Source organism: Sporosarcina sp. ZBG7A (genome assembly GCF_000813425.1).
Taxonomy (GTDB): Bacteria; Bacillota; Bacilli; order Bacillales_A; family Planococcaceae; genus Sporosarcina.
In genome coordinates this window covers 1-41849 of the sequence record NZ_JWIB01000043.1, presented here as the reverse complement: position 1 = coordinate 41849, position 41849 = coordinate 1, and the positions used below count along the sequence as shown (strand labels likewise).

Here is a 41849-nt window from a genome sequence, read left to right as displayed (position 1 = left end):
CCATCCGCTTTTTACTGTTCTATCCTTAAGCAGAGCACGAGCAACCTCCACCGGTACCACAACTGCCTCCGCATGATGATTCGGTTACAAACGTATTGTCACTTGGCAATTTTACGGATTCTGATACAGAATGTGCAATGGCTGCACTAATTTCATCCAACATATATTGGACGTCATTCTCCGCAAGTCGCAAAGCTGCAACTTTTTCATTCATATCTAATGCTCGTTTATCGAGTCGTATCGATTTCATAACTCTATTATAATCCGGATGGTATCTTCCGAAGCGCTGCACCTCTTCATAACGGTCTTTCATCTCAGAAAAATCACGGATTTGCTTGACTAAATCCGGATCACTGTAAACCGCTTGATGAGCGACGCGGTATTCGAAAAGTACGTCGGATGTCAAAATCATCTCGGCCAATTCGTCTGTCTGTTCGATGATGGCAAGCCATTCGTCGGTCATCATCATAAGTGAATTCCCTCCATTCCTCCCCATTATACCAAATAGAGGGAGCAAACGCATCACTTGTTCATTCCTGAAGTGTTTCCAACTGATGAAGGGCTGTCATCGCTTCTGCGAAATCAGACATCATAATTTCCTTACCAGCAATGTATTGCGAAGTTTCATGACCTTTTCCAGCAATAAGCACAATATCATTTGGCTCACTTGCAGCGATTGCTTGGTGAATTGCACGTTTTCTATCCATTACCACTTGGATTGCTGAAGGATTTTCTGTTCCTGCTAAAATATTTTGCACAATCTCCAATGGATGCTCACTACGAGGATTATCAGATGTGAGTACTATGGTGTCACAACAATTTTCAGCGATTTTACCCATGATAGGTCTCTTCTCTTTGTCTCGGTCTCCCCCACAACCGAATACACAAATGAGTTTTTTTGGTTCCAAACTTGCTACTGCTTGCAAGGCAGCAGATAGCGCATCCGGGGTATGTGCATAATCGATGAACACCCGCCTCCCTTCATGCTCCACAAGTTGCATACGACCTTCAGGTAATTTTAAGAGACGAAAAGATGAAAAAATCTCCCTCTCTGGAAACCCTAATAACTTCACAACAGATGCTGCTGCCATCGCATTTAACCGATTATGCTCTCCCGGGGGCAACGATCCGATTAACTCTTCTGAGGGCATATACCCCCCTGCGACATTTCTTCCAAACAAGTGTGTTGGTAACTCGACATCTCTAACAATTTCCATACACTCACTGTCTTCACAATTTACGACGAGTTGTTCAGACAACGAACACAGCTTTTTTTTCGCCGCGATATAATTCCCACGTCCCCCATGCTCATCAAAATGATCTGTTCCGATATTCAAAAAGACACCTATGGATACTCGACAATGAGCGAGCCTTTCCTTTTCTAATCCGAGGGAAGAAGCTTCTAGTGCAACATGAGTAACACCTCGATCTCTGCATTTCCTTAACAATGGATGTAAGTATTCTGCAGTAGGCGTTGTAAGAGGGGGGATCTCTTCATCCATCTTTTCCCCATCTATATAACAACCAGTTGTTCCAAGTACAGCCGTCTTAATACCAAATTGTGCGAGCAACTGGCCGATGAAATGGGTCACAGTAGTTTTTCCATTTGTACCTGTGACTGCAATTATCGTCAAATCATCTGCAGGAACTCCAGACAATTGTGCACTACTATAAGATAGGAATTGCTTACAGTCTGGTACTGTCACAACGGCTACGCCTCGCTGATTCCATTCGGAAAACTTACTTTCCAATACCGACCGGTCGATGACAATCGCTGCGACTCCTTTCTCAAGTGCTTCTTCAATCGACTCAATGCCATCATGTTTAGCTCCTTTTCTAGCGACGAACAAACAATTCTTCTTAATACGTTTCGGATGCTCTGTAACTGACTCAATTGTGACGTCCCTCCAGTTCCCACGGATCGTACACGGCCAATCTTTTAATAATTCGATCAGATGCAAATCAGCTTCTCCTTCCCGAACGTTTTTACTCTCAGGGAATATAGTAAGAGTGAACCTACCACAGAGTATGAAATGTTTCGGGTAAATGTCACGAAGAAAGTTGGGAGAAGAGATGATCATCCAAAAGTTTGGTGGCGCAGCGATGAAAGATCGTGCTATGCGCCGTTTATGTATTGATCGAATACAGGAAGGTCTAAATTTAAATGACAAGGTCATCGTTGTCGTGTCTGCGATTGGGCGACAAGAAAGCCCGTATTCAACAGACAGGCTCCTGAGCATTACACCGTCCTTAAAGTCCTCTACAGCTCCATGGGACCTAGCTGCAGCGTGCGGGGAGCTGCTAGCATCTGCTGTCTTAAGCGCAGAATTAGAGGAAGCAGGTACTCCTAACAGGATTATGCACAGTGTGAACTCAGGCATAAGAACCATTGGCTCCTTTGGTAACGCAACAATCGAGACAATCGAGACAAGCTATATCGAACAAACCTTTCAGGATCATAATTGTTTAATCATCCCTGGATTTCAAGGGATGAATGCAGCTGGAGATTATATGACATTAGGTCGAGGAGGCAGTGATTTGACTGCAATTGCTCTTGGTAGCAGTCTGGATGCCAGCCATGTCGAGTTTTTCAAGGATGTCCCAGGTGTCATGTCGGCAGACCCTCATATCTATCCAGATGCTAAAAAATTCGATTCGCTGACAATCGATGAATTCCTTCCCCTATTAGACTGCGCGAGACCGATTATTCAAAAACGAGCAGCACTTCATGCAAAAAAAACAGCAATCCCTCTCTGCGTAAGAGGAATCGCTGTGGCTGAAGAGGGTACTTGGATAGTTCCCCACTCATCTTAAAAACCCTATTCTTTAGTTGGTTTTTCAACTTCTTGTATTAAATTTTGCGTATAATAATTTCCATACACTCCAGTACCAATATGTGTAAAGTTTTTATCCAACAAGACTTCTTGGTGGGCAGGAGAATTCAACCAACCATGAACCGCTTCAATTGCATCCGTATAATTTAACGCAATATTTTCTCCTGCTTTTTTAACGTCTATCTCAGCAAGTTTCAGCCGATTGGCAAGTGTACCCGATGTCGGTGAATCTTGGGAAAAATAATTTTGTAATGCCATTTCTTTACTATGTTCGCGCGCAACCAGTTGAAGTTGGTAGTCACGCTTCAATTTGTCGACACCATGATTCTCCCGATAAATGTTAGTGATATCGAGAATTTGACGTTCAAGAGCCCTATCTACAGCCATCTGATCTTCAGACGAAGGCTTCTTCACTTCCATGAGCTCCCCTTTATAGAAAAGATCATAAGGTTGCTGCATGACAAGAGTCATCGGGTCAATGAACCGTACACCTTCCAGCTCTTCCCCTGTTTCATCTATATATAGTTGAGTGAAAAGACCTTCTGATTGAATGAGCATTTTGTTTTTAATGTCATCCCCATTTAGCACAAATGTGTACTGATTGTCCCCAACCACCACTTCCAGTTCTGACTCAATAATTGTGCTTCGATAGATATCTTGACTATTTTGTCCATTTACATAAGGATAGACATCTGCTTCTCGATCTGCACTATATATCTGATTCACTTTACCGTCTGCGACTCCTGCCATAATCATTGGATTTGCATTATAAATCCACCATTCAAATCCAAAAACAGAAAGATCCTTTCGATCTGGTTCTCCAAACAGTTTCGTCAATTCTTCTGAAGATTGCCCGACCACTGTCGAAATTCCTTTTTCGGGTCGTTTTGCATTACTATCGCCTTGCTGTTCGAAAGAGCTCTCGCCGCTAATAGCAGTTCCAGGCTGAACAGGTGACTCCAATGGCTCATTCTCCCTAATTCCATCATCCCAAAAGTAAAATACCAGAAGTGCAATCAGGAATAACACAAGCACTTTCCATAATCGTTTCAATTCCCCACCCCTTCTTACAGCTACCACACACATAACTCACTACCTTATTGTAATCAACATTAGATGAATAAGTCATCCATTTCTCACCTGTCTCCTAAAATACGCTTCAAGACACAATGTTGCCATTGCAACCAACTTCCTTTTGTTCTATGATTATAGACGAATAGCAATCGATTGACTGTTGCATAAGGAGGAAGCTAATCAATGGATTTTGTAAACACAGGTATTGAAGAGCTGGCTGTTAGCCTAATCGATCTTGAAGAAATTGCTAAAAGATATGACCTAGTTCTCGCTGGACAATGGGACTACGAACGTGTCACATTCGACAAAAAGTATACAGTGAGCGAAGGAGTATATTATTTACGTGTCTATGGACTCACTCCGAATGGTGACGTTGGCAAGAATGAGGCGGTTATTGAATTCATCACTCCTCAACTCGGTAAACACTATTATCCACATGGCGTTGAATACGGAGATGACGAGTTCTATCCATCATTCGTTGTAAATGATTGCAAAAAAACATTGGCAGGCATGGTTAAAGATTTGCAAGCATTTAACTTAAAAAAATGATTATCCACCGGAGAATAATTTGTTCTCCGGTTTTTCATATCCATTTTCATTTTTTTTGGCTATAATAGAAATAATACACGATTTGGAGGAATGCCGGGTGTCGAAACGGTTAACAAAACGAACTTTGCTTATTATAGTAACTGCAATTGTTGCAGCTGCTGCTCTTTTCTTTATACTCCCGGTTTCCATACCACTAATATTAGCCCTACTGACAGCGCTGATGATAGATCCGCTTGTCAAGTTAGTAGAGCGTAAATTCAAATGGAAACGAAAGTTATCGGTTATTTCCGTATTTATCTTTGTCGTTTTGCTTGTTGCGGTAGGGATCTATTATTCCGTAACATCGTTAATCGGTAGAATTATTCAATTCACAAAAGATGCACCGGATTATTTAAACTCGCTATCCGGAGTCTGGATTGATATGCAGGAGAAAGTATTTAGATATACTTCAGGAATGCCCTCAGACATCGTCAAAGCCACACAAGAACAATTGACAGCTGCGCTCACTTCCTTCAAAGATTCCCTTCTTGAACTGTTGAGCTATGAAAAGATCATTGCACTCGCTTCTGAAATCCCAAATTTCCTCGTGAGTTTCATCGTCTTCTTGATTGCCTTGTTCTTATTTATGCTAGAACTACCTCAACTAAAACAAAGCGCGTTTAACCTACTAACGGATCGTACGGCAGAAAAAGTACGGTATATGACTACTAAACTAAATGCAACAGTCATTGGATTTATGAAAGCACAATTGCTCGTCAGTTTCATTATTTTAGCTGTTGCATTCGTCGGATTGTTGTTGATCGTTCCGAAATATGCAGTCGTCATGGCGATCATCATCTGGATTATCGACGTCATCCCTATTTTAGGTTCCATTATCATTCTTGCGCCCTGGTCGCTTTATGAATTTGTAAGTGGAGACGTTGCGATGGGAACAAAACTCGCAATATTAGCTGCAGTACTACTAATCATACGCAGAACTGTGGAACCAAAAGTGATGGGTTCTCAAATCGGTTTATCCCCCCTTCCTACGTTGATCGGGATGTTCATCGGCTTGAAATTGTTTGGGGTACTCGGATTCTTTATCGGCCCGATGGTCGTAATTCTTTTTACTACTGCAATCGAAGCAGGAATTATTAAGCTGAATTTTAGAATATAGCTGAAATGCAAAACCACACAAAAACACGCATGTCCCAATTAAAGGGGCATGCGTGTTTTACGTTAAAATCCAAGAATGGCTTTAATCATTGAAGTCGTTTCTCCACCTTTGTAAAACACATAGAGGAGCAGATAGACAGCTACACCTGTAAGGGCTGCAAAAACCCACACAGTGCTTGTTACAGGGCCAAGACGACGATGCTTTGGTAAGTTGTTCTTAAATCCTGAGATGAGCGACAGGACGCCTAGAACAGCTCCAGTCGTAGCCAAACAAATATGGAATATTAAAAACACGGTGTAATAGATTTTAATGTTATCTGGGCCACCAAAAGACGTGTTCCCAATGATAATTGTACGGGATAAGTAAATCACTAAAAACAGAAGTGCTGAAATAGATGCTGCAATCATCACATTTTTGTGTGCTTGCTTCCGCTTCTTGCGGATCAGCATCCATCCGATCACCACTAAAACACCAGAAATTATAATGAGCAACGTGCTCAATGTCGGTAGAAAAGGCAAGTTCATAAGGTTTCTCCATTTCTATTCAGATCTAACAATCAGCCATGAACCGATAATTTCTTTCGGTTGATCAAATCTTGCCGTGTAATTTCATCAGCATTCTCTTGTTCATCACGATACCATGTAATAAAGATCTTTCCTATGATGAACACATACAATAATTCTTGAATAACCTTCATAATTATGCCGCCAAGTTGCTGATCATAAAGCGTAGGCATACTCGTAAATAACTCGGGACCTGAGATCGTCAAACCAGATAGCGTCCCAGCAGGTACACATAAAGCCATCGCTTTTAGCCACGCTTCTCCACTACTATACGTCTCGTACACGGGAACATCCGCAAAGATAATCAAAGAACAGGCCGGTGTTAACAGAATCGCACTCAATATGACATAACCTATCTTTTTCAAACCATGTAATTGAGGCTCGCCCGGTAAAGTATTGAATATCGGCCACCACAAGAACAAAGCAGATAAGAAAAGTGTCAATGTAAATGCAGTATGCAAGGGTAAGCTAAGTTTTATTGTATCTAAAACTAATGGGTAATGATTCAAAGAAAACATAATCGTAAAGGCAATCAAGCTAATAACTGGCTTTGTGAAGAAGCGGATTACGGCCGCAATTATCGGGTAACTAAAAACTTTTTTCCATAGGAAGTTCGGAATCCCGATGATAAATAACGGTGCAATGACCAGGAGTAACAATGCCATTTGTGCCATATGGACAGAAAACAATATATGTCCCATTAAATCCATTGGTGAACCTTTTACAATATACAACAGTACAATCGCAGATAAGAAAATTGTAATCTGCCTTTTCGTGACAGACTCATTTCGCTCGAATCGAGATCTCCACTTTTTTGTCAGCAAAAAGTACAAGACCGTCACAAGGACGAGAAATAAGAAAAAATACGGACTCCATAAAGCGCGGAAGCCAAAAATACTTAACGACAAGTGTCCCAGCTCCTTTTATAAGTTCTGTTCTCATTATAGGCTGTTCTTTTATGTAAAACAATGAACGTTCTTTGACATCCATAAAAACAAGAAAACCTCTGGCCTTGGCAATTGGCCAAAGACAGAGGTTTTATGAAGATTACCACCAAACAATCGTAACGAAAGTAAGTGGAATTAGGAAAGCAAACACTACTCCAGTGAACATGAACATTTGAGGAATTCCGTGTCCTTTGTCTTTCATGTGCATGAAATAGTAAAGCTGTAGTCCAACTTGAACCGCAGCAAAGAGGAAAAGCACTGGAATCACTAAATACTTCGTAAATCCTTCTACTCCTTGCTGATAAGCCACGACGAATGTAAACGAGACAAGTGTCATGAAGATCATGAGTGAGAACATCATAACTTGACCACGCATAGTTTCCTTTGAACGACGGACAAATAGATCCTGTTCAATAGGGGTTCTCTTGTACATTTCTACTTCTGCCATGTTATCCGATCACTCCCATCAAGTAAACTACCGTAAAGATGAATACCCATACGACGTCAATGAAGTGCCAGTAAAGTGAGAATGTGTAGTACTTAGATGCATTATACAGGTTCAATCCACGCTTTGCATTTCGGAAGAGCAAAAGTGTTATCCATACAAGTCCGACAGCAACGTGGAAACCGTGTGTTCCTACAAGTGTAAAGAACGATGAACTGAATGCACTGTTTCCAAACGTAAATCCTTCATGTACGTAGTGAGTGAACTCATATACTTCTAGTCCAAGGAAACAAAGTCCTAGGAGCGCAGTAATAGCTAACCAAAGCTGCATTTTCTTGAAGTTGTAGTTCTTCATATGGTGCATAGCATACACACTTGTAAGTGAAGAAGTTAGAAGCAACAAGGTCATGACAAACACTAATGGAAGCTGGTACAGCTCTTGTGTTGAAAACCCGAAACCGCTTGGTCCCTTGTTTTTTAACGCCATATAGGTAGCAAACAAAGTAGCGAATAGAATTGTTTCTCCACCAAGGAAAAGCCAGAATCCAACAAACTTATTTTTTCCTTCAAGCGTTGCACGCTCAGGGTGTTCCGGCCAAGTTTCCGGAGTGAATTTTTTATTCAAATCCATCAGTTTTGACCCCCTTTGCTAGCGTTGTTAATATCAGCCTGAATTTCTTCCTTCGTTACATGGTAGCCTAGATCATCTTTCAATGAACGCATTGCCATTGACACGAACGTCCAAGCAAGACCGAAGATGAGCAATGGAAGTCCCCAAGAAGTTTCTTGGTGATACATAGCACCAAATCCAGCGATGAACAAACCGACTGTCATGAAGAATGGAATGATTGAACCATGCGGCATGTGGATATCAGTTATTGGTTCAGCAAATGTTAGTCCAGTTGCGTTCCCTTCCTGCTTTTCAATCCAAACAGTATCAAGTCCACGTACGAGTGGAGTTTGAGTAAAGTTGTAGAACGGTGGTGGTGACGGAATTGCCCATTCAAGCGTACGTCCATCGCCCCATGGATCATTTCCAACACGCACGTTTTTAACAGTTGTCATGATGATATTGATCACCATTACAATTACACCGATTGCCATAAGAAGCGCACCAATCGAACTGATTAAGTTCGCTGTATTCCAGCCTTGTCCGTCCATATATGTCCAAACACGACGTGGCATTCCCCAGAATCCAAGCCAGTGCTGGATTAGGAATGTACAGTGGAACCCGACAAAGAAGAATACAAATGTGATTTTACCAAGTGTTTCACTGAGCATTGTTCCAAACATCTTAGGCCAGTAAAGGTGTACTCCAGCTAAGATCGCAAGTACAACTCCACCGACAATTACATAGTGGAAGTGAGCAACAATGAAGTAACTATCGTGTAACTGATAGTCAAGAGGTGCAGCACCTTGCATAACCCCTGTAACCCCACCCATTACGAACGATGGGATGAATCCAAGTGCATACAACATTGGAGTTGTCATGACAATGCTTCCGCCCCAAATTGTAAGCAACCAGTTAAAGATTTTAACACCAGTTGGTACAGCAATCGCCATCGTCGCAACTGCGAAGATTGCGTTTGCAGTTGGCCCAAGACCTACTGTAAACATATGGTGGGCCCAAACCATGAATCCTAAGAAACCAATCAATACTGTCGCAAATACCATCGCCGGATAGCCGAAGAGGCGCTTACGAGAGAAAATCGAAAAGATTTCAGAGAAAATACCGAATGCCGGCAAGATCAGGATATATACTTCAGGGTGACCGAAAATCCAGAAAATATGCTCCCAGATAATTGTGTTTCCACCCATCTGATGATCAAAGAAGTTCGCATCGAACATTCGATCGAATGTCAAGAAGAACAATCCGACAGTAAGTGGTGGGAATGCGAATAGGATCATTGCTGAAGCGACAAACGTCGTCCAAGTGAACAATGGCATCCTCATATACGTCATACCCGGTGCACGCATATTAATGATAGTAACAAGGAAGTTAATCCCGCCCATCAGCGTACCTCCACCAGCGATTTGAAGACCTATCGCATAAAAGTCAATGCCATGTCCTGGAGATGCAAGTGAAAGTGATGCATATGAAGTCCATCCAGCATCTGGAACCTGTCCAAAAAACCAAGAAACGTTTAAGAATACTCCTCCCAAGAAGAACATCCAGAATCCAAGTGAGTTAATGAACGGGAACGCAACGTCACGCGCTCCAATTTGAAGTGGCATTATATAGTTCATAAATCCAAATAGTATCGGCATGGCGGCTAGGAAAATCATCGTTGTACCATGCATTGTGATTAAATCATTAAAAAGACCTGCACTTACAAGGTCATTGTTCGGCTTTAACAGCTGGAGACGAATAATCATCGCTTCAATTCCACCAACGACGAAGAAGAAACCGCCGCCAATGAGGTAAAGAATTCCGATCTTCTTATGGTCGACAGTTGTCATCCAATCCCAAAGGGCTGCGCCGAATCCTCTTTTTTGAGCAACAGAACTCACGTTATTTTACCTCCTCTTCAATATCGTGTTACGTATTACTGCTCAACAGACAAGCCGAGCAAGTACTCAGCTAAGTCATCTAACTCTTGGTCAGAAAGCTGATTTTCAAAAGAAGGCATTGTGTTGCCCGGTTTAACTTTTTGTGGATTTTTAATCCATTCTTTCAAGTCTTTTTCATTATGTTCTAAGAAACCAGCTACGCGGTTACGGTCACCGAAAGACGCTAGGTTCGGACCAGGTGCTCCACCTTGGCCAGCACCAGAAACAGCGTGACAAGTAGCACAGCTAGCCTGGAATACTTTTTCGCCATCTGCATTCGCGTTTGCGACTGACTTAGCGTCTTCAGTTGCTTTCATATTTTTCGCCCATGCGTTGAACTCATCACGTGGTAAAGTTTTCACTTTGAAATCCATCAGTGAGTGAGACGGTCCGCATAGCTCAGCACATTTACCATAGAATACTCCATCTTTAAGACCTTCTGACTCTTTGTCAAATGTCAGATAGAATTTGTTCAAGTTTTCTACGTTCGTATCCATCTTCCCACCAATTGCAGGAATCCAGAAGGAGTGCTTCACGTCTGCCGCTTTTAAGTTAAAGTAGATTTTTTCCTTTGTTGGTACCACGAGCTCTTGAGCTGTCACAATACCAAGTTCAGGGTATTCGAATTCCCACCAGTAAAGCTTAGCGGTTACGTCTACTACAAGGTGTTTCGCTTTCCCATCATCGTTAACTTCTTCCATTGCCTTTACGTCCCCAAGTTTGTAAGTGTAATACACAGTAGGAACTGCAAGAATGATAATGAGGATAATTGGAATGATTGTCCAAACTAGCTCCAATTTATGACTACCTTCGACTTGTTCAGGTATGAAATCCTCACCTAGTTTCGAACGTCTAAAACGAATCAGTGCTACTACATAAATTGCGACTACAACAAGAATGACGAACAGCATGATCCCTGAAGAAAGCATCAGTAGTTTAAACTGATCTTTACCTACCTGACCAGCTGGTAGAAGCGTGGATAATTCCTCTTGGCCACATCCTGCTAAAAATACAGTCAGAACCGCTAACAAGGAAAAGAGACGCCATTTTTTGAGTCCTTTCATCATCGCTTCATAATCCCTCTCTTTCTAATAGTGTTTTCTTCCATCGAGGAGTGAAGACCTCTCTATAATGAATTCCTGTCAAAGAAAGAATTCCATACATTTAGATGAAAATCGAAAAGATAATCATCGAGACAAAAAGTATTGTCATATAATTCAGTGAGTAGATGAACATGGACATTGCCCACTTTAAATCATCTTTTACACGGAATCCTTTTAGTGCGAGTAATAACCAACCTACATTCAACAATGTAGCAAGAACTAAAAATGCAGTTCCTAGTTCACTTAACATGAATGGCAAAGGAAACAACAGCACAACCCATGCAAGCATTGATTTTTTTGTACGGGCAAACCCTTTTACGACAGGTAACATCGGAATTCCTGCTGCACCGTATTCATCTGTTTTCTTCATAGCAAGCGCGTAAAAATGAGGTGGTTGCCAGACAAACATAATTAGAAACAGTGCCCAAGCTCCAAGTCCAAGTGACGGTTCCACTGCTGCCCAACCAATTAGTGGCGGAATAGCACCAGACAAACTTCCGACAATCGTATTGGATACGTGACGGCGTTTTGACCACATAGAATAGAGAACGACGTAACTCAATACTCCAGCGAGTCCCAGTAGCCCTGTAGTAGCATTTGCAGAAAACAGCAATACTTCTCCTATAGCTATAAAGCCCAACGCCATAGCGAGCACTGCCGGGGCCTTAAATCGCCCAGTTACTGTGGGTCTAGTTCTTGTCCGCGTCATAATCGGATCGATATCACGATCAATCAAATTATTAAGCGCTGCTGAACCGGCTATGATCAGGGCAGTTCCGAATAGCGTAGCAATCATAAGATCCAGTCTATGTACAAAGCTGATGTTCGCAAACTGGAACGCCAAGAAGAGACCTGTAAATGCAGTAATCAGGTTAGAATTTACAATTCCAATTTTAATAAGTGCTAAAAAGTCCTTCATGAATGTTGGTGCAATTACAGTTTCCGGAACCCTCTCTGCAGCAGTCGTACGACTATTTGACATGTTACTCCCCCTTTCAAAGCCCATTAAAAATGACCGCTGTACTTAACTATATCGAAAATCCTTCACAATTTCTATACAAAATCGCAATTTGTATAGAATTGCACAATCTCTCGAGGAATTATACAGTGCACCTTCTATAGTAAATCATTCCATCTGCCCATTTGTGAAGTTATCAGGTCGTTTTTATGAACATTTTGTGAAAAAAGGAACCTAATTGCGTGTTCTTTGTTTCCGGCATTGTGTTTTATGGTCCGATTCTCTATCATTAAAAACTAGAGACCTTTTCAACGGTCGACATTTTATAAAAGAAGGTGTCTTTGTTTGAAACGATACAACTACTTAAAATGGTTTGCGGTAGCTGCGACTATCGGGATGCTACTCATCCTGCTCGGCGGTGCACTCGTTACGAAAACAGACAGCGGTATGGGCTGCGGAAGACATTGGCCAGGCTGTAATGGACAACTCATTCCGGACGAGATTACCGCAGAAGTACTGATTGAGTTTTCTCATCGCCTCGTTACAGGTGCTGTCGGAATTTTAATAGTGATTTTATCTGTATGGTCATGGAAAGCAATTGGACATGTTCGCGAAACTAAATTTCTTTCGGTTATGGCCTTATTTTTCCTCATTTTACAAGCACTCATTGGAGCAGCCCAGGTTAAATGGGGACAAGGGGATTTTATCCTCGCTCTACATTTCGGGATATCATTGATTTCTTTTGCGGCCGTTTTACTTTTGACACTCCTCATATTTGAAGTAGATAAAAAGTTCGATGCCGACAAGATTCAAGTTGGATCCAAATTAAAATTCCATACAATCGGGGTTACCGTCTACTCGTACATCGTCATTTATACAGGGGCTCTTGTTCGACATACAGAATCCAGTCTCGCCTGTGCAGATTGGCCACTTTGTAGAAATGATCAGTTCCAGCTTCCTTCCAATCTAAATGAATGGGTACAAATGGGACATCGAACTGCAGCTGCACTAATTGTCATCTGGCTTGTGTATATTGCAATCCTTGTTTGGCGTAACTATCGTGATCAAAAAGTATTGGTATGGGGCTGGTCAATTGCATTGATACTTGTTCTTGCGCAAGCAACGACTGGTATGCTGTCCATCTTCACCCGGTTGAACCTTACAATCGCATTGCTCCATTCCTTATTCGTGACATTATTATTCGGATTGCTTACTTACATGATTTTGTTACTATCCAGAGTACGAATTCAAAAATAATGAAAAAACAGCCACTCGGGTTTCGCGAGCGGCTGTTTTTTTGTGGTTTCTATTTGATTAAGGGCGAATGATTGAACGCGTATGAGTTGCACTTTTTATGATGGGTTATGATAACTCTTCATGGTTTATGAGCACTTTCTAGCTTTTATGAGCACTTTCCGTGGTTTATGAGCACTTTCCAGCTTTTATGATCACTTTCCACGGTTTATGAGTACTTCTCAGGTTTTATGATCACTTTCCACGGTTTATGAGCACTTCCCAGCTTTTATGAGCACTTTCCATGGTTTATGAGCACACCAATCACTTCACGTGCTCATTCTCAGCATTCAATTAGCACTCACAAAACAAACGCTTCCCCAATCAATGCTCGAGTTCAATTAGCAAATCTCCAGTTGAAATCGCTTCACCTGGGGTTACATGAATTTCTTTTACGATACCGTCATATGGCGTTTGAATCGTTGTCTCCATCTTCATCGCTTCAGTGATCAACAAATGTTGACCTCGGCGGACACGGTCCCCTTTCTCAACCGCAAGTTGCAGAACCGTACCAGGCATCGTCGCAGCGATATGGGCGTCATTTCCAGGATCCGCTTTTTGCTTCTTCACAGAATCCGTTTCAACACTAACATCTTGAATGACCACTTCACGTGGCTGTCCGTTCATCTCAAAGTAAACGACACGGGTTCCGTCCGCTTGAGGTTCACCGATGGAAACGAGCTTAACTATAAGCGTCTTCCCTACTTCAATCTCGACCTCTATCTCCTCACCTAATCTCATACCATAGAGGAATTCAGGAGTCTGAATAACAGATAGATTACCAAAGTCTTTATACATCGCCAAATATTCTTCAAATACTTTTGGATACAACGAATACGCTAATGCGTCATGAATGGTTGCTGGTTTCTCTAGTTCCCCATCGAGTTTTTCAATGACTTGTTCAAAATTAACCGGCTCTAATAATTCCCCTGGACGCACAGTTAACGGTTTACGACCTTTTAACACGACTTTTTGCAATTCCTCTGGGAATCCACCGTAAGGCTGACCGATGTAACCTTCAAAAAACTCAATAACAGACTCTGGGAAGTCAATCGAGTTTCCTCTAGCAAGTACCGCATCTTCATCCAAATCATTTTGAACCATGAACAGTGCCATATCTCCAACAACTTTGGACGATGGTGTCACTTTTACAATATCCCCGAACAGCATATTGACGCGGGAGAACATTTCTTTAACTTCTTTCCAACGATTACCGAGTCCGACACCCTTCGCTTGTTGCTGTAAATTGGAATATTGGCCACCCGGCATTTCATGGACGTACACTTCTGAATGAGGGCTGATCATACCGCTTTCAAAGTGGGCATAATACTCACGCACGTCCTCCCAGTAGAAGGATAACTCTTCAAGTGCTTTAACATCTGTACGGACTCCACGGCCACCATACTGCAACGCATAGTAAAGTGAGTTAGCTGAAGGTTGGGATGTGAGTCCAGACATCGCTCCAAGTGCAGTATCGACAATATCGACACCTGCTTCAATAGCTCGTGTATACATGGCGATTCCATTACCACTCGTATCATGAGAATGTAAGTGAATCGGGATATCGACGGTTGCTTTCAATTCAGAAATAAGTTGATATGCCGCTTCAGGCTTTAACAAACCTGCCATATCTTTCAAGGACAAAATATGGGCTCCTGCATTTTCAAGCTCTTTCGCCATTTCTTTATAGTACGCAATCGTATATTTAGTCCTCATCGGATCTAATACATCTCCTGTGTAACAAAGAGCGGCTTCTGCTACTTTACATTCTTGACGTACTGCATCGATCGCTACTTCCATCCCCTTGATCCAGTTCAAACTATCGAAAATACGGAATACGTCAATGCCGGCAGCTGCCGACTCTTTAACAAATTCCCGGATCACATTATCCGGATAGTTTTTGTAGCCAACTGCATTTGCCCCTCTAAATAGCATTTGGAACAATACGTTCGGGATTTGTTTGCGTAGCACTGCTAGACGCTCCCACGGATCCTCTTTTAAGAAACGGTATGAAACGTCAAATGTCGCACCGCCCCACATTTCAAATGAGAATAGGTCGGGCATCAGACGAGCAGATTCTGCAGCTATATTCGTCATATCCGCCGTCCGGACACGTGTAGCAAGTAATGACTGGTGCGCATCACGGAATGTGGTGTCTGTCAGCAACACATCTTCCTGTTCTTTGACCCACTTAGCTAACCCTTCTGGTCCTCTTTCATCCAGAATTTGTTTAGTTCCTTGCTTGGGTGGAATAGTAAAATCAACTTCAGGTTTGCGCGGTACCGCAAATACAGGTTTTGATTGCCGCCCGATTCCTGGGAATCCATTAACAGTAATGGTCCCTAAATAATTCAACACCTTCGTTCCCCTGTCTTTTCTGACTGGGAATTCAAATAATTCAGGAGTTGCGTCTATGAAACTCGTCGTATAATCGCCTGTTAAAAAGCTTTCATGACGGACAACATTGGCTAGGAATGGGATATTTGTTTTTATCCCACGGATTCGGAATTCCTGCATGTTGCGGTCCATTTTGGAGGCAGCTTCTCGGAACGTCATTCCCCATGTTGAAACCTTTACAAGTAACGAATCATAATACGGCGTAATAACGGCCCCTTGGAACCCATTACCTGCATCGAGACGGACACCAAACCCACCGCCTGATCGGTAAACTGATAATTTCCCTGTATCGGGCATGAAATCGTTCAACGGATCTTCAGTTGTTACTCGTGCTTGTATTGCATATCCAAACAAAGGAATATCCTCTTGTGCCGGAACAGCTGATTGTCCAGTATGGAGATTCTCTCCGTCTGCAATAAAGATTTGTGTATGGACGATATCAATACCAGTTACCATTTCCGAAATCGTATGTTCAACTTGAATACGCGGATTGACTTCAATAAAGTAAAACTCATCATTTGCGACTAAAAATTCAACTGTCCCCGCATTTATGTAGTTTACATTTGTCATGAGTTTAACTGCTGAATCACAAATAGCTTGTCTTAAATCATCAGACAATGAAATCGAAGGTGCAATTTCCACCAACTTTTGGTGGCGACGCTGTACTGAACAATCCCGTTCATACAGATGCACGATATTGCCGTGAGTGTCACCTAAGATCTGCACTTCAATATGTTTTGGTTCTCTAATCAATTTTTCAACGTATACTTCGTCGGATCCGAATGCTGACTTCGCTTCAGATTTCGCACGATTATAAGATTCTTGAACTTCATCGGCATGCTCCACAATACGCATCCCACGTCCGCCACCGCCAAGTGAGGCTTTGATGATAATCGGATAACCATGAGAAGTCCCAAACGCCTCCACTTCTTCAATGGAGTGGACGGGTCCATCTGTACCTGGAATGACAGGGATCCCTGCTTGTATTGCTTGTGAACGCGCTTTCACTTTATCGCCAAACATCTCAAGATGACGAGAGGTTGGTCCAATAAAAATGATTCCTTCTTTTTCAAGACGTGCAGCAAACTCTTCGTTTTCTGCTAAAAAACCGTAACCTGGATGCACGGCATTAGCACCCGAACGTTTAGCGATTTCAATAATCCCCTCGATGTCAAGATACGCATCGATTGGTTTCTTTCCTTCACCAATCAGATAGGATTCATCTGCTTTATAACGATGAAACGATCCTCGGTCTTCTGCCGAATAAATCCCTACTGTTGGAATTTGAAGTTCAGTACACGCTCTGAAAATACGAATTGCAATTTCCCCACGGTTTGCAACCAGAATCTTTTTAATGGATTTCATTTCCAAGCTAGGCACGCCCTTTTCTATTTATTTTTCTCATATCTAGTGAACATTGAAACATTCATCAATATTCCTAAAGCTAAAGATAACAGAATAATCGAAGTTCCGCCATAACTAATAAAGGGAAGCGTGACACCCGTCAATGGAATGAGCCCTGTCACCCCACCGAGATTGATGAACGTTTGAATACCAATGAGGGCACCAACACCTGAAGCAAGCATTCTAGCATGGGGATCTTTAGTAGCTAACGCAATCCAAAAAGCACGCACTACTAAAAATCCTAATCCTCCGATTACAAGGATCGTTCCGAAGATACCGAGTTCTTCAGCGATAATCGCCATGATGAAATCAGTATGCGGTTCTGGCAAATAACCCATTTTTTGAACTGAGTTTCCTAGTCCAAGTCCAAATAGACCTCCTGCACCGATGGCAATATAACCATTTACAATTTGGAGTCCAGAACCTTGGATATATTGGAATGGATCGCGATAGGCTGTAAAACGGCCCATACGACTTCCTGTCATGACAGAATCCCAAGAGAAAAATAAAATGATTCCTACAAGTACCAGGATTCCAGCAACAAACAAACTCAACTTCCAAAATGTCTTGACGTTGATACCACTTGTCGCCATCACGCATATGGAAGTTGCAATAATGATAAAGGTTGCCCCGATATCAGTTTCCATCATAACGGACGCAACAGCGAAGCCTAATATAATGACCGGTGGTACTATTGCTGTATTAATACTGTTGATTGTTCCAGCCTCGTACTTGTTTGCAAACACACCCGCAAAATATATGATCATCACAATCTTTGCAAGTTCAGAAGGCTGCAAACTCCCTATCGGTAGATTAATCCAACTTTGAGATCCTACTTCTCCACCAAATCCTATGAAATGAACGAGAAACAGCAACACTAGCATGACAGCAACAGTCACTACCATAAAATACTTTTTACGGTATAGTTTGTATGGTAGAAAAGCCGTAAAGAAAAATGCCAGAATTGCGATAATCACACTAATAAGCTGCTGGTTAAAAAACTTATCAGGCTCCCAGCCATATCGATTCACAGCCCATACCATACTGGAACTGTAAATCATGACAAGTCCAAAAAGACAAAGTACTAAGTATGTAAAAAATAATGGAAAATCAAAATGGCGAAATAGCCGCTTTGCATATTTTTTCAAGAAAACCCCTCGTATCTGTAAATAAAAAACTCAAACTTTAGGTTAGTTTGAGTCTTTTGTTTATTTTTTTATGCTAAGTTCATGTAAGATGTTCATTTCCTTCTCTAAAACAGAAAGTATGTTCTTTCCACGCTCTCGCTCAATAAGACCAAGCTTTACAGCAAAGTCAATTTCACGGGACAGCCCATACATTTGTGTATCCAATACTTCCTCATATAAAGGACATTGCGGCATCGTCAAATGATCCATCTGCACTTTAATGAGCTGAGCGATTTTGTCTGCATCCGCCTGCAGCTGCATTATGGCTTTTTCCTGATAGGTTTCCTGTACTTCTATATCCATGAGGACGCCCCCATTACTCTTATTTCAGCAAGCTGCTATAGAGTAAATTGTAGCTGTAGAAAGCTGAAATTGCAAGTATTTCCCGTAGTGTTCTAACTACTTTTAGCCAGATAACTTCCGATTGAGAACAAATAGCGGTATACTGTAATACAGAAACGAATGAGCTGGGAGGATTTATTGTGGAAACAATTGTACCGATTAAAGGGAATGTGCAGCATACGATTACGCTAGATCCAACTGTCTGGATTTTCGATGACAGAAGACTCGATTTAGAAACTTACTTCACTACTGAGGTTGAAGAGTTCGATGAAATGGAAGACTATAAAGAAAGAATGGGGAAGCATTGGTCCCGTGAAATCATGGAAGGTGCTACCTATCCTCCAACATTAAAATCCGAAAAGAAATATGAGAAACAAAAAATGTTAACAGGTACGTTCGGAATCATTTTTGAGCCATTCTTGAAAAATGCAATTCCAGCAGAAGATGCAACAACGATCACTTTTGAAACAGCTGATGGAGAGCATAGTTTCCCCATCGAAGATGCGGCGAACCTGCTATTCCAGTTCAGTCTGGAAGGTAAACCGCTGAAAGAAGATGGTCCGATTCATGTCTTGCTAAAAGATGGCTCAACTCGAAAGAATCCAATCCGTAATGTTACGGCAATTCGCATTAGCTAAAGAGGGGTGCAACGATGCGTGTTAAATGTGTAATGTGTGATGAAATCGGTAAACTAAGCGACGAAGATCCACTCGCAAAGAAATTACGCAATCGACCCATTCATACGTATATGTGTGAACCTTGCAGAGATCGTATTGGTGAGTTGACGAAATTGCGGATAGCAACAGGGAAATTCACTTTCCGCCGAAGTTCCCATCCAGCTGAAAATGAATTTTAAAAAAAGATCCAGCCGCATTATGCGACTGGATCTTTTTGATGTTCATTTAATCTGCGGACTCTATAAATAATCAGAATCAGCGCGGCTACAATTAGCCCTTCCACAATCGGAAGGAAAAATGCTAAGAACGTCAGCACGAGGCAGCCGATAAACAAAAATGTATAAATGACAAGATTTTGCAATGGCTTGATTTTTCTAGCAAACCCTAGTTTATACACTAAGGCTGCCAGTAAAAACACGAGGGCGAACAGTACGTAACCCGCGGCATCGAAATTCGGCATCATTTCGTAAATCAACTTCGCGATACCGGACATCTTAGTGGCTACGAGCTCTGAATCCTCTACCTTCATTCAACACATTCCTTTCATAACTGCTTATTTGCTCTTTTTCTGTGATTTTTCACGTTCGTTTTTATCAAGAATCTTTTTGCGAATACGAATCGACACTGGTGTTACTTCACAGTACTCATCTTCACTCGCATATTGAAGAGCTTCTTCAAGAGTCATAATCTTAGGCTTCTTAGTTGAAACTGTCTGATCTTTTGTAGCAGAACGTACGTTGGTTGCGTGTTTAATACGTGTTAAGTTAATTGTGATATCACTTTCACGCGTGTTCTCCCCAACAACCATACCTGCATAGATATCCGTACCTGCTTCAACAAACATAATACCGCGGTCTTCAAGTTGCATAACACTATAAGCAGTTACTTTACCATTCTCCATTGAAACTAGAACACCATTGCGACGTCCGCCGACTTTTTCAGATGTCATTGGCTTATAAGAATCGAACGAGTGGTTGATGATTCCATATCCACGAGTCAACGTTAAGAAGTCTGTAGAATATCCAATCAATCCACGGGCAGGTACTAAGAACGTCATACGAACTTGTCCGTTTCCATTGTTGACCATATCAAGCATTTCGCCTTTACGTTCACCCATGGATTCGATTACTGCGCCTGTATATTCTTCAGGAACGTCAATTTGAACATTTTCAACTGGCTCACAACGTTTACCATCAATTGTTTTAACAATAACTTCAGGTTTTGAAACTTGAAGTTCAAATCCTTCACGTCTCATGTTTTCAATCAAAATTGACAAGTGAAGTTCACCACGGCCAGAAACCATCCATGCATCAGGAGTTTCCGTAGGGTCTACACGTAACGATACGTCTGTTTGCAATTGTTGCTCTAGACGCTCTTCGATTTTTCTTGAAGTAACCCATTTACCCTCACGACCAGCGAATGGACTGTTGTTCACGAGGAACTTCATTTGCAATGTAGGCTCATCTACGTGCAACAATGGCAGCGCTTCTTGATGGTCAGTAGGGCAAACTGTTTCACCTACGTCAATGTCATCCATACCAGAAATCGCGATCAAGTCACCAGCATATGCCTCTTCAATTTCAATACGTTTCAAACCTAAGAAACCATACATTTTTGTAACGCGGAAGTTTTTAACAGCCCCGTCACGTTTCATAACACTAACTTGTTGTCCAACTTTCATCGTACCGCGGAATACGCGTCCGATACCAATACGGCCTACATAGTCACTGTAATCTAAAAGAGATACCTGGAATTGAAGCGGCTCTTCACGATTGTCGATTGGTGCAGGGATTTTATCCAAAATTGCATCATAAAGTACTTCAAGTGTCTCTTCTTGGTCAGCAGGATCTGGTGAAAGGCTTGCAGTACCATTAAATCCTGAAGCAAATACTACAGGGAATTCAAGCTGTTCATCATTTGCATCTAATTCGATGAAGAGTTCAAGTACTTCATCAACCACTTCTTCAGGACGAGCAAAATCGCGGTCAATTTTATTTACGACAACAATTGGCTTCAAGTTGATTTCAAGAGCTTTTTTCAATACGAAACGTGTTTGTGGCATACATCCTTCAAATGCATCAACAACTAGAACTACGCCGTCAACCATTTTAAGAATACGTTCAACTTCTCCACCGAAGTCAGCGTGTCCTGGTGTGTCCAAGATATTGATTTTCGTGTCTTTATATTCGATCGCAGTGTTCTTCGCAAGAATTGTAATTCCACGCTCGCGCTCAATTTCGTTTGAGTCCATTGCGCGTTCTTCAACTTGCTCATTTGAACGGAAAATACCGGATTGCTTCAATAACTGGTCGACTAGTGTTGTTTTACCATGGTCAACGTGGGCGATAATAGCTATATTTCTAAGATCATTTCGTGTGTTTGTCATTATTTCACTCCATCTGTCTTTATTCAGTTGATTAACTGTGTTATTATAGCACAAGATACTTCTAGAAAAAAAGGTTTACTTTATCAGGAGGCGCATTTTTTTGAAAAATGTCAAATGGGTGTTCGTTTTATACGCTCTAGGAGCCATTCTATCCATGTTTATGATAGGGATTGCGGTTGGCGTAAAAAGTTATTTGTTAGCAATAGCTGCCATCATTTCTCTCGTTTTGATCATGGGAAATGGATTTAAAACAAAAAAGAAGTTTCGTGAACAAGGACTTCTTTAATAGATGAGTGAAGAATCGTTAGGTGACCTAATGATTCTTCACTTTTTTAATATGATGAAATCCTTTAGTAGTTGTGAGTGGATACTCGCATTTGAAACGATGAATGTCTCTTGCTCAAGCAATCCTGATTGCTCCCCTTGCAACGTAGAGGATATTGCACCAACTTCTCTCGCAATGATCATCCCACCGGCTACATCCCACGGTGACAGTCTCATTGACATGTACACATCAACCCTACCAGTAGCCACATGTGTCAATTCAAGAGCTGCAGATCCATATGAGCGTGTCCCTCTACAAGTTTTGACAAGTTCAATCATTGGCTCATTATCGACATATCGATTCGGGGCAATCCAACTTGCATTCACGCCAATAATTGCTTCTTCTATGGTCGTATCCGTCAATTGCGGTAACCGAATATCATTAAGGAAAGCCCCTTCGTCCTTCATAGCAGAATACAAATCATCTGCCGTGACATCGTAAACATAGCCAAGCATTCCTATACCATCTATATAAATGCCTAAAGAAATGGCGAAATTTCGTTTTTGATGGACAAAATTCATCGTCCCATCAATCGGGTCTAAAAACCAAATGACACCATCCAATGACTGGATATCATCCCCGAATCCTTCTTCCCCCATAATTCGATGATCAGGGAAATCACGACGGATCCTAGTAATGAAAAATTGTTCAATCTCACGGTCGATATTCGTAACTAGATCGTTCGCTGATGACTTCGAGCTAATTTCAATTTCCGTGAAAAATGAACGCTTTATATGATGACCAGCTTCTTTAATCAATGATTTCGCGTAACGGTCCATGGCTCCCCAGTTCATCTCAAACCCCTCCAGTTCTTCTCCACCAAGTATAGCATAGCTATACGGAGCCAAAACAAAAAAGGCTCCTGTGCATGGATCTCCCTGAAGAGAACAATGTCCAATAGCCTTTCTTAACAGTCACAGATAGTCATTACATTAAAAACCATTCAACTTCTCCAATTCAGTATGAATTTCAGTCAACCTCTTTTTGCTTTTTGCAATTTGCTTGAAGTCCTCTTCATTTAGCGCATCATGAAGAGTCGCTAACTCATAGTCCAACTCTAGGTTCAATACTTTAAGAAATTCTTTTTCAACATCGGCTTTACGAATAACATGGACGACTTGTTTCATCGAAAACACCCCTTTTTTGAAAGTATGTGCAATTTCCTGTTACCATAAGATATGCGGGAATCGGTTGGACAGCTGGATGTTTGTCCTCTTGCCTTCAATTATTCCCCAAAGTACTTCCCTATAAACGTAGAAAAAAGAGAGGGGTCACAAAATTGACAAAAACATTTTGGACGGAAAATGATTTTTCTGTTTTCGAAGTAGAAGGATTGGATGAACGCATGATAGCACTTCAAGAACGAATCCAGCCTAAATTCAATAAATTAGGAGATCTATTCACACCTTTGTTGTCCGCTCATGGTAAAGGTGAGTTCTATCCCCACGTAGCAAGGCATGCAAGACGCACAGTAAATCCACCATCAGACAGCTGGGTTGCGTTTGCTCCTGCGAAAAGAGGATATAAAGCGCTTCCTCACTTTCAGATTGGTCTTTGGGGCTCACATTTATTCATCGTACTTGCGATAATTTACGAAAATCCCGATAAAAAAGGAATTTCTGAACGTCTTCAGAACGATTTGTCTATTTTGACATCACTCCCTAAGGATTATGTCGTCTCTGGAGATCACATGAAGCCAGGAGCGCAATTGATTCAAGAATCCGGTAAAGAGCCAGTAGTAGAACTACTTGAGCGTCTACACGATGTGAAGAAAGCCGAGTTCCTTGTCGGGCGTCATCTTGACCGTAAACAAGCGGTTGCGATGACTGAACAAGAATTTTTATCGTACGCAGAAGAAACGTTTGAACAACTTTTACCTGTGTATGATCGAGTAATTGGATAAAAAGACGGTTAACCTAAAAAACGATTCGTTGTTTGCCACTTACGCAAACCTCTCGAATCGTTTTTATATCTTACTGACTGAAAATACACTCAACAACAGTACATCTAATTGAAGTCAGTGGACCAAACTTATAGGGAATGACTTGCGCTTAAAGGAAAGTCTTTGATACTTATCCCCAACAGCTTATCCTTTAATAATATCTCCATTACCGCCTTCTTTTGCTCGCTTCACTACTTTGTAGCATTCATAACTACTAGCTTCCTTAAACTCCTTGAACAGCGTTTTTTCTTCCGCCATCGAAGGAACCACCTTTTTAAATGAATTATATGAACCAAGTAATTTTTCACGACCAATTCCTTGTTCATAAGCTTTTTCGATGCAAGTGAAAAAATCAGTCACAATCATAATTTCTTCTGTGGACCAATCTGCACGTAGTGGATAACTATATTCCATCTATTTCTCCTCCTATCCCTCATTAGTTTACACACAAAGGAAAAAACCTATCCGACGGATGCCAGATAGGATTCCTCACAATTTTATTTAGATAGAATATGAATCGGTTTACCAAGCGCTACTTCAGCAGCTTCCATTGAGATTTCACCCAATGTTGGATGCGCGTGAATTGTCATAGAAACATCTTCTAACGTCATTCCGCTTTCAATAGCAACAGCTATTTCAGCAATCATGTCAGAAGCATTTTCTCCAGCAATCTGAGCTCCTAGTAACAATCCATCTTCCTTACGAGCAACAAGCTTCACAAAGCCATCTGGTGCATTTAGAGCAAGCGCACGACCATTCGCACCGAATGGGAATTTGCCTACTGCCACTTCATAGCCTTCATCCTTAGCTTGCTTCTCGTTAAGACCGACTGTTGCAAGTTCTGGATCTGTAAAGCATACTGCAGGAATTGCCAAGTAATCCACTTCTGATTTTTCACCAGCAATGGCTTCTGCAGCAATCTTGCCTTCGTAAGATGCTTTATGTGCAAGCTGTAAACCGGGAACGATATCCCCGATCGCGTAAATATTCGGGATGCTTGTACGACATTGTTTGTCGACACTTAGAATTCCGCGCTCTTCAAATTTCAAGCCGAGTTCTTCAAGTCCCATTTCATCAGTATTCGGACGGCGTCCAACAGTTACAAGTACATAATCAGCTTCAACGGTTTTTTCTTCACCTTTAACTTCATACGTAACTTTCACGCCAGAATCTGTTTCTTCAGCACCTTTAGCTGTTGCTTTCACAACAACCTCAACGCCTTTTTTCTTCAATCCTTTTTTAACAATTTGTGTCATTTGTTTCTCGAAGCCAGTAAGAATATCATCTGCTCCTTCGATAATCGTTACTTCAGAACCAAGATTTGCATAAGCAGAACCAAGCTCAGTACCGATATATCCTCCACCAATGACCACTAACTTTTTAGGAAGCTCTTTCAATTCAAGTGCACCTGTGGAATTGATAACACGTTTAGAGAATTTGAAGTTAGGAATCTCTACAGGACGAGCACCTGTTGCAAGAATAACATTTTTGAACTTATAAGTTTGAGCGGATGCGTCATCCATCACTCGTGCTGTATTGGCATCAACAAAGTATGCTTCACCTTTGACGATCTCGACTTTGTTCCCTTTAAGGAGGCCTTCAACACCTCCTGTAAGCTTCTTAACAACGCTTTCTTTGAATGCCATTGCTTTAGAAAAATCGAGCTTTACGTCTGAAGCAGTAATCCCCATATCGTCAGCATTTTGTGCACTTACAAAACGATGTCCGACAGAAATCATAGCTTTAGATGGAATACAACCTACGTTCAGACAAACACCACCGATCGTATTTCTTTCTACAATCGTTACTTTTTGTCCGAGTTGTGCAGCACGGATTGCCGCTACATATCCTCCAGGACCTGAACCGACTACGAGCGTATCTGTTTCAATTGGAAAATCTCCTACTACCATGGTTTACGCCTCCATTAATAAAAGTTCTGGATTTCCTAGCAAGTGTTTAAGGTGATTCAACGCTTGTTGCCCCGTTGCTCCATCGATTACTCGATGATCAAACACTAATGACAATGCTAACATAGGTGCAGCAACGATTTCACCATTTTTAACCACTGGTTTTTCTGAAATACGACCAATTCCTAGTATTGCAACTTCCGGATGATTAATAATTGGTGTGAACCACTGACCACCTGCAGAACCAATGTTTGTAATTGAGCAGGAAGCACCCTTCATTTCTGAAGCAGCAAGTTTCCCATCACGGGCTTTACCACCAAGATCAGCAATTTCTTTTGAAATCGCAAACATCGATTTACGATCAGCATGCTTAATGACCGGCACCAAAAGACCACGATCTGTATCCGCTGCAATTCCGATATTGAAGTAATGCTTCTGTATCAATTCTTCAGTCGCATCGTCTAACGACGTATTCAATTCCGGGAATTTACGTAATGTTGAAACGAGCGCTTTCACGACATATGGCAAGTACGTCAGTTTAATATCTTGTTCAGCCGCGATTTCTTTGAACTTCTTGCGGTGTGCAACCAATTCAGTTACATCTACCTCGTCTAGAAGTGTTACGTGTGGAGCAGTATGCTTCGAGTTAACCATCGCCTTCGCAATCATCTTACGGATAGGTGATAGCTTCTCGCGTGTTTCTGGGAAGTCTCCTTCAGGAACCGTAACTGCTTTAGATTGAGCTTGTTGTTCATCCTGACCAACAGATTGAACACTATCTTCTTGAGTTTGAGTTTGAGCTTCAGCAGATTTGTTACCACCTGCTTTGAATGATTCGATATCATCTTTGACGACCCGACCATTCTTTCCTGAACCTACAACTTGTCGAATATCCACGCCTTCTTCACGAGCGAATTTACGAACTGAAGGCATTGCGATGACACGACGGTTCGGGTCAACTTCTTGACTCGTTACTTCTCCTGGTGACTCAGGTGTTGCATCTGTTGCAGCACCTGCTTCATCTTTGGGTGCTTCTTTTTTATCAATAGGTTGTCCTTTTTCCGCAGTAGCTTGAACTTGAGATTCTGATTTAGCTTCCTGTTTTTCTTCCGCAGGCGCCTCTTCTACCTCTTCTTCCTCATCTTCGTGATCTGGAGAGTCAATTCGAATCAATTTATCTCCTACAATTGCTACTGTTCCTTCACTTACAAGTATTTCTTCTATAGTTCCTGACACAGGTGAAGGGATTTCCACGACAGATTTGTCGTTTTGTACTTCAAGAAGTGTATCATCTTCGTTAATGGTGTCGCCTTTAGATACGAACCACTTTACGATTTCACCTTCATGAATTCCTTCTCCGATATCTGGTAAACGGAAGTGATATGCCACGTGATCCACCCTCTCCTCAGTCCAATAGACTGGCTATTAAAATTCAAGTACTTTTTTCGCTGTTGCAACAATGTCATCTGCTTTTGGAAGCCAAGTGTTTTCACCTTGTGCAAATGGATAAATTGTATCCGGTGCAGTTACGCGAAGTACTGGTGCCTCAAGACTTAAGACTGCACGTTCCATAATTTCAGAAACGACATTTGCAGCAATTCCGGCTTGGCGCTGAGCCTCTTGCACAACAATTGCACGGTTTGTCTTTTCAACAGATGCAATAATCGTCTCAACGTCTAATGGCTGAATTGTACGCAAGTCGATAACTTCAACGGAGTGACCATCTTTTTCAAGTGCTTCCGCTGCTTTTAGGCTTTCTTGTACCATTGCACCGTAAGTGATGATGGACAAATCAGTTCCCTCACGCTTCACGTCTGCTTTGCCTAAAGGAATTGTGTATTCTTCTTCAGGTACTTCTTGACGGAACGAGCGATACAGTTTCATATGCTCTAAGAAAATGACAGGGTTCTCATCTTTGATTGCAGAGATTAGTAAACCTTTTGCGTCATATGGTGTTGATGGGATAACTACTTTCAACCCAGGCTGAGCGGCAACAAGTCCCTCAAGACTGTCAGCGTGCATTTCTGGTGTAGCCACTCCCCCGCCAAATGGTGAGCGGATAGTAATTGGTGCGTTTAATTTACCTGCACTACGGAAAGACATACGTGCAGCTTGTCCGCTTACTGAGTCCATTACTTCAAATAGGAAACCGAAAAATTGCAGTTCCATTACAGGGCGATAGCCTGTCAATGCAAGACCAATTGCAAGACCACCAATACCTGATTCTGCAAGTGGTGTGTCAAATACTCGTTCTTCTCCGAATTCTTTTTGAAGACCTTCGGTTGCTCGGAAAACCCCGCCGTTTTTACCGACGTCCTCACCAAACACGAGCACGTTTTCATCATTTTTCAATTCCGTGCGCATTGCATCGGTAATTGCTTGGATCATCGTCAATTGTGCCATCGGTTATTTCGACTCCTTTTCCGTGTAGATGTCAAACTGTTCTTGTAGATTGTATGGCATATCGCCTGCATACATAATTTTAAGGAAATCAGTTACCTTTTGCTTTGGTGCTTGGTCCGCTTGTTTGATCGCGTCCTTTATTTCTTGTTTGGCACGTTCAATCACTTCATTTTCTTTTTCTTCGTTCCATAGTTTCTTCCCTTCCAAGTACGTACGGAAACGAACGATTGGATCACGCTTTTCCCATTCGTTATCAATATCAGAAGTACGGTAACGAGTTGGATCATCGCCTGCCATTGTATGTGGACCGTATCGGTAACACATCGTTTCTATCAAAGTAGGACCTTCTCCATTCACTGCGCGTTCTCGTGCGTCTTTCGTAGCTGCATAAACCGCAAGTGGATCCATTCCGTCTACAAGAATACTTGGAATTCCCGCTGCAATACCTTTTTGCGCAAGGGTTTTCGCTGCTGTCTGAACTTCACGTGGTGTTGAAATTGCAAATTGGTTATTTTGCACAACGAAAATAGCAGGTGAACGGAACGCGCCTGCGAAGTTGAGACCTTCGTAGAAATCACCTTGTGATGTACCACCATCACCTGTGTAAGTCATCACAACAGATTTAGTGCCGCGCTTCTGGAAACCAAGTGCCACTCCCGCCGCTTGGACGTATTGTGCACCAATAATAATTTGTGGTGGGAAAATATTAAGTCCTTCAGGAATTTCACTTCCTAAGAAATGCCCACGAGACCAAAGGAACGCCATATGTAACGGCAAGCCGTGGAAAATCAGTTGAGGAACATCACGGTACCCCGGTAATATGAAATCATCTTTTTCTAAAGCAAAGTGAGACGCAAGCTGAGATGCCTCTTGACCTGCTGTTGGTGCGTAAAAGCCAAGGCGTCCTTGACGATTCAGTGCAATCGAGCGCTGATCGAGAATACGCGTATACACCATGCGCTCCATTAGTTTTGTTAATTCTTCATCCGACAGGTTAGGGTCTGATTCTTTATTTACAATCTTTCCGTCCTCATTTAGGATCTGGAACATTTCAAACTTTTCTTCGATCTCATGTAAAACAACTGTTGGATCGAACTGTTTGTTCTTTTCTGCAGCCATTTCGGCAACTCTCCTTCTCTTAACTGTATTAGGTAAATCACGACATTCTATTGATACAATCAATCTTCCACACTCAGTATACTGAAAGGTAAAGGAACGGTCAATGTATGGAGCATATAGATTGTATGCGTCACCAAAAACCTTCGATCTACTCATCGCATCTGTATTAGTACAACCATCATTCTGTATTATAATAGAATAGACTGAAAGTTATCATTCAGATTCAACTTGTTGCGTTTCTTTTAAAGCCTTATTCACTTCCATTGTTGACTGATTGAAAACTAGAGTGGCATCTTCTAGTTTTTCTCGTTGTTTATTGACCGCAACTGTTGCCCCTTCTAATTCTACCCGTTTTACATTTTCCTCAATCAATAATTCATACAGAGAGCTTTGTCTTTCCGTTAGTTCACTGTACAAATTCACGATTTCATAGTGAAGTTCAAACCTCTTCGATAAGGCGGTTTTTAACTTAGCAATCGCCCCTGTTGCTTCGTCACTAGTTTCCGTTGGGAGCGATTCAAGACGTTTAGCTGCTTCCTCTGCATCATTAATTACGCCCAGTTCTTCCGTTATAAGTTTTTTTCTCTCTTTTAGGGAGGTTTCCATTCTAGAAACTCCACTCTCAATGAGTTCTCTTTCTTCCATAGTGAATTCCACTGTTTTATTAAACAAAATCTGTTCTTTTTTCTCTAGCATTGCCAACTGATTTTCATACTCCACAACTTTAGTCTCATACTCCTGAATATCTTTTAAAATCCCCGCTAACTCTTTTTGTGTTTGATCTTGCTCTTCTGTGCATCCACCAACAAAAAGCATCAAACTCATCGGGATGATCATTAATAATTTTCTCACTGTAATCCCCCTACTTTTTAAAGTTCAACAGTAAATCCTTTCCCACGTTTCCTAATTCCATTATACTAAGAAGAGGCACTATATCGAAAAGGAGACACCAACATGATTTTAATGGAAGATATTATACGAGAAGGGCATCCGACACTACGGATGCGCTCTGAAGAGGTAACATTCCCTCTAACCGCTGAAGACAAACAGCTAGCATCCGATTTACTAGAATATGTTATGAATAGTCAAGACGATGACATCGCTGAAAAATATGAGCTACGTGCCGGAATCGGACTAGCAGCACCTCAAGTGAATCACCCCAAAAGAATGTTCGCTTTGCATATTGAACAAGAGAAAGACAAAGATATCAGTCTAGTGGCGATCAACCCAAGAATAGTCAGTCATTCTGTAGAAAAAACGTATTTATCCACAGGAGAAGGTTGTCTATCTGTCGATCGCGAAGTAGAAGGTTACGTGCCAAGATACTCACGGATTACGATAAAAGCTTTCGATGCGGAAGGAAATGAATTCAAAAAACGTTTGAAAGGTCTACCCGCAATTGCATTCCAGCACGAGCTTGATCACTTGAACGGAATAATGTTTTACGATCATATCGATCCAAAGGCTCCTTATAAAGAGATTTCAGATGCACTCCCTTACGAAGGAGAGTAATTTAAACTTGACAGAAAGTTCAAAATATGATATACTTCTTTAACAAGGAGTGATATTGCCATGTATAGGCGCCTGAAACGCAAACTGTTGAAACGGCTGAATGGCATCCTCGGTAAAAAGTCAATCGCATAACGTTGATATGCCCACCCTTCATAAAGGTGGGCTTTTCTTTATTTTCCATGAATGACGTGGTACTATTAAAAGTATCAGTCCAAAAATCGAACGTTAAGAAAAAGGAGAGCACAACATGATCTTTAAAGTTTACTACCAAGAAACCAAGGTACAAGTACCAGTCCGCGAAAACACACAATCATTGTATGTGGAAGCTGAATCCGCACGCGATGTACGCAAAAAGTTACAAAGTCGTAATTATAACATTGAAATTATTCAACATCTTGAAGGGGAGCACCTCGCATATGAGCAAGCTTCTGAACACTTCGAGCTTGAGCAGGTGTAATGCACATGAAGTCTATTAAAAACAATGAAACTGCCGTTTTTGCCTTAGGCGGACTAGGTGAAATCGGTAAGAACACATATGCCGTGCAATTTCAAGATGAAATCATCTTGATTGATGCGGGTATTAAATTCCCAGAAGACGATCTACTCGGAATTGACTACGTCATTCCTGATTACACGTATTTAAAACGCAATGCCGATAAAATCAAAGGACTCTTCATCACCCATGGTCACGAGGACCATATCGGAGGAATCCCATACTTACTGAAACAAGTGAATATGCCTGTTTACGGTGGTAAATTGGCGCTTGGCTTATTACGCAACAAGCTTGAAGAACATGGTCTCGTTCGTTCAACGAAGCTCATCGAGTTTGGTGAAGAGGATATTTTCAAATTCCGAAAAACTGCTGTATCATTCTTCCGCACGACACACAGTATTCCGGATGCGTATGGTGTCGTTGTAAAAACTCCTTCAGGCAATATCGTGCACACAGGTGATTTTAAATTCGACTTCACCCCTGTTGGAGAACCTGCTAACCTCGCAAAAATGGCTAAGATCGGTAGCGAGGGTGTTCTTTGCCTTCTCTCTGATAGTACCAATGCTGAAGTTCCAAACTTTACGATGTCGGAACGTAAAGTCGGGGATAGCCTGAATGATATCTTTAGAAAAGTGGACGGACGTGTTATTTTCGCAACGTTTGCGTCGAATATCCACCGTTTGCAACAAGTAATTGAAGCTGCACAAATTCACGGACGGAAAGTTGCTGTCTTCGGACGCAGCATGGATAACGCGATAACAATCGGCCGGGAACTTGGCTACATCGATGCACCAAAAGATCTCTTTGTAGATGCGCAAAGCATTAATCGCTTACCTGCAAACGAAGTGATGATTTTATGTACAGGCAGTCAAGGTGAACCGATGGCTGCATTGTCTCGAATTGCTAACGGTACACACCGTCAAGTTCAGATTCAACCCGGTGATACGGTCATCTTCTCGTCTTCACCTATTCCAGGTAATACATTAAGTGTTAATAAGACGATCAACGCTTTGTTCCGCGCTGGTGCTGAAGTCATTCATGGTGCACTGAACAATATCCATACATCGGGTCACGGTTCCCAAGAAGAACAAAAACTGATGCTACGTCTTATTCAGCCTAAATTCTTCATGCCAATCCATGGTGAATACCGAATGCTGAAAATGCATGAAGAACTTGCAATTGCATGTGATGTGGAACCAGATAATATCTTCATCATGTCTAATGGAGATGTCCTCGCACTTACAGAGGATACTGCACGACCTGCTGGGCGCGTACCATCAGGTGACATCTACATTGACGGTAGTGGGATTGGAGATATCGGAAATGTCGTTCTTCGCGATCGTAAAAACCTTTCCGAAGACGGTCTTGTTATTGTCGTCGCAACGATTGATAAGAAACGAAACCGCGTTGTTTCAGGTCCAGACCTAATTTCACGTGGATTCGTTTACATGCGTGAATCTGGCGCGATGATCAATGAAGCCCAATATATGCTAACGCGTCAAATGCACCGCAAATTGTCAACTGGACCAGCTGATATCGGAGTACTGAAAAGTGATATCATCGATTCACTCAGCTCTTACCTATATGACAAGACAAAACGCAGACCTATGATTCTACCTGTGATTCTAGAAGTATAATAAAAACCGCCTTACCCGATTGATGAACCAATCAGGTAAGGCGGTTTTTTAGTGCAGTACTTTTTTCTCAAATCGATGTATGTCCACATCTGATCCAATTACAATTAAAACATCGTTCAATCGAATCTCTTCTATCGCTTGAGGTGAAACTAAAATGTGATCTTCCCGTTTAATCGCGACAATATTGACACCGTATTTTGCACGGATATCCAAGTCTATTAATGTTGCACCTGATAGTTTTTCATTTGCACGGATTTCCACAATTGAATACTCATCGGATAGTTCTAAGTAATCGAGAATATCGTTTGATACCATTCGATTAGCAATGCGTCGTCCCATATCACGCTCAGGATGAATGACGTGGTCTGCCCCAATTTTACGTAATACTTTTTCATGATAATCATTTTGTGCTTTCACCGTAATCATTTGCACACCAAGTTCTTTTAGAATCAGCGTTGTTAAAATACTGGCTTGAATATTCTCCCCAATTGCAACGACAACATGTTCAAAATTACGAATTCCAAGTGATCGTAAAGACGATTCATCGGTAGTATCCGCTGCGACTGCTTGTGTCGCAATTTGAGCAAATTCATCCACTCGCTCTTGAGATTTGTCAATCGCCATAACTGAAGCATCCAGTTCGATCAATTCGTTGACGATACTCCCACCAAAGCGGCCAAGGCCGATGACGACAAATTCCTTTTTCATATCTCATCTCTCCGATTCACGTAAGAATGCGTTAAGTTTACCATAGCTACGCTACTCTCTCAAATATCCAGAAAACCCGACAGTCCGTTTAATGGACTGTCGGGTTTGTAAACTTACTTCTTCATTTCATCAAGTACACGATTTACGCGCTTTTCTAGCATTTTCATGCCACTACCGCCAGCTTGGAAGTGACGAAGTTGACCATCTTTGTCAAATACGTAATACGCGGGAACATACTGATTTTCGAATGCATCGTTCAATTTAAGTTCGCTGTCTACATAAATCGATTGTGTAATGTCGTGCTCAGCAGCAACTGCTTTAATGTTCTCCAAGTCCACATCGTCCTCAGAACGCGGCATGTGGACAGCGACAACATTCAATTCGTCTTTGTACTTATCACGAAATGCATTAACGTCTGGCATCGCTTCTTTACACATATGACAGCTCACTGACCAAAAGTGAATGAGTGTCGGTTTTTCGCCTACAAGTTCAGATTTAGTAACTTCACCGTTCAACCATGCTGTTGCGCCAGCTAGTTCTGGCAATTGTTCACGTAATTTCATGCGTTAGTTCCTCCTCTTGGATAAAAATCCCCGCTACAAAAGTAAGCGGGGAACTTCAATCAAATTTCAGTGTATGAGATTATAGAGTTTCTTGACCGGGACGCCAGTTTGCTGGGCAAAGACCGCCAGTTTGAAGTGCTTGAAGTACACGAAGTGTTTCGTCTACATCACGACCAATGTTATTGTGGAATACTGTTTGGTATTGCATTTCACCTTCTGGGTTGACGATGAAAAGACCACGCAAAGCAATTCCTTCTTCTTCAATCAAAACACCATAGTTACGAGCTACTTCGTGGTTTGTATCCGCAGCAAGTGGGTAATTCAAATCCCCAAGACCATTGTCTTTACGGTCTGTGTTGATCCAAGCTTTATGTGTGTGAATAGTGTCTGTAGAAACACCGATAACTTCTGCATCAAGGTCTTCAAACTCGTCATAACGATCAGACATTGCAGTAATCTCTGTCGGGCAGACAAATGTAAAGTCCATTGGATAGAAGAACAATACAGTCCACTTATCATTTTTCATGTTTTCTTCAAGGCTTACTTTACCGAATGACTTGTCCGTCATTACAGCTTCCATTTCGAATCTTGGCGCTTGCTTACCAACCATGCGTTCTACCATTCAAAATCCCTCCAATTATCTTCTGGGCAGAATTCTCATCCGCTCAATTCTTCTATAGCTTATCAAATGCTTGTCAGAATATCAATTAGAATGAATCATACATAAGAATCATTATCGAATAATGTCATGTAATTGAGAAGAAGATCAGTTATGACTCTTCACTATCCGTACACATCGAAGGCTTTGCGGGTCTGTCTCCACAAAAGTCGCAAGATGGATCTTCACATGATGCTTCCCGCCATTCGTCACACGACGCACAGTACACAGAATCGAATTCTTCATTATAAACGAGTGAATGCATACAACGAACACAGTGATCCGCCATTTCCGACCATTCGATCATCGTTTCATTATTATATAAAAACACTCGGGAACTACCATCCGGTACCGCTTGCATGTCACTATTCAGTGCAGTCTTCATCAGATTATTCCAGTGCCGGTCTTCCGGGTCAAAATAAAACAGCATTTTCTCGCCCAATCGGAGTCCCCCATTTCTTTGGTATTATTCTACTACGCCTCTAGTAATAACACAACGAAAGCCCGTTATCACACTCTGTTAATGACGCCAGCGGACTAGATATCGTTGCATTGAGCAATGACTACTATTATTGCTTAAAACTACTCTTGATTTCCTGTCATGATTTTGTATAATGAAAGATGCTAAAAGTAAACTTGAAGTTCAGTTATACTAAACTTTCATGAAAGTAGGATGACACATGCAGATCGGCAGCAAAATCAAACGGTTGCGATTACAAAGCGGGCTCACACAAGAAGAGCTTGGTGAACGCACTGATTTGACGAAAGGCTACATTTCTCAATTAGAACGGGATTTGAATTCCCCTTCTATTGAAACGCTTTTCTCCTTGCTCGAAGTTCTCGGTACAACTCCAAAAGACTTTTTTGACGAAACAAAGAAGAGTGATCCCGTCGTATACTCACCTGAACATCAGACAACGTATATAAACGATGAGTTGCATTACAAAATACGCTGGCTCATTCCTAGATCCAATGAAAACGAAATGGAACCCGTACATATTACGTTCTCACATAAAGGAGAGCTGAAACAGTTTGCCCCTTCCCTTTCTGAAACGTTTATCTATGTACTTGTAGGGAACGTTGAAATAGAGATTGGAACTCGTATATATTCAGCAAGTGAGGGCGATGCAGTGTACTATTCTGCAGAAGACCAGCACCGCATTTCAAATGCACACGACGGAATCAGCGAGCTCTTACTCGTCGCTACAGAATCTTACTTATAAAAAGGGGGACCCTCATTGTCCACACAACCAATCATTCGCTTTGAGAATGTCAGCAAACGCTTCGGCGAAGACACAACTGTATTAGATGGTGTTTCATTTGAAATGGAACGCGGAAAGTTCTACACACTTCTCGGCCCTTCCGGCTGCGGGAAAACGACAATCCTACGACTTATTGCTGGATTTTCAGAGCCTTCTGAAGGGACGATTTACTTTAACGGGAAATCTGTCAACCAAACACCTGCCAACGAACGACAAGTGAACACCGTTTTCCAAGATTACGCCCTGTTCCCTCATTTGAATGTCTATGAAAACGTCGCGTTCGGGTTACGCATCAAAAAAGTAAAAAAATCCGAAGTAGATCGACGTGTGAAAGAAGCACTCAAGTTCGTCAACCTTGCGGGCTATGAAAACCGGGAGATCACTGAGATGTCTGGTGGTCAACGACAACGTGTTGCAATTGCACGTGCGATCATCAACGATCCAGAGGTCATATTGTTGGATGAACCCCTTTCTGCACTGGATTTGAAACTACGTTCAGCAATGCAGTATGAGCTGCGAGAGCTACAGCAACGCCTTGGGAAAACTTTCATTTTTGTCACTCATGACCAAGAGGAAGCACTTGCCATGTCCGATGAAATCTTCGTCATGAACTCGGGGCAAATTCAGCAATCAGGGACACCAATCGATATTTACGATGAGCCTATCAACCGTTTCGTTGCTGATTTCATCGGTGAATCGAATATTGTATCTGGCGTCATGATCGAAGACTATCTTGTTGAATTTAACGGGAAACGATTTGAATGCGCTGATGCTGGACTCCAGCCCAATGAGAAAGTAGACATCGTGCTTCGACCCGAAGATATTGAAATTACGCCAGTAGATGCAGGCAAACTGACAGTGACAGTAGACACTTCCCTTTTCCGTGGTGTGCACTATGAAATTTCAACTTACGATCAAGATGGCAATGAATGGCTCGTCCATTCAACGAAAAAAGCTGAAGTTGGCATGCAAATCGGTCTAGACTTCATCCCAGAAAACATTCACGTCATGCGTCTTAACGAGTCCGAAGAAGACTATGATGCGCGACTTGAAGCGTATGGTGCGGCGGATGAAAACTAATCGCGCTAGCCTTCGTTTGTCCATGGTTCCATACTCTCTTTGGATTATACTTTTTGTCATTGCACCGATCGGACTGATCGTGTATTACTCATTTTTCGATTTAAGTGGCAATTTCACATTTGATAACTATAAGAACTTTTTCACTTCTGTCTATCTCAAACTGACAGTGAGCTCATTTTGGTATGCTTTTCTCATTACGTTCTTCTCGTTGCTAATCTCATACCCAACAGCTTATTTTTTAACGAAATTGAAGCATAAACAGCTGTGGCTGTTACTGATCATTATCCCTTCGTGGATTAATCTACTGTTGAAGACATATGCGTTCATCGGCTTAATGGGGTTATATGGACCGGTAAATGCGTTACTTGAAACTGTTGGTATTGGGAAACAACAGATATTGTTCACAGACTTCAGTTTTGTTTTCGTTTCTGTTTATATCTTCATTCCATTTATGATATTACCGATTTTCAATGCTCTGGATAAATTGAATCCTGCACTGATAGACGCCTCTCGAGATCTAGGTGCGAATGCTTGGACAACTTTCAGACGTGTCATCTGGCCTCTTACACTAAACGGTGTGAAGTCTGGTGTTCAAGTTGTATTCATTCCTGCACTTTCGTTATTCATGATCACCCGACTTATTGCAGGAAACAAAGTCATCACGCTCGGTACAGCAATTGAGCAGCAATTCCTCGTTACTCAAAACTGGGGAATGGGCTCAACGATTGCAGTGTTCTTAATTCTATTCATGGTAGTCATCTTGCTTCTAACGACTGCGAACGAAAGGGGGATGGCTGGAAGTGGAAAGAAACGGTAAACTCCCAAAAATCTATTTGACAGCTGTCTTTCTTGTTTTATATGCACCAATTTTCTATTTGATTTTTTACTCATTTAACTCTGGTGGCACAATGTCCCATTTCGAGTCTTTCACATGGGAACATTACGCTGCTGTATTTGAAGATAAACGACTCATCATCATCTTGCTCAATACAGTAGTCGTTGCCTTACTCTCAGCATTGATTTCAACGGCAATCGGAGTGATGGGAGCGATCACAATCCATTACATGAAGAACAAAGCGATGCGAAACGCAATGCTTTCCATGAATAGTATTCTTATGGTAAGTCCTGACGTCATCATCGGTGCTTCGTTCCTTATTTTGTTTACACTAGTCGGCATCAAACTCGGATTTGCCTCTGTACTGCTTTCCCATATTGCGTTCAGTATTCCGATTGTCGTCATTATGGTGTTACCGAAATTGCAGGAAATGAGTCCGACACTGATAGATGCTGCACTCGACCTTGGAGCTACTCGAAAAGAAATCATGTCGCGTGTCATTTTGCCATTTATTAAACCCGGGATATTCGCCGGCTTCTTCTTGGCGCTGACCTATTCTTTGGATGACTTTGCGGTAACGTTCTTTGTAACCGGAAATGGATTCTCGACACTTTCTGTTGAAATATACTCTATGGCTAGAACAGGAGTCACTTTAACGATCAATGCACTTTCGGGTCTCATCTTTGTGATAACAGCTGGTCTGATTTTAGGCTATTATTTCATAACAAATCGACCTAAAACACCTGCTAGGGGGGTCAAACGATGAAAGCGTTAGTACGTGGAGCCATTCTTATTGCGGCAACAGCAGCCATTCTGATGATCATCAATGCACAACTTGCTAAAAGCGGTGCACAATCCGGTGGAAATACGCTGACCGTTTATAACTGGGGTGAATATATTGACCCTGACCTCATAAAGCAGTTTGAAAAAGAAACAGGCATCAATGTCATCTATGAAACCTTCGATTCCAATGAAGGAATGATGGGAAAAATCGAGCAAGGCGGAACGTCTTATGACATTACAGTCCCATCTGAGTATATGGTGGAGATGATGCGTGAAAAAGACTTGCTCATTCCACTCGATTACGACAAGATTCCGAACATCAAAAATATCGATCCCTATTTCAGGGATCTTCCGTTTGACCCTAATAGTACGTACTCCATCCCCTATTTCTGGGGGACTCTTGGGATTGCTTATAATCCATCTTTGTTAGATGGCCAAACGTTTGAGAGTTGGGATAATTTGTGGGATCCTTCCCTCAAACAAGAAGCTGTCCTTGTAGACAGTGCACGCGAAGTCATTGGAATGAGCTTGAATTCCCTTGGCTATTCCTTGAACTCAACAAACGTTGACGAACTTCGTGAAGCGACGGATAAGCTGAAAACGCTAAGCCCGAATATTAAAGCAGTCATCGGGGATGAAGTGACCCAGATGATGATGAATAACGAAGCAGCCGTTTCACTCATCTGGTCTGGGCAAGCAGCGGATATGATGTCTGAGAACGAAGATATCACATATGTGGTCCCGGAAGAAGGTTCGAACTTATGGTTCGACAACATCGTAATCCCAAAGACTGTGAAAAACATCGATGGGGCTTACGAGTTCATCAACTTCATGTTACGTCCGGAAGTCGCTGCTCAAAATGCGGATTACGTAGGTTATTCCACACCTAATAAAGAAGCATTGTCTCTCCTAGATCCAGAGGTCGTTTCTGATGAACGGTATTATCCGGACGAAGAAGCTCGTGACCACTTGGAAGTGTATAAAGATTTAGGGTTGGAAATGCTAGGCACGTATAATGAGTTTTTCTTGGAATTCAAGATGAATATGAAGTAATTCGAGATGTTACAGCAGAAGCGGATTGTCGCTTCTGCTTTTTTTATTTGAAGAGATTGATTTGTCGCGAGGTGGAGATAGATGGTGCGAGAGTTATGTACCGCGGGAGTTTGAGGATGGAAAAATAGAAGTTTCAATGTCTTATGATCATTTTTTTGAATTTATGATCACTATTCTTGAGATATGAGCACTTTTTCGAGTTTAAGAGCGCTTTCTACGATTTATGATCTCTTTCTTGAGTTTATGATCACCTTTCGGGATTTATGAGCACAATGCCCGTTTTATGAGCACCTTGACAATCCTTGGGACAAGATTAAAACTTTATCTACCAATCTTAGTTGAAAATATAGGAAAGTGTGTATTATTAGAATTGTCCGAGCTGTCCCGACACAGTAGAGACTAGCTGTATGCTAAACTAAAGCGAGGATACAACTGAATATGAAGGAGGAACACACGTGGCCGCTAAATCTACAACATTCGCTATTTATATACTAATGTTTAATATGTTCATCACTATGTCAGGAATTGGACTGATCATTCCAATCATGCCTGAATACTTAGGAACGTTCGGCGTGGCTGGTGCTGCCCTTGGCTCGCTCATTGCCGTGTTCTCATTCGCCCAATTCATATTTTCCCCCGTTTCCGGATCCCTTTCGGATAAGCATGGAAGAAAAAACATCATCATTTTCGGACTCATTCTTTATGGGGTTTCCCAGCTTGCTTTTGGCCTCTCCACAGAACTTTGGATGCTCTTTGTAGCACGATTCTTCTCTGGTTTCGGCTCGGCATTCTTAATTCCTCCGATGATGGCTTTCGTTGCGGATATTACAACATTTGAAGAACGTGGTCGCGGTATGGGTTTACTTGGCGCCTCCATGTCTCTAGGATTCATGATCGGACCTGGGGTTGGAGGTTTTCTATCTAAATTCGGGTTACAGTTCCCCTTCTACTTTGCTGCAGGAGCTGCATTATTCGCTGCAGTCATGTCGTTTTATATTTTACCAAATCCCGCTCCGAGCCCCTCAGCTGAAAATGGACCTCGACGAACGGAAAATTTGTTTCAACAAATTGCGCGCTCAACTAAGACTCCCTACTTCGTCGTCTTACTTGTCATGTTCGTCTTCTCTTTTGGACTAGCAAACTTCCAATCGACCATCTCTCTATACGTTGGCATTAAATACAATTACACGCCTCTTATGATTGCAGTCATCATTACAGTGGGTGGATTCGTTGGCGTCATCATCCAAACATTTGTCATCAATCGCTTGTTCAAGCGGTTCGGTGAAATGCGTGTCATCCTCATCAACTTAGTCATTGCAGCAGTGGCGATGCTCAGCATTACATTTGTGAATATGTTCTGGTCCATCTTGCTAGTTGCAACGATTTTCTCAACCGCAACTGCATTATTGAGACCTGCAGTAAACACGTTAGTCTCAAAACTTGCAGGCAACGAACAAGGCTATGCAGCTGGAATGATGAATGCCTACATGAGCTTAGGTAACATGGTTGGACCCGCATTAGCTGGCTTCGTTTTCGACTGGAAAATGACAGCTCCATACTTTCTCGGGACCGCTATACTCCTTTCGTGCTTCCTAATAGCCGCTACATGGGCAAAGAGAAATACAGATACATTAGCTGCTACACGTTCATAAACTTCAAAAAACCCAAAGCCATATAAAAAAGGCTGGGCTAACCTAAATTAAT

Annotated in this window: 44 protein-coding genes; 17 read left to right on the top strand and 27 right to left on the bottom strand. The window is 41.8% G+C overall.

The genetic code is table 11. From position 1 onward, the window contains the following. Positions 1 to 25 precede the first annotated feature (25 nt). Both RL70_RS14520 and RL70_RS14515 read right to left on the bottom strand, forming a co-directional pair. The gene (locus tag RL70_RS14520) at positions 26 to 469 is read right to left on the bottom strand and encodes a YlbF family regulator (RefSeq protein WP_039044119.1); all 444 of its coding nucleotides are present in this window, start codon (positions 467 to 469) and stop codon (positions 26 to 28) included. A gap of 61 nt (positions 470 to 530) precedes the next feature. Continuing rightward, the gene (locus tag RL70_RS14515) at positions 531 to 1961 is read right to left on the bottom strand and encodes a Mur ligase family protein (RefSeq protein WP_052245991.1); all 1431 of its coding nucleotides are present in this window, start codon (positions 1959 to 1961) and stop codon (positions 531 to 533) included. An 85-nt stretch (positions 1962 to 2046) separates the two neighbouring features. Between RL70_RS14515 and RL70_RS14510 the strand changes: the two genes are divergently transcribed. Continuing rightward, the gene (locus tag RL70_RS14510) at positions 2047 to 2814 is read left to right on the top strand and encodes an aspartate kinase (RefSeq protein ID WP_231567285.1); all 768 of its coding nucleotides are present in this window, start codon (positions 2047 to 2049) and stop codon (positions 2812 to 2814) included. A 5-nt stretch (positions 2815 to 2819) separates the two neighbouring features. On the opposite strand, the gene RL70_RS14505 is transcribed toward RL70_RS14510, so the two are convergent. After that, positions 2820 to 3887 carry a CAP-associated domain-containing protein gene (locus RL70_RS14505; RefSeq protein ID WP_039044117.1) on the bottom strand — a complete coding sequence of 356 codons (1068 nt, stop codon included), beginning with the start codon at positions 3885 to 3887 and terminating at the stop codon, positions 2820 to 2822. 204 nt (positions 3888 to 4091) lie between these two features. Between RL70_RS14505 and RL70_RS14500 the strand changes: the two genes are divergently transcribed. Both RL70_RS14500 and ytvI read left to right on the top strand, forming a co-directional pair. Then, the gene (locus RL70_RS14500; protein WP_039044116.1) at positions 4092 to 4457 is read left to right on the top strand and encodes a YugN family protein; all 366 of its coding nucleotides are present in this window, start codon (positions 4092 to 4094) and stop codon (positions 4455 to 4457) included. A 97-nt stretch (positions 4458 to 4554) separates the two neighbouring features. Further along, entirely contained in the window at positions 4555 to 5613 is a 1059-nt protein-coding gene (ytvI, locus tag RL70_RS14495) for a sporulation integral membrane protein YtvI (protein ID WP_039044115.1), read from the top strand. Positions 5614 to 5675: 62 nt separating this feature from the next. Here ytvI and RL70_RS14490 read toward each other — a convergent pair whose 3' ends face one another. The 7 genes from RL70_RS14490 to cyoE all read right to left on the bottom strand — a co-directional run bounded on the left by RL70_RS14490 (position 5676) and on the right by cyoE (position 12203). Further along, positions 5676 to 6137, bottom strand: coding sequence for a DUF420 domain-containing protein (locus RL70_RS14490; RefSeq protein ID WP_025785192.1), 462 nt, complete (start codon positions 6135 to 6137; stop codon positions 5676 to 5678). Positions 6138 to 6169: 32 nt separating this feature from the next. After that, the gene (gene ctaG, locus RL70_RS14485) at positions 6170 to 7084 is read right to left on the bottom strand and encodes a cytochrome c oxidase assembly factor CtaG (protein ID WP_039044114.1); all 915 of its coding nucleotides are present in this window, start codon (positions 7082 to 7084) and stop codon (positions 6170 to 6172) included. 139 nt (positions 7085 to 7223) lie between these two features. Continuing rightward, positions 7224 to 7571: a cytochrome C oxidase subunit IV family protein gene (locus tag RL70_RS14480; RefSeq protein ID WP_039044113.1), complete on the bottom strand. Its 348-nt coding sequence runs from the start codon at positions 7569 to 7571 to the stop codon at positions 7224 to 7226. A gap of 1 nt (position 7572) precedes the next feature. Continuing rightward, positions 7573 to 8199 carry a cytochrome c oxidase subunit 3 gene (locus RL70_RS14475; RefSeq protein WP_039044112.1) on the bottom strand — a complete coding sequence of 209 codons (627 nt, stop codon included), beginning with the start codon at positions 8197 to 8199 and terminating at the stop codon, positions 7573 to 7575. Next, positions 8199 to 10079, bottom strand: coding sequence for a cytochrome c oxidase subunit I (locus RL70_RS14470; RefSeq protein ID WP_039044111.1), 1881 nt, complete (start codon positions 10077 to 10079; stop codon positions 8199 to 8201). The genes RL70_RS14475 and RL70_RS14470 overlap by 1 nt, the downstream gene beginning before the upstream one ends. Positions 10080 to 10114: 35 nt before the next feature. Further along, on the bottom strand, positions 10115 to 11185 hold the full coding sequence (gene coxB, locus RL70_RS14465) for a cytochrome c oxidase subunit II (RefSeq protein WP_039044110.1): 1071 nt from the start codon (positions 11183 to 11185) through the stop codon (positions 10115 to 10117). A 97-nt stretch (positions 11186 to 11282) separates the two neighbouring features. Continuing rightward, on the bottom strand, positions 11283 to 12203 hold the full coding sequence (cyoE, locus tag RL70_RS14460; protein WP_039044109.1) for a heme o synthase: 921 nt from the start codon (positions 12201 to 12203) through the stop codon (positions 11283 to 11285). 321 nt (positions 12204 to 12524) lie between these two features. On the opposite strand from cyoE, the gene RL70_RS14455 reads away from it, so the two are divergent. Continuing rightward, a complete protein-coding gene (locus tag RL70_RS14455) occupies positions 12525 to 13436 on the top strand; it encodes a heme A synthase (RefSeq protein WP_039044108.1) in 912 nt (303 codons plus the stop codon). Positions 13437 to 13796: 360 nt separating this feature from the next. Here the strand turns inward: RL70_RS14455 and pyc are convergent, their stop codons facing one another. Genes pyc through RL70_RS14440 form a run of 3 tightly spaced genes read right to left on the bottom strand, consistent with a single transcriptional unit; the run spans position 13797 to position 18763 of the window. Further along, the gene (gene pyc, locus RL70_RS14450; RefSeq protein ID WP_039044124.1) at positions 13797 to 17234 is read right to left on the bottom strand and encodes a pyruvate carboxylase; all 3438 of its coding nucleotides are present in this window, start codon (positions 17232 to 17234) and stop codon (positions 13797 to 13799) included. 23 nt (positions 17235 to 17257) lie between these two features. Then, a complete protein-coding gene (locus RL70_RS14445; protein WP_039044107.1) occupies positions 17258 to 18421 on the bottom strand; it encodes an FtsW/RodA/SpoVE family cell cycle protein in 1164 nt (387 codons plus the stop codon). 60 nt (positions 18422 to 18481) lie between these two features. After that, positions 18482 to 18763 carry a YlaN family protein gene (locus RL70_RS14440; protein WP_039044106.1) on the bottom strand — a complete coding sequence of 94 codons (282 nt, stop codon included), beginning with the start codon at positions 18761 to 18763 and terminating at the stop codon, positions 18482 to 18484. 179 nt (positions 18764 to 18942) lie between these two features. On the opposite strand from RL70_RS14440, the gene RL70_RS14435 reads away from it, so the two are divergent. Together RL70_RS14435 and RL70_RS14430 are read left to right on the top strand one after the other, a co-directional pair. After that, a complete protein-coding gene (locus tag RL70_RS14435; RefSeq protein ID WP_039044105.1) occupies positions 18943 to 19440 on the top strand; it encodes a hypothetical protein in 498 nt (165 codons plus the stop codon). 14 nt (positions 19441 to 19454) lie between these two features. Beyond that, positions 19455 to 19658, top strand: coding sequence for a YlaI family protein (locus RL70_RS14430; protein WP_039044104.1), 204 nt, complete (start codon positions 19455 to 19457; stop codon positions 19656 to 19658). Between the two features lie 17 nt (positions 19659 to 19675). Here RL70_RS14430 and RL70_RS14425 read toward each other — a convergent pair whose 3' ends face one another. Together RL70_RS14425 and typA are read right to left on the bottom strand one after the other, a co-directional pair. Then, complete coding sequence (locus tag RL70_RS14425) at positions 19676 to 20008, bottom strand: YlaH-like family protein (protein ID WP_231567284.1); 333 nt, start codon at positions 20006 to 20008, stop codon at positions 19676 to 19678. A gap of 24 nt (positions 20009 to 20032) precedes the next feature. Further along, entirely contained in the window at positions 20033 to 21865 is a 1833-nt protein-coding gene (gene typA / locus RL70_RS14420) for a translational GTPase TypA (RefSeq protein WP_039044103.1), read from the bottom strand. A 100-nt stretch (positions 21866 to 21965) separates the two neighbouring features. Here typA and RL70_RS14415 point away from each other — a divergent pair, with 100 nt between their 5' ends. Next, positions 21966 to 22151: a YlaF family protein gene (locus RL70_RS14415; RefSeq protein WP_039044102.1), complete on the top strand. Its 186-nt coding sequence runs from the start codon at positions 21966 to 21968 to the stop codon at positions 22149 to 22151. Between the two features lie 38 nt (positions 22152 to 22189). Here the strand turns inward: RL70_RS14415 and RL70_RS14410 are convergent, their stop codons facing one another. Further along, on the bottom strand, positions 22190 to 22984 hold the full coding sequence (locus tag RL70_RS14410; RefSeq protein WP_039044122.1) for an inositol monophosphatase family protein: 795 nt from the start codon (positions 22982 to 22984) through the stop codon (positions 22190 to 22192). A gap of 138 nt (positions 22985 to 23122) precedes the next feature. Then, positions 23123 to 23317 (bottom strand): hypothetical protein, encoded by a 195-nt coding sequence (locus RL70_RS14405; protein WP_039044101.1) that lies wholly within the window; start codon positions 23315 to 23317, stop codon positions 23123 to 23125. 152 nt (positions 23318 to 23469) lie between these two features. Between RL70_RS14405 and RL70_RS14400 the strand changes: the two genes are divergently transcribed. Further along, the gene (locus RL70_RS14400; protein ID WP_039044100.1) at positions 23470 to 24093 is read left to right on the top strand and encodes a YktB family protein; all 624 of its coding nucleotides are present in this window, start codon (positions 23470 to 23472) and stop codon (positions 24091 to 24093) included. Between the two features lie 183 nt (positions 24094 to 24276). On the opposite strand, the gene RL70_RS14395 is transcribed toward RL70_RS14400, so the two are convergent. The 6 genes from RL70_RS14395 to RL70_RS14370 form a co-directional block, all read right to left on the bottom strand. Further along, positions 24277 to 24546 carry a UPF0223 family protein gene (locus tag RL70_RS14395; RefSeq protein ID WP_039044099.1) on the bottom strand — a complete coding sequence of 90 codons (270 nt, stop codon included), beginning with the start codon at positions 24544 to 24546 and terminating at the stop codon, positions 24277 to 24279. 83 nt (positions 24547 to 24629) lie between these two features. Next, complete coding sequence (lpdA, locus tag RL70_RS14390) at positions 24630 to 26042, bottom strand: dihydrolipoyl dehydrogenase (RefSeq protein ID WP_039044098.1); 1413 nt, start codon at positions 26040 to 26042, stop codon at positions 24630 to 24632. A gap of 3 nt (positions 26043 to 26045) precedes the next feature. Next, the gene (locus RL70_RS14385) at positions 26046 to 27428 is read right to left on the bottom strand and encodes a dihydrolipoamide acetyltransferase family protein (RefSeq protein WP_039044097.1); all 1383 of its coding nucleotides are present in this window, start codon (positions 27426 to 27428) and stop codon (positions 26046 to 26048) included. A 36-nt stretch (positions 27429 to 27464) separates the two neighbouring features. Continuing rightward, complete coding sequence (locus RL70_RS14380) at positions 27465 to 28442, bottom strand: alpha-ketoacid dehydrogenase subunit beta (protein ID WP_039044096.1); 978 nt, start codon at positions 28440 to 28442, stop codon at positions 27465 to 27467. 3 nt (positions 28443 to 28445) lie between these two features. Further along, positions 28446 to 29561, bottom strand: coding sequence for a pyruvate dehydrogenase (acetyl-transferring) E1 component subunit alpha (gene pdhA, locus RL70_RS14375; RefSeq protein ID WP_039044095.1), 1116 nt, complete (start codon positions 29559 to 29561; stop codon positions 28446 to 28448). Between the two features lie 213 nt (positions 29562 to 29774). Then, positions 29775 to 30413, bottom strand: coding sequence for a YkyA family protein (locus RL70_RS14370; protein ID WP_039044094.1), 639 nt, complete (start codon positions 30411 to 30413; stop codon positions 29775 to 29777). Positions 30414 to 30515: 102 nt separating this feature from the next. On the opposite strand from RL70_RS14370, the gene def reads away from it, so the two are divergent. The 3 genes from def (at position 30516) to rnjA (ending at position 33203) form a co-directional block, all read left to right on the top strand. Next, a complete protein-coding gene (def, locus tag RL70_RS14365; protein WP_039044093.1) occupies positions 30516 to 31073 on the top strand; it encodes a peptide deformylase in 558 nt (185 codons plus the stop codon). Positions 31074 to 31320: 247 nt separating this feature from the next. Beyond that, positions 31321 to 31530, top strand: a complete 210-nt coding sequence (locus RL70_RS14360; RefSeq protein ID WP_039044092.1) for a DNA-dependent RNA polymerase subunit epsilon — start codon at positions 31321 to 31323, stop codon at positions 31528 to 31530. Positions 31531 to 31535: 5 nt separating this feature from the next. Then, complete coding sequence (rnjA, locus tag RL70_RS14355; protein ID WP_039044091.1) at positions 31536 to 33203, top strand: ribonuclease J1; 1668 nt, start codon at positions 31536 to 31538, stop codon at positions 33201 to 33203. Between the two features lie 48 nt (positions 33204 to 33251). On the opposite strand, the gene RL70_RS14350 is transcribed toward rnjA, so the two are convergent. From RL70_RS14350 to RL70_RS17390, 4 genes are all read right to left on the bottom strand, one after another. After that, complete coding sequence (locus RL70_RS14350; protein ID WP_039044090.1) at positions 33252 to 33911, bottom strand: TrkA family potassium uptake protein; 660 nt, start codon at positions 33909 to 33911, stop codon at positions 33252 to 33254. Positions 33912 to 34024: 113 nt separating this feature from the next. After that, positions 34025 to 34474, bottom strand: coding sequence for a TlpA disulfide reductase family protein (locus RL70_RS14345; RefSeq protein WP_039044089.1), 450 nt, complete (start codon positions 34472 to 34474; stop codon positions 34025 to 34027). 79 nt (positions 34475 to 34553) lie between these two features. Then, positions 34554 to 35096: a peroxiredoxin gene (locus tag RL70_RS14340; RefSeq protein ID WP_039044088.1), complete on the bottom strand. Its 543-nt coding sequence runs from the start codon at positions 35094 to 35096 to the stop codon at positions 34554 to 34556. A gap of 148 nt (positions 35097 to 35244) precedes the next feature. After that, positions 35245 to 35574 carry a hypothetical protein gene (locus RL70_RS17390; protein ID WP_052245990.1) on the bottom strand — a complete coding sequence of 110 codons (330 nt, stop codon included), beginning with the start codon at positions 35572 to 35574 and terminating at the stop codon, positions 35245 to 35247. A gap of 238 nt (positions 35575 to 35812) precedes the next feature. On the opposite strand from RL70_RS17390, the gene RL70_RS14330 reads away from it, so the two are divergent. The 6 genes from RL70_RS14330 to RL70_RS14305 all read left to right on the top strand — a co-directional run bounded on the left by RL70_RS14330 (position 35813) and on the right by RL70_RS14305 (position 41797). Then, on the top strand, positions 35813 to 36355 hold the full coding sequence (locus RL70_RS14330; protein ID WP_039044087.1) for a helix-turn-helix domain-containing protein: 543 nt from the start codon (positions 35813 to 35815) through the stop codon (positions 36353 to 36355). A 15-nt stretch (positions 36356 to 36370) separates the two neighbouring features. Next, positions 36371 to 37474, top strand: coding sequence for an ABC transporter ATP-binding protein (locus tag RL70_RS14325; RefSeq protein ID WP_039044086.1), 1104 nt, complete (start codon positions 36371 to 36373; stop codon positions 37472 to 37474). Next, the gene (locus RL70_RS14320; RefSeq protein ID WP_082003433.1) at positions 37464 to 38291 is read left to right on the top strand and encodes an ABC transporter permease; all 828 of its coding nucleotides are present in this window, start codon (positions 37464 to 37466) and stop codon (positions 38289 to 38291) included. Before RL70_RS14325 ends, RL70_RS14320 begins: the two co-directional genes overlap by 11 nt. Continuing rightward, positions 38275 to 39075, top strand: a complete 801-nt coding sequence (locus RL70_RS14315) for an ABC transporter permease (RefSeq protein ID WP_039044085.1) — start codon at positions 38275 to 38277, stop codon at positions 39073 to 39075. The genes RL70_RS14320 and RL70_RS14315 overlap by 17 nt, the downstream gene beginning before the upstream one ends. Beyond that, positions 39072 to 40145 carry a PotD/PotF family extracellular solute-binding protein gene (locus RL70_RS14310; RefSeq protein ID WP_039044084.1) on the top strand — a complete coding sequence of 358 codons (1074 nt, stop codon included), beginning with the start codon at positions 39072 to 39074 and terminating at the stop codon, positions 40143 to 40145. Before RL70_RS14315 ends, RL70_RS14310 begins: the two co-directional genes overlap by 4 nt. Positions 40146 to 40600: 455 nt before the next feature. After that, positions 40601 to 41797, top strand: coding sequence for a tetracycline resistance MFS efflux pump (locus tag RL70_RS14305; RefSeq protein WP_039044083.1), 1197 nt, complete (start codon positions 40601 to 40603; stop codon positions 41795 to 41797). The last annotated feature ends 52 nt before the right edge of the window (positions 41798 to 41849 follow it).

What these genes read in the sequence shown, in the direction of transcription:
- RL70_RS14520 (WP_039044119.1), bottom strand. Translation starts at nt 469, where the DNA reads ATGATGATGACCGACGAATGGCTTGCCATCATCGAACAGACAGACGAA.
- RL70_RS14510 (WP_231567285.1), top strand. Translation starts at nt 2,047, where the DNA reads ATGTCACGAAGAAAGTTGGGAGAAGAGATGATCATCCAAAAGTTTGGT.
- RL70_RS14500 (WP_039044116.1), top strand. Translation starts at nt 4,092, where the DNA reads ATGGATTTTGTAAACACAGGTATTGAAGAGCTGGCTGTTAGCCTAATC.
- RL70_RS14490 (WP_025785192.1), bottom strand. Translation starts at nt 6,137, where the DNA reads ATGAACTTGCCTTTTCTACCGACATTGAGCACGTTGCTCATTATAATT.
- RL70_RS14480 (WP_039044113.1), bottom strand. Translation starts at nt 7,571, where the DNA reads ATGGCAGAAGTAGAAATGTACAAGAGAACCCCTATTGAACAGGATCTA.
- RL70_RS14475 (WP_039044112.1), bottom strand. Translation starts at nt 8,199, where the DNA reads ATGGATTTGAATAAAAAATTCACTCCGGAAACTTGGCCGGAACACCCT.
- coxB (WP_039044110.1), bottom strand. Translation starts at nt 11,185, where the DNA reads ATGATGAAAGGACTCAAAAAATGGCGTCTCTTTTCCTTGTTAGCGGTT.
- cyoE (WP_039044109.1), bottom strand. Translation starts at nt 12,203, where the DNA reads ATGTCAAATAGTCGTACGACTGCTGCAGAGAGGGTTCCGGAAACTGTA.
- pyc (WP_039044124.1), bottom strand. Translation starts at nt 17,234, where the DNA reads ATGAAATCCATTAAAAAGATTCTGGTTGCAAACCGTGGGGAAATTGCA.
- RL70_RS14440 (WP_039044106.1), bottom strand. Translation starts at nt 18,763, where the DNA reads ATGGATATAGAAGTACAGGAAACCTATCAGGAAAAAGCCATAATGCAG.
- RL70_RS14430 (WP_039044104.1), top strand. Translation starts at nt 19,455, where the DNA reads ATGCGTGTTAAATGTGTAATGTGTGATGAAATCGGTAAACTAAGCGAC.
- RL70_RS14425 (WP_231567284.1), bottom strand. Translation starts at nt 20,008, where the DNA reads ATGAAGGTAGAGGATTCAGAGCTCGTAGCCACTAAGATGTCCGGTATC.
- typA (WP_039044103.1), bottom strand. Translation starts at nt 21,865, where the DNA reads ATGACAAACACACGAAATGATCTTAGAAATATAGCTATTATCGCCCAC.
- RL70_RS14410 (WP_039044122.1), bottom strand. Translation starts at nt 22,984, where the DNA reads ATGAACTGGGGAGCCATGGACCGTTACGCGAAATCATTGATTAAAGAA.
- RL70_RS14405 (WP_039044101.1), bottom strand. Translation starts at nt 23,317, where the DNA reads ATGAAACAAGTCGTCCATGTTATTCGTAAAGCCGATGTTGAAAAAGAA.
- RL70_RS14395 (WP_039044099.1), bottom strand. Translation starts at nt 24,546, where the DNA reads ATGGAATATAGTTATCCACTACGTGCAGATTGGTCCACAGAAGAAATT.
- lpdA (WP_039044098.1), bottom strand. Translation starts at nt 26,042, where the DNA reads ATGGTAGTAGGAGATTTTCCAATTGAAACAGATACGCTCGTAGTCGGT.
- RL70_RS14380 (WP_039044096.1), bottom strand. Translation starts at nt 28,442, where the DNA reads ATGGCACAATTGACGATGATCCAAGCAATTACCGATGCAATGCGCACG.
- pdhA (WP_039044095.1), bottom strand. Translation starts at nt 29,561, where the DNA reads ATGGCTGCAGAAAAGAACAAACAGTTCGATCCAACAGTTGTTTTACAT.
- def (WP_039044093.1), top strand. Translation starts at nt 30,516, where the DNA reads ATGATTTTAATGGAAGATATTATACGAGAAGGGCATCCGACACTACGG.
- RL70_RS14360 (WP_039044092.1), top strand. Translation starts at nt 31,321, where the DNA reads ATGATCTTTAAAGTTTACTACCAAGAAACCAAGGTACAAGTACCAGTC.
- rnjA (WP_039044091.1), top strand. Translation starts at nt 31,536, where the DNA reads ATGAAGTCTATTAAAAACAATGAAACTGCCGTTTTTGCCTTAGGCGGA.
- RL70_RS14350 (WP_039044090.1), bottom strand. Translation starts at nt 33,911, where the DNA reads ATGAAAAAGGAATTTGTCGTCATCGGCCTTGGCCGCTTTGGTGGGAGT.
- RL70_RS14345 (WP_039044089.1), bottom strand. Translation starts at nt 34,474, where the DNA reads ATGAAATTACGTGAACAATTGCCAGAACTAGCTGGCGCAACAGCATGG.
- RL70_RS14340 (WP_039044088.1), bottom strand. Translation starts at nt 35,096, where the DNA reads ATGGTAGAACGCATGGTTGGTAAGCAAGCGCCAAGATTCGAAATGGAA.
- RL70_RS14330 (WP_039044087.1), top strand. Translation starts at nt 35,813, where the DNA reads ATGCAGATCGGCAGCAAAATCAAACGGTTGCGATTACAAAGCGGGCTC.
- RL70_RS14320 (WP_082003433.1), top strand. Translation starts at nt 37,464, where the DNA reads ATGAAAACTAATCGCGCTAGCCTTCGTTTGTCCATGGTTCCATACTCT.
- RL70_RS14310 (WP_039044084.1), top strand. Translation starts at nt 39,072, where the DNA reads ATGAAAGCGTTAGTACGTGGAGCCATTCTTATTGCGGCAACAGCAGCC.